The 57,671-nt window shown below is 42.0% G+C and carries 45 protein-coding genes and 1 tRNA gene (1 of these 46 running past the window's edge); 20 read left to right on the top strand and 26 right to left on the bottom strand.

Annotated features, from left to right (window positions below; translation table 11 throughout):
• Positions 1–1,551: the 3' portion of a multicopper oxidase domain-containing protein gene (locus IDJ75_RS04975; protein ID WP_224746479.1), read on the top strand. Its footprint begins 705 nt before the window's first position; 1,551 of the gene's 2,256 nt are visible here — the last part of the coding sequence; its start codon lies beyond the left edge, outside the window; the stop codon is at positions 1,549–1,551.
• Between the two features lie 11 nt (positions 1,552–1,562).
• Positions 1,563–3,590 carry a heavy metal translocating P-type ATPase gene (locus IDJ75_RS04970; RefSeq protein ID WP_191174486.1) on the top strand — a complete coding sequence of 676 codons (2,028 nt, stop codon included), beginning with the start codon at positions 1,563–1,565 and terminating at the stop codon, positions 3,588–3,590.
• Positions 3,591–3,807: 217 nt separating this feature from the next.
• Here the strand turns inward: IDJ75_RS04970 and IDJ75_RS04965 are convergent, their stop codons facing one another.
• The 7 genes from IDJ75_RS04965 to IDJ75_RS04935 all read right to left on the bottom strand — a co-directional run bounded on the left by IDJ75_RS04965 (position 3,808) and on the right by IDJ75_RS04935 (position 14,900).
• A complete protein-coding gene (locus IDJ75_RS04965) occupies positions 3,808–4,191 on the bottom strand; it encodes a prealbumin-like fold domain-containing protein (RefSeq protein WP_191174485.1) in 384 nt (127 codons plus the stop codon).
• A 22-nt stretch (positions 4,192–4,213) separates the two neighbouring features.
• Positions 4,214–5,347 (bottom strand): efflux RND transporter periplasmic adaptor subunit, encoded by a 1,134-nt coding sequence (locus IDJ75_RS04960; protein WP_191174484.1) that lies wholly within the window; start codon positions 5,345–5,347, stop codon positions 4,214–4,216.
• A 10-nt stretch (positions 5,348–5,357) separates the two neighbouring features.
• Positions 5,358–9,707, bottom strand: a complete 4,350-nt coding sequence (locus IDJ75_RS04955; RefSeq protein ID WP_191174483.1) for a CusA/CzcA family heavy metal efflux RND transporter — start codon at positions 9,705–9,707, stop codon at positions 5,358–5,360.
• A 94-nt stretch (positions 9,708–9,801) separates the two neighbouring features.
• Positions 9,802–10,188, bottom strand: coding sequence for a hypothetical protein (locus tag IDJ75_RS04950; RefSeq protein ID WP_191174482.1), 387 nt, complete (start codon positions 10,186–10,188; stop codon positions 9,802–9,804).
• Positions 10,189–10,413: 225 nt separating this feature from the next.
• A complete protein-coding gene (locus tag IDJ75_RS04945; protein ID WP_191174481.1) occupies positions 10,414–12,921 on the bottom strand; it encodes a cation-translocating P-type ATPase in 2,508 nt (835 codons plus the stop codon).
• Positions 12,911–13,234 carry a hypothetical protein gene (locus IDJ75_RS04940; protein WP_191174480.1) on the bottom strand — a complete coding sequence of 108 codons (324 nt, stop codon included), beginning with the start codon at positions 13,232–13,234 and terminating at the stop codon, positions 12,911–12,913. The genes IDJ75_RS04945 and IDJ75_RS04940 overlap by 11 nt, the downstream gene beginning before the upstream one ends.
• A 424-nt stretch (positions 13,235–13,658) precedes the next feature.
• A complete protein-coding gene (locus IDJ75_RS04935) occupies positions 13,659–14,900 on the bottom strand; it encodes a hypothetical protein (protein WP_191174479.1) in 1,242 nt (413 codons plus the stop codon).
• A gap of 111 nt (positions 14,901–15,011) precedes the next feature.
• Between IDJ75_RS04935 and IDJ75_RS04930 the strand changes: the two genes are divergently transcribed.
• From IDJ75_RS04930 to IDJ75_RS04920, 3 genes are read left to right on the top strand one after another with little or no spacing between them, the layout of a single operon-like run.
• Positions 15,012–16,013 (top strand): sensor histidine kinase, encoded by a 1,002-nt coding sequence (locus IDJ75_RS04930; RefSeq protein ID WP_191174478.1) that lies wholly within the window; start codon positions 15,012–15,014, stop codon positions 16,011–16,013.
• Positions 15,998–16,267, top strand: coding sequence for a LytR/AlgR family response regulator transcription factor (locus IDJ75_RS04925; RefSeq protein WP_191174477.1), 270 nt, complete (start codon positions 15,998–16,000; stop codon positions 16,265–16,267). Before IDJ75_RS04930 ends, IDJ75_RS04925 begins: the two co-directional genes overlap by 16 nt.
• Before the next feature lie 22 nt (positions 16,268–16,289).
• Positions 16,290–16,706, top strand: a complete 417-nt coding sequence (locus IDJ75_RS04920; protein ID WP_191174476.1) for a LytR/AlgR family response regulator transcription factor — start codon at positions 16,290–16,292, stop codon at positions 16,704–16,706.
• Positions 16,707–17,392: 686 nt separating this feature from the next.
• Here the strand turns inward: IDJ75_RS04920 and IDJ75_RS04915 are convergent.
• The 6 genes from IDJ75_RS04915 to IDJ75_RS04890 form a co-directional block, all read right to left on the bottom strand.
• Positions 17,393–18,439 (bottom strand): hypothetical protein, encoded by a 1,047-nt coding sequence (locus tag IDJ75_RS04915; protein ID WP_191174475.1) that lies wholly within the window; start codon positions 18,437–18,439, stop codon positions 17,393–17,395.
• A gap of 74 nt (positions 18,440–18,513) precedes the next feature.
• A complete protein-coding gene (locus IDJ75_RS04910; protein WP_191174474.1) occupies positions 18,514–19,548 on the bottom strand; it encodes a DUF2971 domain-containing protein in 1,035 nt (344 codons plus the stop codon).
• Positions 19,549–19,625: 77 nt separating this feature from the next.
• Positions 19,626–20,420, bottom strand: a complete 795-nt coding sequence (locus tag IDJ75_RS04905; protein ID WP_191174473.1) for a DUF2971 domain-containing protein — start codon at positions 20,418–20,420, stop codon at positions 19,626–19,628.
• Complete coding sequence (locus IDJ75_RS04900) at positions 20,420–21,352, bottom strand: SIR2 family protein (protein ID WP_191174472.1); 933 nt, start codon at positions 21,350–21,352, stop codon at positions 20,420–20,422. Before IDJ75_RS04900 ends, IDJ75_RS04905 begins: the two co-directional genes overlap by 1 nt.
• Positions 21,353–21,791: 439 nt before the next feature.
• Entirely contained in the window at positions 21,792–22,751 is a 960-nt protein-coding gene (locus IDJ75_RS04895; protein ID WP_191174471.1) for a hypothetical protein, read from the bottom strand.
• Between the two features lie 354 nt (positions 22,752–23,105).
• Positions 23,106–24,968: a hypothetical protein gene (locus tag IDJ75_RS04890; RefSeq protein ID WP_191174470.1), complete on the bottom strand. Its 1,863-nt coding sequence runs from the start codon at positions 24,966–24,968 to the stop codon at positions 23,106–23,108.
• Between the two features lie 762 nt (positions 24,969–25,730).
• Between IDJ75_RS04890 and IDJ75_RS04885 the strand changes: the two genes are divergently transcribed.
• The 3 genes from IDJ75_RS04885 (at position 25,731) to IDJ75_RS04875 (ending at position 27,666) form a co-directional block, all read left to right on the top strand.
• Entirely contained in the window at positions 25,731–26,021 is a 291-nt protein-coding gene (locus IDJ75_RS04885; protein ID WP_191174469.1) for a helix-turn-helix domain-containing protein, read from the top strand.
• A 104-nt stretch (positions 26,022–26,125) separates the two neighbouring features.
• Positions 26,126–26,461, top strand: a complete 336-nt coding sequence (locus tag IDJ75_RS04880) for a plasmid mobilization protein (protein ID WP_191174468.1) — start codon at positions 26,126–26,128, stop codon at positions 26,459–26,461.
• Positions 26,458–27,666 carry a relaxase/mobilization nuclease domain-containing protein gene (locus IDJ75_RS04875; protein ID WP_191174467.1) on the top strand — a complete coding sequence of 403 codons (1,209 nt, stop codon included), beginning with the start codon at positions 26,458–26,460 and terminating at the stop codon, positions 27,664–27,666. Before IDJ75_RS04880 ends, IDJ75_RS04875 begins: the two co-directional genes overlap by 4 nt.
• 13 nt (positions 27,667–27,679) lie before the next feature.
• On the opposite strand, the gene IDJ75_RS04870 is transcribed toward IDJ75_RS04875, so the two are convergent.
• A complete protein-coding gene (locus IDJ75_RS04870) occupies positions 27,680–28,045 on the bottom strand; it encodes an RNA recognition motif domain-containing protein (protein ID WP_191174466.1) in 366 nt (121 codons plus the stop codon).
• Positions 28,046–28,210: 165 nt separating this feature from the next.
• Complete coding sequence (locus IDJ75_RS04865) at positions 28,211–28,600, bottom strand: helix-turn-helix domain-containing protein (protein ID WP_191174465.1); 390 nt, start codon at positions 28,598–28,600, stop codon at positions 28,211–28,213.
• Between the two features lie 140 nt (positions 28,601–28,740).
• Between IDJ75_RS04865 and IDJ75_RS04860 the strand changes: the two genes are divergently transcribed.
• Complete coding sequence (locus IDJ75_RS04860; RefSeq protein ID WP_191174464.1) at positions 28,741–30,216, top strand: HEPN domain-containing protein; 1,476 nt, start codon at positions 28,741–28,743, stop codon at positions 30,214–30,216.
• 468 nt (positions 30,217–30,684) lie between these two features.
• Here IDJ75_RS04860 and IDJ75_RS04855 read toward each other — a convergent pair whose 3' ends face one another.
• From IDJ75_RS04855 to IDJ75_RS04825, 7 genes are all read right to left on the bottom strand, one after another.
• Positions 30,685–31,341 (bottom strand): M48 family metallopeptidase, encoded by a 657-nt coding sequence (locus IDJ75_RS04855; RefSeq protein ID WP_191174463.1) that lies wholly within the window; start codon positions 31,339–31,341, stop codon positions 30,685–30,687.
• Positions 31,341–34,403, bottom strand: coding sequence for a type I restriction endonuclease subunit R (locus tag IDJ75_RS04850; RefSeq protein WP_191174462.1), 3,063 nt, complete (start codon positions 34,401–34,403; stop codon positions 31,341–31,343). Before IDJ75_RS04850 ends, IDJ75_RS04855 begins: the two co-directional genes overlap by 1 nt.
• 1 nt (position 34,404) lies before the next feature.
• Positions 34,405–35,715 carry a 5-methylcytosine restriction system specificity protein McrC gene (locus IDJ75_RS04845; RefSeq protein WP_191174461.1) on the bottom strand — a complete coding sequence of 437 codons (1,311 nt, stop codon included), beginning with the start codon at positions 35,713–35,715 and terminating at the stop codon, positions 34,405–34,407.
• Complete coding sequence (locus IDJ75_RS04840) at positions 35,708–37,459, bottom strand: AAA family ATPase (RefSeq protein WP_191174460.1); 1,752 nt, start codon at positions 37,457–37,459, stop codon at positions 35,708–35,710. The genes IDJ75_RS04845 and IDJ75_RS04840 overlap by 8 nt, the downstream gene beginning before the upstream one ends.
• Before the next feature lie 179 nt (positions 37,460–37,638).
• Positions 37,639–38,835 carry a restriction endonuclease subunit S gene (locus IDJ75_RS04835; protein ID WP_191174459.1) on the bottom strand — a complete coding sequence of 399 codons (1,197 nt, stop codon included), beginning with the start codon at positions 38,833–38,835 and terminating at the stop codon, positions 37,639–37,641.
• Positions 38,822–40,894 carry a type I restriction-modification system subunit M gene (locus tag IDJ75_RS04830; RefSeq protein WP_191174458.1) on the bottom strand — a complete coding sequence of 691 codons (2,073 nt, stop codon included), beginning with the start codon at positions 40,892–40,894 and terminating at the stop codon, positions 38,822–38,824. Before IDJ75_RS04830 ends, IDJ75_RS04835 begins: the two co-directional genes overlap by 14 nt.
• Before the next feature lie 13 nt (positions 40,895–40,907).
• A complete protein-coding gene (locus IDJ75_RS04825) occupies positions 40,908–41,204 on the bottom strand; it encodes a helix-turn-helix domain-containing protein (RefSeq protein WP_191174457.1) in 297 nt (98 codons plus the stop codon).
• Between the two features lie 199 nt (positions 41,205–41,403).
• On the opposite strand from IDJ75_RS04825, the gene IDJ75_RS04820 reads away from it, so the two are divergent.
• Positions 41,404–42,948: a hypothetical protein gene (locus IDJ75_RS04820; protein ID WP_191174456.1), complete on the top strand. Its 1,545-nt coding sequence runs from the start codon at positions 41,404–41,406 to the stop codon at positions 42,946–42,948.
• Between the two features lie 345 nt (positions 42,949–43,293).
• On the opposite strand, the gene IDJ75_RS04815 is transcribed toward IDJ75_RS04820, so the two are convergent.
• The 4 genes from IDJ75_RS04815 to IDJ75_RS04800 form a co-directional block, all read right to left on the bottom strand.
• Entirely contained in the window at positions 43,294–43,830 is a 537-nt protein-coding gene (locus tag IDJ75_RS04815) for an ORF6N domain-containing protein (RefSeq protein ID WP_191174455.1), read from the bottom strand.
• Positions 43,831–43,848: 18 nt separating this feature from the next.
• Positions 43,849–45,114 (bottom strand): site-specific integrase, encoded by a 1,266-nt coding sequence (locus tag IDJ75_RS04810; RefSeq protein ID WP_191174454.1) that lies wholly within the window; start codon positions 45,112–45,114, stop codon positions 43,849–43,851.
• A gap of 194 nt (positions 45,115–45,308) precedes the next feature.
• Positions 45,309–45,395: transfer RNA gene (locus IDJ75_RS04805), tRNA-Ser, on the bottom strand.
• Between the two features lie 86 nt (positions 45,396–45,481).
• Positions 45,482–47,548 (bottom strand): HD family phosphohydrolase, encoded by a 2,067-nt coding sequence (locus IDJ75_RS04800; protein ID WP_191174453.1) that lies wholly within the window; start codon positions 47,546–47,548, stop codon positions 45,482–45,484.
• A 115-nt stretch (positions 47,549–47,663) separates the two neighbouring features.
• Between IDJ75_RS04800 and IDJ75_RS04795 the strand changes: the two genes are divergently transcribed.
• The 10 genes from IDJ75_RS04795 to IDJ75_RS04750 all read left to right on the top strand — a co-directional run bounded on the left by IDJ75_RS04795 (position 47,664) and on the right by IDJ75_RS04750 (position 57,411).
• On the top strand, positions 47,664–48,521 hold the full coding sequence (locus IDJ75_RS04795) for an SPFH domain-containing protein (protein ID WP_191174452.1): 858 nt from the start codon (positions 47,664–47,666) through the stop codon (positions 48,519–48,521).
• The gene (locus IDJ75_RS04790) at positions 48,521–49,054 is read left to right on the top strand and encodes a hypothetical protein (protein ID WP_191174451.1); all 534 of its coding nucleotides are present in this window, start codon (positions 48,521–48,523) and stop codon (positions 49,052–49,054) included. The genes IDJ75_RS04795 and IDJ75_RS04790 overlap by 1 nt, the downstream gene beginning before the upstream one ends.
• Before the next feature lie 4 nt (positions 49,055–49,058).
• Positions 49,059–49,229, top strand: a complete 171-nt coding sequence (locus tag IDJ75_RS04785) for an Arc family DNA binding domain-containing protein (protein ID WP_191174450.1) — start codon at positions 49,059–49,061, stop codon at positions 49,227–49,229.
• A 396-nt stretch (positions 49,230–49,625) separates the two neighbouring features.
• Positions 49,626–50,804, top strand: coding sequence for an acetyl-CoA C-acyltransferase (locus tag IDJ75_RS04780; protein ID WP_191174449.1), 1,179 nt, complete (start codon positions 49,626–49,628; stop codon positions 50,802–50,804).
• A 58-nt stretch (positions 50,805–50,862) separates the two neighbouring features.
• Positions 50,863–51,798 carry a hypothetical protein gene (locus tag IDJ75_RS04775; protein WP_191174448.1) on the top strand — a complete coding sequence of 312 codons (936 nt, stop codon included), beginning with the start codon at positions 50,863–50,865 and terminating at the stop codon, positions 51,796–51,798.
• 114 nt (positions 51,799–51,912) lie between these two features.
• Complete coding sequence (locus IDJ75_RS04770) at positions 51,913–53,406, top strand: POT-type proton-dependent oligopeptide transporter (RefSeq protein WP_191174447.1); 1,494 nt, start codon at positions 51,913–51,915, stop codon at positions 53,404–53,406.
• A 120-nt stretch (positions 53,407–53,526) separates the two neighbouring features.
• Positions 53,527–54,258 (top strand): polyprenol monophosphomannose synthase, encoded by a 732-nt coding sequence (locus IDJ75_RS04765; RefSeq protein WP_191174446.1) that lies wholly within the window; start codon positions 53,527–53,529, stop codon positions 54,256–54,258.
• A 95-nt stretch (positions 54,259–54,353) separates the two neighbouring features.
• Positions 54,354–55,376: a Holliday junction branch migration DNA helicase RuvB gene (ruvB, locus tag IDJ75_RS04760; protein ID WP_191174445.1), complete on the top strand. Its 1,023-nt coding sequence runs from the start codon at positions 54,354–54,356 to the stop codon at positions 55,374–55,376.
• Positions 55,377–55,527: 151 nt separating this feature from the next.
• A complete protein-coding gene (locus IDJ75_RS04755) occupies positions 55,528–56,127 on the top strand; it encodes an RNA polymerase sigma factor (RefSeq protein ID WP_191174444.1) in 600 nt (199 codons plus the stop codon).
• A 90-nt stretch (positions 56,128–56,217) separates the two neighbouring features.
• Entirely contained in the window at positions 56,218–57,411 is a 1,194-nt protein-coding gene (locus IDJ75_RS04750; RefSeq protein WP_191174443.1) for a FecR family protein, read from the top strand.
• Positions 57,412–57,671 lie beyond the last annotated feature (260 nt).

Here is a 57,671-nt window from a genome sequence, read left to right as displayed (position 1 = left end):
TTTTTTAGCAATGGGAAAGTTGAAGCGCAGGCTCCGCAATTTAAGGCAGGCGAAAAGGTGCGCTTACGCGTAGTCAACGGTAGTTCGTCTACCTATTTCTGGCTCAAATGGGCAGGGGGAAAAATACAGGTAGTGGCCAATGATGGCGAAGACGTGCAACCGGTAGACGTTGACCGGATGATCGTTGGTGTGGCGGAGACTTATGATGTGGTGGTGACCATCCCGGCAGATGGCAGCTATGAATTCCTGGCTACGCCCGAGGACAGGACAAAATACACTTCTCTTTGGTTAGGAAACGGGATGAAACATCCGGCTAAAAAGATGGGACGTCTGAAGTACTTTGAAGGCATGAACATGATGAACAACATGATGGATATGCAGGGAAATATGAAGGAAATGAATGGTATGGTGATGACTAACCAGGTCATGGACATGAATACTGTGATGTATCCTGAAATATCCGGCGAAGATGAAAGTATGGGAAAGGACACGTCAAAACCTATGCAGCCTATGGCGGGCATGGATATGGGCGCAGGCACTGGCAATATCATTACCTTAAATTACAATATGCTCAAGTCTACTCATGTGACCACTTTAACCAGTGGCCCTACTAAAACGCTTAACTTTGAGCTAACCGGCAACATGAACCGTTATGTATGGTCGATAAATAATAAAACCGTTTCTGAGTCTGATAAGATACTGATCAAACAGGGGCAAAACGTACGGATCATTTTGTATAACAATACCATGATGCGGCATCCAATGCACCTGCACGGCCATTACTTCCGCGTGTTGAACGGACAAGGAGATTATGCCCCGCTAAAAAATACGCTGGACATTATGCCCATGGAGCGCGACACCATCGAGTTCCGGGCGACGGAAAGCGGCGACTGGTTCTTTCACTGTCATATTTTATACCATATGATGAGCGGCATGGGCCGCATCTTCAGCTATGAGAATTCACCACCAAACCCGGAAGTACCTGATCCGGTAGCCGGTTTTAAAAAAGTGGCTGCTGATGACCGCAAATTTTACGCCTCCGCTAAATTGGGATTGGAGAGTAACGGCAGCGACGGTAACGCGGCATTGGCCAATACCCGCTGGAAATTTTCGACGATGTGGCACCTGGGCACTAATGACACCAAAGGCTATGAGAGCGAGACCATGTTTGGGCGATATTTCGGCCGTATGCAATGGCTCTATGCATATGCGGGCTTTGACTACCACTACAAACGGACAGATGAAGTGGAGAAAAATATGTTTGGCCAGGTTAGCAACAAGAATAACAGGCACACAGCTGTAGTAGGCTTAGCCTATACGCTGCCAATGTTATTTGTGGCTGATTTTCGTGTTGACGGTAACGGTAAGTTTAGATTTCAGCTTGGGCGGGAAGATATACCGTTAAGCAGCCGTTTACGCATGACATTGATGGCTAATACCGATAAAGAATATACAGGTGGATTACGTTATATCGTGAATAAAACCTTTTCCCTATCCAGTCATTACGACAGCGATATGGGATTGGGGGCCGGATTAACATTAACCTATTAAAAAGAAACGCGATGGAACATCAGACGCATCACCACATGACAGATCAAAATAATGGGAATCATGATAAAGACCATCAGCATATGGGGCATGGCGGACATAACCATAATGCGATGATCGCTGATTTCCGTAAGCGTTTTTACGTAGTATTGGTATTGACCTTGCCGATCCTGCTTTTATCGCACATGACCCAGCAGTGGCTGCATTTACAGATAGGCTTTTCCGGCAGTCAATATGTACTATTTTTACTTTCTACCACAGTATTCGTTTATGGAGGCTGGCCGTTTTTGACGGGATGGTTTTCTGAAATGAAAGCGAAGAATCCGGGGATGATGACCCTGATTGGGTTCGCGATAACCGTGGCCTATGGCTATAGCACCGCAACGGTGTTTGGGTTAAAAGGCATGGATTTCTTCTGGGAACTGGCCACGCTTATCCTCATTATGCTGCTTGGTCACTGGGTCGAAATGCGGTCGGTAGCCGGCGCTTCGCGTGAGTTGGAATTGCTTGTTCAGCTTATGCCGTCAACTGCTCACCTGATCCAAGAAAACGGTACAGCGGATGTAAAAACGGAAACATTGAAAGAAGGCGACCTTATCCTCGTTAAACCTGGTGAAAAAATCGCGGCAGATGGCCTGGTCGAAGAAGGGGAAAGCTACCTGAATGAATCGATGCTGACGGGCGAGTCTAAACCCGTTCTAAAAATCAAGGGACAAAAGGTGATCGCAGGTTCAGTAAACGGCAACGGATCTTTGAAAGTGCGGGTAACCCATAGCAGTAAGGACTCCTATCTCTTCAAGGTGGTTGACCTGGTGCGAAGCGCACAGGATGCTAAATCCAACACCCAGCTATTGGCGGATAAAGCAGCACGGTGGCTGACAATCATTGCCCTTTTGGCGGGTATTACTACGTTTGTTGTATGGATAAGCCTGGGCCGCGATATCGCCTTTGCCATGGAGCGAATGGTTACCGTCATCGTGATCTGCTGCCCCCATGCGCTTGGACTCGCTGTTCCGCTGGTAGTGGCCAGATCAACCGCCTTGTCAGCACAGCATGGGCTGCTCATCAAGAACCGTACAGCTTTTGAAAACTCCCGCAAGATAACAACCGTTGTTTTTGATAAAACCGGGACTTTGACTAAAGGAAAGTTTGAGGTATCACGCGTGTCAACCATAGGTGAACAGGCCTCAAATGAAAATGAATTGATCCGTTTAACGGGCGCATTGGAAGCCCACTCTGAGCACCCTATTGCAACCGGAATCATGACCGAAGTAAAGAAGCGGAATCTGACCCTGCCGCAGGTTTCAGATTTCAGAGCGATCACCGGTAAAGGTGTAGCGGGTGTTGCAGGAGGGAGAAAGGTCAAGATCGTTAGTCCCGGCTATCTTAAAGAAAATAATTTGCAGCTGCCTCCGGATTACCACACGGTTGGTAATGAGACGGTGGTGTTTGTATTGATCAATGATCAACTAGCCGGTTTTGTGGCCCTGGCTGACGTAGTCAGGCCGGAATCTGCCGACGCGATAGCCACTTTGCATGATAACGATATTCAGTCAATCCTGCTCACCGGTGACAATAAGCAGGTAGCTGAAAGCGTCAGCAAACAACTGAAAATGGATGGTTTTTTTGCGGAAGTGTTGCCCCACGAGAAGCTGGAAAAGATCAAAAAACTACAAAAAAAAGGCGAATTCGTGGCCATGACCGGTGACGGGGTAAATGATGCCCCTGCGCTTGCGCAGGCCGATATTGGTATCGCCGTAGGATCAGGCAGCGATATCGCCGCTGAAACTGCCGGGATCGTTTTGGTTAACAGCAATCCTCAGGACATTGTCAACCTGATCCTGTTTGGTAAAGCTACTTACCGGAAAATGATCCAGAACCTGGCATGGGCAACCGGCTATAACGTGGTGACGATACCGCTTGCCGCAGGCGTATTGTATAACCAGTGCATTTTGGTAAGTCCGGCAATTGGGGCTGTGTTGATGACCGTGAGCACCGTTATTGTTGCTATTAATGCGGGTTTATTAACCATTAAAAATTAGTACAACTGCATGGGTTTACAGCAAAAGTATATTTAACAACAAGTAATGAATGATAAACAAAGAGCAGATTGTTATGGTGTGCCGATAGGCCAATGTAGCCGAAACCCTAAATGCGGTTAAGACTGAGCAATTATAAAAAGGTTTTCTCTGGCAACAGTAAAACAATACGGATAACGGTCTAACACCAGTTATCCGTATTGGATAGCAATAGATGATTTTAATTTAAGGTAAGATCAAACCGATAATTACTTTCATCCCGATAGCGTGCGCGAATAACTAAATTCGTGTCCCGGCTGACGACCCTACCTGCTTCCGGCAGATAGCCGAATGTATAAAAAGTGTAGCTGCCGGGAGTTAACTGATAAAAGGTCACGGTTCCTGCTTCATTGGTAGTCTGCATACCGTCACTCAATAAAGTTTCTTTATTGTCCTTCTCCGGCACGCCTTTTTTGTAATAGACCTTAAATCCCTTCTGCGGATTTTTCTTATACAGAATGGCGATATAAACATTTCCATTATAGAGAGTTGCTTTATCGCAGGCAGCCAGTGCAGCCAATAAAATTACAGCCACCGAAAAGCTGAACGCAGCATATTTTCTCATGATTGTTCTGATTTAAATTGTATTATTCTGCTTTATTTTTCATCATCATTAATAACGAATACGCGCCTTTGGTCACAAAAACGGCGTTCGGGGTCATGTCTTTTGCCGGCGAAAGAATTTCTGTAAACCCATTTTCACTTTCGCCCGTATTGACCTGAGTCATCTCAAACTGACGGTTGCCAATAACTTTATAGATATACTGTTTACCCTCAAACTGCACAATGGCTTCGTTGCTTATGACATAAGCCCGGGTATTTTTCACTTGTATATCGGCATTCATGTAAGTACCGGGTACCAGGGTTTTATCATAGTTTTCAAAATGGCAGTGTACATCCGCATTCCTGTCGGCAGAAAGGTCTCGGCCGATCAGTAATATCTCGGCTTCGTGCTTTTTTTCCGGCTGATTGTTGGTGTAGGCCACCAGCTTTTGACCGATGTATAATTTATCCAGGTCTTTCTCGTACACTTTCAGCGCCAGGTGAATATCTGTAGGGTTAACCAGTTCAAAGAGCACCTCAGTCGGGGATACGTATTTGCCTATGTTAACATTTACTTTGGATATAAAGCCGCTTATGGGGGAATAAATATTCACGCTCCGCGATATTTTGGCTGCGCTGATGTTTCGTGCGTTGATTCCGATAAGCTGCAGTTTCTCCGCTAAAGAAGCGATCAGCACCTGCTGGCTCCTGTATTCGGCCTCGGCCTGTTGAAAAACTTTGTCGCTGCTGGCTTTACTCTGGTTAAGGTCTTTTTGACGGTTATATTCATTTTCAAGGTAGGCTATCCTCGCTTTCGCTGTCAGGTAATCCTGTTGTAACTGGATGTATTGCTGGTCTTCGATAACGGCGATTGCTTCGCCCTTATTCACGTGCATACCTGGTAACAATTTGGTGGATTTTAGATACCCGCCTAAAGGCACGCTGATGGAAACCATGTTTTGCGGCGGAACATCAATTTTGCCGTTGAGTTTTAATATGGACGATATTTCCTTTTGCTCAATCTTACCGGTGGTTATTGCCGCATTTTCCAGCTGTGCGGCTGTAAGTGTTACAATATTAGGGTTGACTGCACTGTCTGTTGTTTCTGCCGCCGGTTTTTTACCGCCGCAGGCGGATAAGGTTAACACGAGTGCCGATAAATATATGATGGATTTCATGATCTGAATTTTAGTTGTTAGAAAAATAGTTAAGTTGTATCACCGCTTCGTTGAGGTTGCGTACAGCCTCCAGGTAATCATTTTTTATCGCGGTAGCCTGGTTAACCAGTTGTGCCCACTCCAGGTAGTTGATATTACCGGCCGCCATTTGCTGGTTGGCCGTATTGACGATTAATTCAGCATTTTTTAAGGGTTTGCCTTCAAAATACGATACTGCCCGAAGATATTTTTGATATTGGAGATCTGCCGCCCGGTAAGCCGATGTTATGTTTTGCACCGTTAACGCGAGATTACTTTCCGCCAGCTGTTTGTTCACCCTGGCACTGTTGATCCGGGCTTTTTGGGCGCCGGCGAAAATGGGGATACCAATTCCCACCTGCACCGAATTAAACCGGTTCGAGCCATTATACAGCTTATTATCGGCCCCGACACCCTTGATACTGGTGTTGTTATAGCCGATGGTCAGATCAGGTAAAAGCCTGCTTTTTTCCACGCGTGTTGCGGCATCCGCAATTTGCTGTTGTTGCGCTATTAATTTTACTGCCGGGTGTTCTTTTAAGTTGAGGCTGTCACCAACAGCAAGGTTTAATTTATGGCTGGCGCCGGTTGTTGTGAACACCTTTGTAGAATTCAATAACAGCTGGAACTGCAATTGCAATAGAGCCTCATCTTCTTTCAACAGGTTCAATTGCATTTGTACTTGTCCCAGTAAGGTTTCGGCGCTGGTTTTCTCCAATATATTGGTTTCGCCCTTAGCCAGCCTCAACTCCGCTTTTTTATAAAATTCCAGGTACAGGCTATCTGTGTGCTGTAACAACCACTTTTTCTGTTCCATATAAACCAGGGCATAGTACACCTGGCTCACTTGTTTTTTTAAAAGCACCTCATTGACAGCTATGCTCAATACACTGTTTTTCCAATCAGCTTTTAAAAGCTCCTTTTGCCTGCCGTAGACAGTGGGAAGGTTAAAAGACTGTGATATACCAAACTTGGTATCAGTATAATTGCTGTTGATCTGACCCGTTTCGCCGAACAACGTGGCCTGCGAAATGCTGGCCGATGTGCCAATCAGCATTTGCTGATATTTTGCCTTTAACTGCTCATGTTTTACCTGCAAATTGTTTTTTACAGCAGTATCAATAGCTGCTTTAAGCGTAATTGGTGTTTGCGCTTTGGATACCTGGCTTATCACAGACAGCAGAAAAATGGATAGCACCGTGGTGTTTTTTTTGCTGAGTACGGTCTTAAATCCTTTTTCAAACATGATGTACAAAACGGGTAATACAAACAAAGTCAGAAAAGTTGCGATCAGCAGGCCGCCTATCACTACGGTGGCCAAAGGCCTTTGCACTTCGGCACCCGCACCGTTACTGATAGCCATGGGGAAAAATCCCAGCGAGGCAACAAAAGCGGTCATGAGTACCGGCCTTAGCCTTACTTTGGTACCCATTAACACGATACGTTTTAAATCGGTCATACCTTCTTTTTTTAACTGGTTAAACTCGGAGATCAATACAATGCCGTTGAGCACAGCAACACCAAACAAAGCAATAAAGCCTACACCTGCACTAATACTGAATGGCATGCCCCGCAGGGCCAGGAATAGTATCCCCCCGATAGCTGATAAAGGAATTGCGGAGTATATCAGTAACCCCTGCTTGATAGAGTTAAAAGCGAAATAGAGCAGTAAAAAAATAAGTAGCAGCGAAACCGGCACCGCAATCATCAGGCGCTGTTTGGCAGCATTCAGGTTTTCAAAGGCGCCACCATAGGTTACATAATATCCGGCCGGGAACTTGAGTTGCTTATCCACCTTGGCCTGCAAGTCGTTTACAATGGTTTGTACATCCCTGCCGCGAACGTTAAACCCTACAACAATACGGCGTTTGGCATCCTCCCGCTGTATCTGGTTGGGCCCATCCTTGATCTGTACATCGGCCAATTGAGACAAAGGAACCTGCGCGCCTCCCGGTGTCGGAATCAGCAAATTTTGGATATCCTTCAGATCTTTTTTCTGTTCACCGCTTATCCTGACCACTACCTCAAAGCGCTTTTCACCTTCAAACAGGGTTCCGGTGCTTTGCCCGGCCAGCGCCGTGTTAACCACCTTGTTAATATCGGCTATGTTGAGGTTGTATTGCGCTATAATGCTGCGGTTATAGTTAATGATGATCTGCGGCATGCCGGCAACTGCCTCTACGTACAGGTTTTTAGCACCGTCAACAGTATTGATGATTTTACCCAGTTTATTGGCATAAGCTGCAAGGGTATCCAGGTCTTCGCCAAATATCTTGCAAACTACATCCTGGCGTGCGCCTGTCATCAGTTCGTTAAAGCGCATCTGCACCGGGAACTGAAAACCCGCAGTAACACCCGGAACAGCCTGCAAGGCCTTGCCCATTTTTTCGGAAAGTTCATTAAAGGTTTTTGCTGATGTCCATTCGTCCTTGGGTTTCAGGATCACCATCATATCGCTGGCTTCCATCGGCATCGGGTCGGTCGGCACCTCGCCGCTGCCAATCTTGGTAACCACTTTTTCCACTTCAGGGAACTGTGTTTTTAAGATATGGGCTGCTTTTTGGGTGTTAGCGATAGTTGTATGCAGGTTGCTTCCCGTTAGTACGCGGGTATCAACGGCAAAATCACCTTCTTCCAGTGCTGGAATAAATTCACCGCCCAGTGTAGTTAAAATATAAGCTGAAAATATAAATAAGCCCGCAACGGTTAACACAACCATTTTCGGAAAAGCAATGATCCGGTTAAGGGCTGACTGGTACGCTATTTCTACTTTAGTCATCAGCCGGTCTGAAATGTTCGGTTTCTGCTTGATTTTCTTGCTCAGAAAGGCGGCGCTCATCATAGGGATATAAGTAAGTGATAAAATAAAAGCGCCCAGTAAAGCAAATGCTACCGTTTGTGCCATGGGCTTAAACATTTTACCTTCAATGCCCTGCAATGTGAAGATAGGCAGATACACCACCAGGATAATGATCTGGCCAAAAACAGCGCTGTTCATCATCTTGCTGGCAGCACTGTTTACCTCCTTGTCCATGTCATCCTGGCCCATGGCGCCCATGCTTTTAAATTGTTTACTACTGCTAAGTGTATGCATAACCGCTTCCACAATAATGACGGCTCCGTCTACAATCAAGCCAAAATCCAGCGCCCCCAGGCTCATCAGGTTTCCGCTTACGCCAAACAGGTTCATCATGATAATGGCAAACAGCATGGCCAATGGAATTACGGAAGCAACCAGCAGCCCGGCCCTGAAGTTCCCCAGGAACAATACAAGCACAAATACCACAATCAGCGCGCCTTCCAGCAGGTTGCGCTCTACCGTACCAATGGCATTGTTAACCATTTTGGTGCGGTCCAGAAATGGCTCGATCACCACGCCTTCGGGCATGGTTTTCTGGATCTGTACGATGCGCGCCTTGACATTTTTGATCACCTCGCTGCTGTTAGCCCCTTTCAACATCATCACCACCGCGCCTGCAACTTCCCCCTCATCATTATAACACAGCGCACCAAACCGGGTGGCGTAGCCAATTTTAACATCGGCTACGTCTCTGATAAAAATGGGCGATCCGCCAATAGTGGTTTTAATCACCGTATTATTGATGTCGTCTATGTTGCCAATCAGTCCCTGGCTGCGGATGTAAAGCACAGTGGGCCCTTTTTCAATATAAGCTCCACCAGTATTCTGGTTGTTATTTTCAAGTGCTTTGAATACGTCGGTAATCGTCATATTATGCGAAAACAATTTATTAGGATCAACCTCGATCGAATATTGCTTTAGCTTACCGCCAAAGCTGCTCACCTCGGCAACACCTTTAACACCCAGAAGTTGGCGGCGGACTATCCAGTCCTGGATAGTCCGCAGGTCGGTTTCATTGTATTTCGCAGCATAGCCCTTTTTAGGGCGCAATACATATTGATATATCTCGCCCAAACCGGTGCTTACAGGGCCAAGTTCAGGTGTCCCGATACCGGAAGGTATCTGGCTTAGCACTTTTTGTAAACGCTCGGCCACCTGCTGTCGCGCCCAGTAAATATCTGTGGCATCGTCAAATACGATCGTGACCAGTGAAAGGCCGAACCTGGAAAAGCTGCGGATTTCCTTGAGACCGGAAATGTTGCTGTTGGCCTGTTCTATCGGGTAGGTAACTAAACGTTCGATATCAGTAGCCCCGAATGACGGAGCTACGGTAATAACCTGTACCTGGTTGTTGGTAATATCAGGTACGGCATCAATGGGCAGCCTGGTAAACTGGTAGCTGCCATAGCCAATCAGGGCAATGATAAAAAGCCCAATGATCAGCTTATTCCTTACGGAAAAAGCGATAATATGATTTAACATAAAATAAAATCTTGAAAAATTAGTAATTCAGAAAGTACCGGGTAGCATGAATTGCTATGCAGAGCACTATAAATAATCTTGGAAGAAAGACTAATTAACAAGCCTTTGGCGGCTGCCAGATACTGGATAAATATGCGGAATGATTAAACCCGGGATAGAAGGCTTGTAATTTCGTTTCTGCCGAAAATGTCACGGGAATTGTGAGCGCCGGTAATACTTGAGGAACCAGCACAGGTGATATCATTGCCGTGCAGTTATCTGCCGTTTTGAAGGGCAGTTTCATGTCTTCGCTGTAGTCTTTATCCCTTGGGCTGCCATGCATGTAGTGCATGTCCAGGAATTGCAGGAATGAAATGCTTTTGTTTTCCTTCAGGTGTTCGTCAAAATGCTCAAAAATCACAGGTATCTTCAGCAACTGGTGCAATTCAGTTGTCGAGAACAGGTAAGCTGTTAAAAGCAATATGGCCGTGAACTTTTTCAAACTTAACAAAAGTAACAATTAAAAAGCAATCATTTGTGATGCAGATCAAACGATTGTACACTCTTCAATCATTTGGCGATGTGTAAAAACGTAGTGTTACCACACTGCTAACCCTAAAATAATACTACCGCCATCTGAGGAGATCATCAGCACAAAGCGGCCTCTTACCCACTAAGGCACGGAACGCTAAAAGTGCCAGCAGTATATTTCGACAGGTCTGATTTTTCATGATCCTATATTTATACGTGCCCGCCATTTATACAACTCAAACCATGTAACGGAGATAAAACCAATTATTAAGCTTATTGCCATTTGGTTTATATTCAACTGTTTAAAACCAAAAAACTGTGCTAACGGTTCAAGGTAGATCAGCGAAGCTGATATAAGCAGGGTAACCCCAATAATAATTAACACCAAATTATTTTTATACCGGATAGTAGTAGCCAATGAATAATAAAAGGAACGGTTTACCAGGGTCAGCAGAATATTAGCTGTGATTAGGCAAACAAATACCATCGTACGCGTCAGTGGCTCGTCAGCACCCTGGCTTACTGCATATTGGTAAGTGGCCAGGGTACCCCCGGTAATCACCAGTCCTTGTATCACGCTCATCGTTAATTCTTTCCAATGAAAAAAGGTGGTACTGAAGGGGCGCGGCTTTTGTAGCATCGTGTTTTTTTCCATTGGCTCGTTCTCGTAAATAATCGAGCAGGTAGGCCCCATGATTAGTTCCAGGAAAATAATATGCACCGGCGAAAAAATATTTGGATAAGCCCATCCCAGGGCCAACGGCATAAACACTGTCAGAATGATCGGAATATGGATGGAAATAATGTATTGAATAGCTTTTTTCAAATTAGCATAAATTCGACGCCCCATAGCAATAGCAGCTACCATTTTTGAAAGATCATCTTCCAGCAAGATCAGAGATGCTGCCTGTTTAGCTATCTCCGTACCTTTTTTACCCATGGCAATACCAATGTGGGCAGCCTTCAGCGCGGGGCCATCATTAACGCCGTCGCCGGTCATAGCCACCACTTCATTTTTAGCTTTTAATGCGTTAATAATCTTTAGTTTGGCATCCGGGAACATACGGGTAAAAATATTCGCTGCTTCAACCGTTTCGCTAAGCGCTTTGCCGGAAAGCTCCATTAGTGCGTCGCCGCTAATGCATTGATCAGCGCCCTGAAAACCAATCTGACGGGCAATAGCCCCGGTGGTTTCTGCATTATCGCCGGTAATTATTTTAACCGCGATACCGGCACGGTAAAATTCCTGTAATACAGCGCTGATGTTCTTTTTAGGAGGGTCATAAAAGGCCACCAATCCTTTAAATGCAAAAGTAAATTCCTGCTGCCTGGCGGGGAAATCATCGCCGGTAAAACTACCCTCCCCTACGGCCAATATCCGGTACCCTTCCGCGGCCATTACTTCAATGGCACTTGCGATCCGTCTCTTCTCGTCGCTGTTTAAATGACTGATGCTGATCAACGCTTCCGGTGCCCCTTTAGCAGCAATTATCCGGTGTCCTTTTTCATTCTCAAACAGATGGGTCATCATGGGTGGTTTGCCACCCAGCGGATATTCGTGGATCATCCGGTAATCATGCCGCTCATCTTTAAGTCCTGAGCCGGCATAAGCTGCGTGCAAAGCCACCTCCATCGGATCGAAGGGTATCGGTTCACTGGCCCACATGGCCAGGCTAATCAGCTGCAGTTCATGCTCACTAAGGTGTTTTGCCTTAGCATCAGCGATTCGGTCCTCCTGCAGGGTATATACTTTGGCCAGGCTCATTTTATTCTCAGTTAGGGTACCGGTCTTATCCGTACAGATTACCGATGCGCTGCCCAGGGTCTCCACCGTTTTCATTTGTTTAACCACGATGCCCATTTTCATCATCCGCCAGGCGCCAAGTGCCATAAACGTAGTGAACGCAACAGGGATCTCCTCCGGCAGGATGCTCATGGCCAGCGTGAGCGCTTTGATCAGGCTATCCAAAATATTTGCTGTATGCAAATAGTTAATCGCCCATACGGCCAAAAATACGACCAGCCCTGCGATCACCATTTTTTTTACAAAATTGTTGATCTGCCGTTCCAGTGGCGTTTTTTCCTCTTCAATCTGCTCCAGGCTTTTGCCGATCTGGCCCAAACGGGTTTGGTTGCCAATGGCCGTGATCGTGGCGATGGCCAGGCCGCTGGCCACGGTCGTCCCGTGAAAAATGAAAGGATCGGCTGAAGAACTGTCTTTATAAACGGCTAAAGATTCGCCGGTAAGGATACTTTCATTAACCGAAAAATCATTGGAATGTACGATCCGGCCATCTGCCATAACCGACATGCCTTCTTCGACCATCAGGGCGTCGCCAACTACCAGCGATGCACTGTCGATCTCCATAATCTCACCGTTCCGGATCACTTTGCATTTGGGTTGCGAAAAATCTTTCAGCTTTTCGAGCGCGTTCCGGCTACGGGAGTCCTGGTATAAAGATATTGCAGCCACCAGTACAATGGCCGCAGCCAGGAAAAAGCCGTCACCCGGCTTCCCGCTGATAAAATAAATACCCGAGGTAACCAACAAAAGCAGGACCATGGGTTCTTTAGCCAGTGCGGTCAGCGCCTTTATAAATCCGTTCTCTCTTTTAAACGAAAGGCTGTTTTGGCCATATTTTAACCTGGCAGCGATAACTTCGCTGTCATTCAGCCCCTTTGTATTAAACTGATCAGCGCGCATAGGTTTGTTCTGAGGGGATAATCATTAGCGGAAGGTGCTGATTATCCAGCGCGGCGGCAGTTGTCGAACGGTCGAACAGCCCTGAAAAAAAATCATCACGGTGATGGCTGAGTTTCGCGGTGCTTTCCTCCTTCCGAAAGGCGAACTCTTCGACCACCAAGGGGCCGCCGGCATAGGTCGGGAGTATAGGGTGATCGTAATAGGTATGGTAAAGTAAAATATCCGTATTCAATTGAGGCGCAACTTTTGCAACAGTTTGTGCGGCATGATCTGCATTTTCAGAAAACCCGGTGAGCATCAGTATCTTTTTCATAACGGTATTTTAGATGGTAAAAATGGCTATTTACCGGCTAAAAAACAAGTAACGAGTATCACTAATACACTTGACTACAATCACTTAAATAATACAGTCAAATATTGTTCTTCGGTAAAAAACAATATTATTAACCAGACCACATTCATCTGCTGATCACCCACCTGCCAATTGTCGGTACTGTGCTGGGAGCCTTCAGCGCTGTATGTACAAGTAAATTATAATTGCAAGGACTGTTTTTTCATGAAAGTTTAAATAAACTTTTTTATGCGTGCAAAAAATGTTGCTGAATTCATCATGGTTACAACAAACTGCAGATACTATATACTAACAATCTACTGATATTATACCAGGTTCTTTATACCGTAAAAATAATCAAATCGCGCAGCTGAATACTATTTTTTCCAACTGTTTGCTGCTTTTATTAGTTTAGGTGCAGCGTATAGTTTAAGTCGTCAATTTTGACGAGACGCCAGCCTTCTGCCAGATCCAGCGTCCAGCCATCGGCCTCTAAGTGCCGGGCGGCTATATCCAATTTTCCCGTTACTGGTACGCTCACAATATGCCAATCTTTGAGCAACATTCCGCCTTTGTTTACCTTTAGGTGACCCCAATTATCTTTTATCTCACCTGTTGGGTAGATTGTGCCGTAAGTACCCAAGTCGAAAAGCGTGTTGGGATTAAAGATCACGCTCATTTTGATCAGCATAATGCGCAACACCGTTTTTTTTGTAAAAGTTTCGGTATAATCGGCCACAGTTTGAAGGCGAATGGTTTCTTTTTGCCGTTCGGATGACCTTATGACAAAGCCATTATAGATCGATTCGTCCGGCGCCCTATTGGCTTTGACCTGGTAATAGCGACTGATCAGGTTCGGGAAATTAGTATTGGAGTCGATCTGCTGCGTCCAGTGCTTCTTTTTTTCTTGTAGGAACAGTCCGTAGATCGGTCCGGTTAAATAGGCGAAGGAACGGATCAGTGATTTTCGGTTACCGGCCGTATCAATCTGGGCATATAGGTGTCGGCGCAGATCGCTGCGGCCAAGCGATACGCCCGTATATTCAGCCAAACCTTCATTCATTTCCAGAATACGTTCATTGGTAAACGTACTGGGAAACAATCGTTCTCGTTTTTGACGGAAAGCTAAAGCATTAGCCAGGTCTGTTTGCCTGCGATTAATCGGTTTTTGCAGCGCAGCTTTAAGTGCTTGCAGCTCCAAAAAGAAAAATATGCGACCCTCCATGGTACTCAAATGATCGGCGGTCGGGCTTTTAGCGGGGAAGCCGATCTGTTCCTGGATGCGATGAAAGGATTCATGTAACAGCAAGTTAAGCCGTTCATTGCGGTCTTCAGGCAAAGGCCATAACAGCACTGACCAGGTACGGCCGCCCCAGTGAATGGCCGTATTGGCAACCATCACATCTTTAGGCAGCGAGCCCGTATATATCCCGCCTTCGGGTTTCAGTATTCCCGCACTGTCGGTCATGTTGGCATAGGTGTGCCGGCTTTGCTGATCGACGAAGAGCATCGGACCGTAGAGCGATGTTTTCCATAGCTGTTGCTTTTGAGCGGCGGCCTCTGCTTCTTTTAAATAGGATGCAGCCAAGGGCACCTGTGCGCCAGCGGCACCGGCAAAAAACAGTAAGCAGATCAATAGCTTTTTCATGGCACCAAAATAATGGCTTAACCATGAGCGGGTGCCAGGCTATTATACGAACGGTTCTAAATTTTATACGAGTGGTAAGACGCATTTGACTGATGATGCGTACTTTAGATTATGCGTAAATTTGGGGTGCATTTGGGCTTCTGGTTGGTGTTCTTTTTGATGTGGAACCGGCTGTTGTACTTTTATGTCAATAACGAATGGAACCGACTGTATTTTTCGGCTTTGGATACAGGGCTTATCCTGCTGACCTTTTATGCGCTGTATGCTTATCTGATGCCCGATTATTTCCGGCGGAGGAACTTGGGCAGGCTCATCATACTATCGGGTTTGGTGGGATTATTATTGGCAGGCCTGGCTGCATGGATCATGGGTTTGCTGTTGCAAAACATGATCGTGCCCATCCATTTTGATTTTAGCTGGACGTATAAAGATATGCAGTACAACCGGCTATTCATGACGCTGCTGGGTATTTTGGCTGGCATATTTGTTAGGCTGGCGCTGGATCGTTTTGAGTTGCGCCGCAGTTTAGTGGCAATGGAAAAAGAACGCAGTGCAGCGGAACTGACCTATTTAAAAGCCCAGTTAAATCCGCATTTCCTGTTCAATTCACTCAATAGTTTATACAGCCAATTGGAATTAGGAACGGGTGATCCGAAGCAGACTTTGTCGGCACTGGCCGATATGTTGCGATACCAGTTGTATGATTCGGGGCAGGACTTGGCATCTTTAAATAAAGAGCTGGCTTATTTAGCCGACTATATCGCTTTGCAAAAGTTGCGCATGGACAATTGCGAGGTCAATTATAAGGTAGCTGGTAACATAGAAAACCTGGAAATCGCGCCACTGCTGTTGATCTCCTTTGTAGAAAATGCATTCAAGCACGTTTCCGACAATTTGATTGAAAACTTTATTGATATCCATGTTCTGATTAATGAGAGTCAACTCGATTTCACTTGCCGCAACAGCTATGAAACTAGTACTACAGGCAAGGGCATTGGCTTGTACAATGTACGTAAACGCTTATCGCTAATCTATGGTGAGCGCCAGCAACTGATGATCAAGGAAGATAATAATATTTACGAAGTAAGTTTATCGATATGCTTAAAGTCCTAATTGTTGATGATGAACCGCTGGCGCGACAGCAACTCGAAGCCTATGTCAGCCGCCTGCCCTTCCTGCAATTGGCAGGGGTGGCACGTAACACGGTAGCAGCGAATGGCATTTTGCGTAGCAAGCCGGTCGACCTGGTCTTTTTGGATATCCAGATGCCGCAAGTGAGCGGAATTGAGTTCCTAAAAAGTCAGGAGATCATACAGCAGGTTATTCTGGTCACTGCTTTTTCCGGAATACGCGATCGAGGGGTTTGAGCTGGCAGTTACCGATTATTTATTGAAGCCGGTAACTTTCGAGCGTTTCACCAAGGCCTGTGAACGGGCTTTGGCCAATGTAAGCGGCCAGGCTGGGGTGAGATCATTAAAGCAGCAGCCGGGCTATTTATATGTTAAATGTGACCAGCGCCTGCAAAAAATCCCCATCGCCAATATCTTGTTTATAGAAGCGATGGCCAACTACGTACATGTCGTCTTACCGGAACAAAAGTTCACGGTCTACTCCAGTTTAAAGGGTTTGGAAACGCAACTACCGGCGGACGCTTTTGTCCTAACCCACCGGTCATACTTTGTGTCGGTCAGTCATATTGATAGTATCGGGCAGGCAGAAGTCTTAGTTGGCAAATATCGACTGCCACTTAGCCGTTCGCAGCGAAAACTTGTGCAATCGCTTATTCTTAAACCGTTATCAGGTTAAACCTAAGTTAGTGACTCGGGCAGCCCAGTTATTGATACTCATACTTCATCTTCATACTATCTCGACAACTCATTATAAAGATGATAGGCGTTACTTCCTTTTCCTGATCATTACCAAAAAAGGTAAATCTAAAGACCTGTTCGTGAGGTTTTTTTTTCGAAAAAGGTCTCAATGAATGTTTCAATAGAATTATGCGTATTCACACATGTTTTGAGTATTCTTTTAAAAAGAAAGCCCTGTAAAATATTCATTTACAGGGCTTTTAAGCATTTGGACACTCAATCCAGCGGTGAGGGAGGGAAATGTAACTTGACTATTTTCAGCCCCTATCGCAGTAATATGTGTGTTTTTAAAAAAGAGGTCTCTCTAAAGACCCGCTCAAATCAAAGTGATTCATATCAATCGTGATGGTACAAAAATACTAAAAATTTAAAAACTCCAAATTGATTGTATTGAATAAACCCACCGTTTAGAGAAAATAGATTAATAACACTAAACTTATCCTATCATAGTTGGCTTTCCGTTGATGCACCTGCTGGTAATTTATAACCATTTACACTCGTGAATATTCCACATTCTGTACATGATGAACTCGTCCGAAAATGCGTTACGGGTAGGAGCGGCATCCCGCGCAGCGGATATAGCGGATAGCCGGACCCGGAGGGAACCGGGGAACGCCCTAAATATCAATCCTCATTTTCTCCCTCACGACGTTCCGCATCAAGTAATGGTTGGTGCCACGCCCAAAGCTCACCAAGAGAGGTAAAGTTTTGTGGAATCGGGTTATTACGGCGAAACGCTTCATCTGGCGTAAATGCCCGATAATGGCTAAAATAACTTTCACAGGTGCGGCGCGGATTTAAAGCTAAAGACGACCCGAAATAAGAATCTGTTATATCGTAGTGATGGGTATGGATAAAACGATCCCAGCGTTCCCGCAATTCATCCTCGGCGACAATATCAATCACTTCAAATTGCTCCATCGCTCTTTCATCTGCTGTACCCCATGCTTCACTTAAAAGATCAACCGCTTCCACATCCGATACCGGCGCCCCATAGCCAAATATAGTGGCGCGAACGGATCCGCTATCTTTATGCAACATTGCCTTTAATGAATCCCAGGCTTCAATAATAAATTCTCCATCATTATAATTTTTTTGCTGGATAGGATACAACAATGGAACCGGCTCAAACACACCGCCATCTCGCCGAGCCTGATAACCAACTGGCCCGGAGCGTTTATCTTCCTTGCTATAACCTAAAGCCACAGTGCCATGCAAAAATGACATATAAGGAAGATTTTTGGTAAACTCACGGTTTCGACACCACGCCTGATACAAAAAAGGATCCCAATTAAATGTAGCGATATGGTCTTTAGCACGTAACGATAAAATCAGGTAATCATAGATGGTAGGCGTATTTGGCAATCGCATACTCCCGAAATAGTTCTGGATACGCTCCTGGATTCGTCCTAATAACGCAGATTCGGGGTCATGCGCGTAAATGTTGCCATAAAGTGTTTCAAAATTCTGATGGCGAAGTTCAGGCGGCGTATCTGCAACAATATCTTGCAGCCCGAGAACATCGATAAAATTCAACATTGATGGCAGAACTTTGCCGTTCAATTCGGCATTTCTTCGGGTTGCGGCTATACTGGCACCTGCACCTAATATAACAATGTGGCGACCACCCATTACTTGATTTATTCCTTGTTCAATTGTAAGTCCCGGCATTATGAAAGCTTTTATCTAAGTTAATAAATGCTGTGAAAAATTTGTTAAGCCGAAAAACTGAAGTGACTAACAATCTACTTTAACCTCAATTGATTAGGAAGCAGGCGTATGGAGTGACTATGAAGATCAATGTTACTTTCGATAAAGGATATGTGATATTTAGCCAACTGGCCGACAAGGCTTTTTATGGTCTTTTTGTCTTTGTTACTGGTTTTAGGCCCAAATATGATTCCTTTCAAACTCTTGGGATCAAAAGCAACGGTTCGTTCATTGGTGCCACTCTCAAAAGTCATGAGTTCACGAATTTCATGCTCATATTTCCAGTTCTTATATTTTGAATAAATGATTTCTGTTGTATCCATATAACGCGAACCGTCGTAGAACTTTTTAATAATGGAATTTCGATATTTCACTTTGGAGCCGGAAAATACATAGTAATCATTTTCAGGAACAACGTTTAAGTCAAAAACGAGGCAAATACCTTTTGTATTGTCGGCATAATGGCTCCACATCAAATGGTCTGCATGCTTCTCTGAAAAACAACAAATGCCATATTGGTCAGCTATAGTATTTACGTAATGATGTTTCTCTAAGTCATTAAGAAAAACCTGACGGTCGGGTATTTTGAAAGTTTTGATAAAATCGGTTAATAATAATGCCTCACTACCTACCAGTTTTTTCGCTTCCTTATAGTAAAAATCAATAATTTCTTCCTTTTTCGGGTCGGCATCTATTGAGTAGCGGGTATCAAAGGGATCATTAAAAGTCCTCGGATCGCTGAACCAAAGTTCGTTGTTGACGAGTAGTTTGATCGAGTTCAGGCTTACCGGCATATACTTAAATATGTACCTGCGTTTGGTTTTTTCAGGTATGAAATAGTAGAAGGATAGTGTAGCGATGTATTTAGCTGTAAATTTCACCTGGGTATTGCTTGTATTGAAACGATAACCATAGGTTTCCAACTCCGCTTTTGTTTCAGCAAATTTATTTAAGATCGCATCTAAGCCCAGCTTCGCGTCGTCAAATTTTAACTTATCCGATCTCAGTTGAATGTTTACCTCTTTGTCGTGAATTACAATTCCTATCTCGTAGATGAAACGATGGTGCATGCTCAGATTCAAAATGAGGTAATTACAAAGCCTTTTTAACTTGAAATTTACAGTCTGCATCTGTACTATTTGCTATCTTATTGTTTTAAGGATTTAAAATCTAATAGGAAACTATTAGTTAACATACACGCCTGAGTATATTTCATCCGGGGATAACCGGCGCTCTCGATCGTATTCATTACCGCCTCGATATCTTCCTGCTTAGTTTTACATCCGAAAATAATCTCGGTCAACGCCTGCCGCTGAAAAGGAACAGCTCCCGGATTCATGCTCATACCCCTATATTCACATTCGTAGGCCCAATCTGACGATTTGGTTGCTATCAAAAACATCAAACCGATCCTGTTTCTATCATAATAGTTCCAGGGTGTAAATTCACTGGTATAATGCACTTTGCTAATAAAGAAAGATGTAATATCATTTTTAGGTTCAAAGACCATACATATACCAGAATGATTTTTTGCATAGTGTGACCACATCAAGGTATTCCGATAATTCGTTGTAAAGCAGCATATCCCCTGAGCGTCAAGCGTATCCTCTATGGTCGCCATTTGAGCCTGTGGAATCAATTCCCGATGTTGTAAAAAGTAATTGATTTCCGCCTGTAAAGCCGCTCCGGTCAACCAAATATTTTTTGTAACGAAATCAATAATATCCTGTTCAGTAGGATCGAAAGTCAACAAATGTTTATAGCAATCATACGGATCATTGAAAGATGATGGGCGGGAATACCATAAATAGGCATCCTTTAACGACTTCAGCGTATTGTCATTGATTGTAGTAAACTTATATACTTTTTCGGGCAGGCCATCCGGTAAAAACGTAGCCGCATAATTTGAAATATCCAGGTCTTTATCTTCGTTCTGTATCATCAATCATTCAATAAGTTAAAGCGGAATCGAAAAGAAATATCGGTTTGCATCTTCAAAAAATCCTGAAATGTTACGTTATAAACCATCAAAGCACCCTCTAAATAGCTATAGATTCTATTGCCGTCAATATTGGTCGGTGAAAAATTAGTCGTTTGTTTAAATGGGTAATATTTAATTGCGATATCAAAGTCTTTCTTGTTTTTGATGAAAAAAGGATCGACAATAGTAATCTTGATCGCGGAGTTATGTCGTAGGGCGGTTTTTATGGATTCATTGATGTGTTCGTCGCCCAGGGAATAACCGATGATATAAATATTGTCGGCAAAGCAACAATCTTTGTCAAAAGCCGCTTGCATTTGTTTAAACGGCGTTATCATTGCTTTCTGGGCTTTCTGATAACCTGTAATAAGATTAGTGACCATAATGGTTTTTCCTTTCTCTACCTGAAAAGATGCAGGGCTGTTGTTAATCGGTAAATGAGGAAAAGCGGTCAGTACAATTTCAGGATTAGGCAGCTGTGCATGATCCAGGTCAAGCACTTCCCAAAAAGCAGAGCCATGTAAATTATAATGCACATCACTTATATCATCCGCCAGGATCTTAGGTACATTTGCCCTTAACCGATCTGTATAAGCGATATACTCTCCACAATCGAAACCCTCAAAAACGGGTGTCCCGGTGCGCTCTAACAATACTTTAAAAATCCGCTCATAATTAAGTGTATAAAGCCGAAGATTGCCTCTTTCTTTTTTTTGCTTCATCCATTTGACAAATAGCATACCCATTTCGCTATTTTCGTCAATATCGGAGTGTCCTTCAGCATGGTAGGCGTACTGTGTTATCCTTTGGCTGATCGTCGTCAATAGCACGTTCAACAAATGCTGAAAGAAAAACTGCACAGGTGGTTCATCCTGATAGGCGTTATTTGCCATATCGTAATTAACCCCAATAGGTATCTGTAATTGATAACCGTACTTAATTTCGCCGCCTCTAATCGAAAAGTTTTGAAGTTCTGCGGCATATCGGTCTGTAAAAAAACAACTGATCAATGAGGGCAGTTTATTTTTCTCAAAGTGTTCGCCATAGTTGAACTTGCCATAAAAGACAATGATTTCTTCAACAACATTGATGATAGTTTCAAAATTAACGTCCCAGGAACGATAACCATTTTCAATAAGTGTATCATAAATAAATTGGGTAATGGTTATACGCCATCTTTAATCTTAAACCCGGACGCTAATATTAATTCCGTCAACTCAGAGGTTAACGGTGAGCCCCAGTCCAGGGTCGCACCTGCACCAAATAAAAAAACATTCCGTTTACGTCTTTTCGATTCCATTCCTATAAAATTAGGGAGAAAGCAGCATTTTATTAATGGCCTTTGGCCGGTGTAAGGAATTTTTTGGGTACCCAGCCTGTTTGAGAAACGTTATCAGTCGGATCAATGTAGCTGATATAAGCCCACTTGTGATTAATCTGCAATACGATCACATCAAATTTGACAGGTAAGGTTGTTAACTTCAAACTTTTAAACTTAGGCTTAAGATAAACTTTGCATGCCCTGTTTGTTAACCGATATTCCTGTTCCTCTTTTAGTTTCTCCCGTATAGACTGCAATAGCTTCTTTTCAAATTTTCCGAAATCCTCTTTCGTCGCTAATTCTGGCTTTGATTTCAAAAAGTCAAAATATTGATGAAAAGAGGCGACCCTTAACACCATGTCAATAAAAAGCAGTGAGTAGATGCCGAACTTTCGATGTTTTTTTATAATGGAAACTACGTACTGAATAAGTGATTGAAATGCTACGTTTTCTTCCTCGGTTAAAGCAACATCAACCGACAGATGATCGGTTAATTCAATGGCCTGGCTGCTAATTTCTTCAAAATCATCTACTAATGACCAGTCTCGATTCGTGGCAGCTATTGCGGCGATATTTTTAGTAATACCAGACAGCGCATATTGCAGACTGTTGACCTGACTGAAAGCAGCTTGCGCGGGCAAGGCATCTAATATGCTACGGGTTGTACTAAACAGGTGTTGATTCTGCCTTTGAATAGCCATGATTGCGGTCATTGCCCCCGACGGCATCATATCACTGGCACTTCTGATATTTTTAATCATCGTCATGATGCCACTTTCTTCGTAGCGCGGCATCATTTTTTGAATACGGGCTACTGTATTAAAAATTTCATGATTCCTAAATGGCATTAATTTATCCTGTAGTTCCCGCTGTGCCGTAATCATTTTCATCATGGGCGAATCCAGTCCCCAATTTTTATTAATGTTTCGGGTAGCATTAACAGCTGCTGTAATACTTTCCAATTCTTTCATTGAACCAATCTATCTATGCAAAATACGATACAATTATTTCCTGTTGCAAAATTGAATTTGCAATTAAAAGCGATACTGTAACCTGCCACTATATTGTTAAATGTTCATTCGTGATAACAGCAAATAAGCTTTAATTTTGCAGGACTATGGTAAGTAGTTTTTTAATAGGGATAGCGGCTAATGTCGTGACCTCCCTGGCCAAAGCATTGTTTTGGCCACCTCGGAAAAAATAAGCAGTTAAATGCTTAGCAACGAGATAAACTTAAAAAACGAGATCGTAGGCTGGCCTTTCCGTAAAGCTTTCCGGGCGGCCAGTTCCTTTTGGGGGCGGTGATCTACGGATCACCGCCTTTCTTATTTGCTGAATTTCCGAAAAGCGCTCACCATTTGAAAAATGAAGTACGCCACTACAATCCTGCTGATAAAATCCCAGAAATACACCCAGGATGAAAATTTGTCGATACTTTCTGTAATATCTTTCACCCGGTGTGTAGGATTGAACAGCGTGAGCCAAGTCTTGATATTATCCAGGAATATCACCCTTGCGTTGACAATGAGATCGTCTAAAGAAACAGCAGCTTTGGTATAGTCTAGGTGTTCCGAGGTCAAAAAACCGACAGGGATGTAGCAAATAAATGAAAAGACAATTAATCCCCATAACGCTCGTACCCAACTTTGTCCGAAATTATTGCTTTGACTACTGTATAAAATCAAAAACTCACTCCATCGGCGCGGCCTTTCTACTTGCGTAATCTCTTTATAATAGCCCATTTCGATACGCTGAAACTCATGAGATAATGGAATATCCCCCTGTTTTTGAGCCGCAAATTTTAGTTGCCGATAAATCTCTTTAATAGTATTTAATTCCCTGATCAACGCGTTTCTGTCCTGTTCAATCTTTAACTTGTCCTTTGTCTTTATGGTTGCTTTCAACTTTGTTTTCAATGATACAATTATTCCATCCTCTAATTTCTTAGCAGTAAACCAGGTCACATTTGAAGTAGCGATTTCCGTTAAAATGATGTTCGTGAAAACGACCTTTTCAAACGATTTAAAATTGGTTTGAAAAAACTGCGCTTTGCCGAAATTGGTATTATCCATGTATAAGGCGCTGCCCAAAAATCCGTTATTTCCGTCAGGCCAATCGCTGCCGGATGCAATAACATCGGAAAAAATCAGGCCGCTCTCATTGATAAACTCTTTGGCCCTGATCTGCCGGATTGCGGTATGCTTAAAAGTCACCTTCGCCAAAGTATTATATCCCGAAAGATTCAGTATACCAATATCCAGCGAATCAAAAACGATGCTGCCAATCAGCAGGGAAGAAATGTCCAAGGTTATTTCCTTCACTTTAGGAAATGGTGATGCAAGGTTGCTTATGCCCTTGATTGATAGCCCATTTGAAAACTTGGCGCTGCTGATGTAATACTGAGAGATACCATTTTCAAGCACCTTGTCTTTGCTTTGGTGATTAATGGTAATTGATTTTTCAAAAGAAGAACCGATCATGGTCAAACCTGAACGGTCAGTTTTATTCAAGGTAAAGTAAACATCATCTTTAAAATTGCCATCATTAAAAACAATGCCGTTCGGAAACGTTGAAGAATCAAGGTGGAGATTGCCATCTATGTTTAATTTAGAAAATACCAGCATACCCGATTTGACGGCGAATAAGCGCAGATAAGCATGGATATGTGTTTCGCGGAAAGTTATATCAGAATTAAATACCGAATTAAAAATATCAAGCTTTTGGTGTATCTCGCAATTTTTAAAACTAAGGCCTTCCTTTACTACAGTAATTCTTTCAATTGACAAGCCTTCATAAAAAATACAATTATCAAAGCAAATACTGCGGTCTATATGAGTATGCTGGCCAATGATTTGAACGGGCTGTTTAAAGGTACAGTTTTTAAAAACGATGCTTACGGAATCTGGGCTGATCAGTTGATCATATTGATCAACAATAACATTTTTAAATACAACGGCCTCGGGAAACTCAATGTCTTCAAACAGCAGACCATGTGATAGCTTAGTTCCGTCAAAAAGAACTAGGCTTTTAAAAGCAACATTTCTGAATGTCGTGTGCTTCGCTTTGTAATCGGCCTCCTTTAGTTCAAGATAGTCTATATTAATGCCTTCAATTGTTTGTATGGCATCTTTGGGAAACGTGGGTGGCGGTGTAGGCTGAGATTTAGGTGGTCTTCTTATTGCAATCATAATAGGCTAAAATCAAATATCAGAAAATAAATTGAGATCGGTTTTCGACAAAAAAAACAGAGCCAGGGCTATAGCCTAGCTCTATACCGTTATTCACTTTCCTTGATCGGGAATTTGTTCAGCGCTTAGTCGAGGTCGTAGTTATAGTTTTGTTGAAACTGCTGTACTTCGTAATTTCCGTTTTTATCCTTTGGGAAAAGTCCAGTTTCAGCTAGGTTTTGTAGCGGTCGCCGCTGACGTTGAAAAGTTCTACGTTTACGTCCATCCTCAAATTGGACTCGAATCAAAGCATTATTGGCCACTTAATTGAAGCATTAGGAAATGATTCAATACCCTCAAACAGTTCAGCTACACATCGTCTGCTTCAACAAAGGATAACTGAACATTACCATTACTGTTGGAGATAAAAACTAGCCAATCTTTTAATATGACCTACGACTTCATGATATCAATTTTAAATCTTTAACAAATCAACTCCGACTCGGATAAACTCGGAGTAAATTTCAATTCACTTAACTCATTTTTGTATAAAACATCCTACTTCGTAAATGAGGTTTGATATTTATTTATATCAGGTCAGCACCTTTGTACTTAAACAAACGCAGAGCGAAAAAGCACTCAAGGTGAGTGCAGGCTGTCAGATATTCTTAAAACAAGGGTCCAACTTTGTTGCAGGGGTACAAATTGGGTACAACAAAAGTTGTACTTGTTGGGAATGTGACAGGAATTTAGGTTTGAGATTTAATCAGTAACAGAATAATTATGGCAGCAGAAATCATCACGAAGGAAGACTTGCAGGAGTTTGGAGAACGACTGCTTAGTCAAATGAAAGCACTAATTAGCGGCGGTTCAAGCGAAGAGCCCAAGAAATTTTTGAAGAGTTACCAGGTCAAGAACCTGCTCAAAATCTCCGCTAATACTCTACAAACATTGCGGGATAACGGTACCATTCCCTTTACTAAAATCGGTGGCATCCTGTATTACAATTACGAGGATATCATGAAGGTTTTAAAAGGAGAAGTTAAGAGCAAGCGGATCAATTTCAGTAAATAGATATGTATTGAGCGTTTAGGAGCAAGCCATGTTTTCGCTACGCTTAAACGGCTTGCTCCTTCGGAGGTAAGCAAGATTTTGCACTTCGTTTAAAATCAAAGATCATGGGAAGACCGGCTTTACAGGAAGAGGATAAAAGGATCATACAGGTCAATATCCGGCTGACAAAAGAAGAGAACCATATGGTTTGCAATTATGCCCAGGCATCGGCAATGACACCGGCTAACTGGATCAGGCAGAAAGCATTTACTGGCAGGTTCCCTGCCATCAAGCTTTCGCCTGTTAATGCCGAATTGTACCGCGAGTTGCACAAGATCGGCGTTAACCTGAACCAGGCGGTTAAGCAACTCAACGCAGGTAAACTGTCGCCAGCTTTCTTGACCATATTGACCGCTTTGATAAAGACCCAGAAGGACATACTCAATTGCTTAATGAAATGACAGCGGATCAGGTAAAAGGAAAAGGATTCAGGGGCGCATTGCGGTACAACCTGCAAAAGGTCGATCAAGGCGTTGCTAAAATCCTCAATATGACTTTTACATCGGGCAAAGAGGGTTCTATCATGCGTGAGGTGGCTTTGGTCAGAATGCTGAGACCAAATCTCCAGAAGTACTTCTACCATACATCCCTGAACTTCCCGCCAAACGAGAATTTGGGGGATGAACAAATGAACATGATTGCAAATGAATATTTGAACAACATGGGATTTGACCAGCACCAGTATGCCATCTTCCGGCATTACGATGCCGATCATCCGCACTTGCATATCCTGGTCAACCGCATCGGCTACGACGGGACAGTGGTATCCGACAGTAAAGACTACCAGAGAAGCGAGCAGGTGCTCAGAAAGCTGGAAAAGCAGCATGGCTTGACACAGGTCATCTCCAGCAGGCAAGCGCAGGAACGGGCTATGACCAAGAATGAACTGGAAATGATGAAGCGAACAAATGTGCCGTCCTCCAAAATGCAGTTACAGGAGATCATTAAAGATGTGCTCAGCAGGAAGCTGGATGCCACACAATTCATTCAGTCGTTGGAATCTAAGGGAATCAATGTATTATTTAATCAGGCCAGTACCGGTTTTGTAAGCGGCATATCCTACGGATATGAAGGCATGCAGTTCAAAGGGGTTCACTTAGGCAATGCTTATAAATGGCAGGCTATTAAAAATGCTATCAGTTATGAACAAGAAAGAGATCGCACAACAATTCACCAGGCAAATGTTAGGACAAGAGAATGGCAACGATCAACAAGAGCAGTTGAATCTACCGCAAGAGGAACAGCAACAGGAATTGACGCAGATACAGAAGTTGCTGCCGGAAATAGAAAAGATATACAGCAGGGCACTGGAAAACTACAGGATCAGATCAGAGCAAAAGATAGCAGATACCAGCAGGCGGCTAGAGCTGATGGACAGCCAGGCAACCAATCTGGCGTTCCAGATCAAAAGTATCTCATACAGCGCGGAGCAGATATCCAAAGCCAACAACAAGGTCGGCAGCAGGTGGGTCATCAGGCTTTACCTGGTAGCGATTTTATCGGGAGTTTGCTCGGCACTGATCACCTTGCTGGTGATATGGATCAAAGTGCATTGAATGAATTCAAACGCAAGCGTAAGAAAAGAAAAGGGCAAAGATTGGGTTAGTAATAGCTTATGATCACAAAGTCTTTCTCGGCCTTTTCTTACGTTCCTCGGTCCCTGGTTTAAATACCTTTTGATAAACCAGCTGTCTTTGCGAAGTAGAAGCTTTAGGCGCATGGCTGGGATTTGGAGCGGGTTCCTCATTGATCTTTACGGTGAGTTGTTTCCCGTGCATATCAGCGCCATCCAATGCTTCAGCAGCCGCTTCAGCTCCTTTACGGTCATTCATTTCGATAAAGGCATAACCTTTACAGATCCGTGTTTTCTTATCACGAACGATCTTGATGGTGGTGATGTCACCATAAGGGCCGAACAATTTTGCAAGCTCCAGTTCGTCGATCTCCAGCGGAAAGCCCCCGACAAATAATTTAACTAATTCCATAAGTAGGCTGCAAATGTAGAGATATAGAAAACTAGATTTCTGCATTTGTAGAAATGAACATTTCTGTAAATGCAGAAAGTTAGAAATGCATAATTCTGCATTTCTAATAAACGAACCATGTAGGTCACGATATCAAAAAAAAAAGCCCCCTTGCGGAGCTTGATATTATTTTGAATTCTTTAGAAGTTCGATCTTCTCTCGCTCACTTTGAAGCAGCCTTTCATAAAGATCAACGATTTTTTCAATAGTATTAAAAGTAGGCTGGTAATTCATTGAACTTGCGATCAAGGTTGAGCTATCACTACTGGTATTGTGAAATGTATTTGAGATAATATTAAATACAGCTTCTTCTGTAAAGGCTTTAATTGCTTCAGGCGTAATGCCTAAGACATGAGCGATCTTTGCTAAAGCATCTTCTTCCACTTCAGCGCTTTGCTCAATCTTGGAAATGGCTTGCTGACTGATACCTAACTCTGTTGCCAGCGTTTCCTGCTTCATTCCTCGCAACTCACGAAGTTTACTGATCTTTCTTCCAATGTGTAAAGTCTCTGCCATGGCGTAAATGTATCAATTATTGTAAATGTACGAAACAACCACATAATTGTAAAATACAACTCGCGGTGGTTCGGCACGTGCGTATACTGCTATTCTTTTGTGTTGCCGGTCAATGCAGGCCGGTTACAATAGCATCAGTCATGGATTTAAAGCAATATGATGTACAGAACTTTTATCCCAGGTATCTTGACCAGGATGAGGTGAACGACCCTTTGAAGGTAATCAGTGATTTCTTTTCCGCCGACTGGCTACCTGGACATTTAGAAAGCTTACTGGAATGGCGAAAGTATGTGATCGAAGAAATTTATTACACGGATGAACATAAGAAAAGTCCAGCCGGGTTGCTCTTTACGCACCAATTAAATGCCCGGCTTGTTGAAGCCGTTTACTTAATCAGTCGTACTAGAAGAGCATTAAAACTCGCTGATGCCATTCATATCAATTTTGACGTACAGTTAAAGCAGGAAGAGCAGGAATGGTTGCATTATCCTATATACCTGTCCTCTGTCGAGCGTATCAATCCCTATTTGGCTATCAGCAACTTCTTTAAGGTCTATACTGTTGCTCAGTACCTTGATCTTCTTTACGAGTGGCTGGAAACAGGCCTGTCCAATTATTCGGCAAATGAGTTCTTAGATACCAGTGATGTGATTTATTTCTACGAGAACATGCAAAAGCTATATGAGGCGGCATGGATTATCAGGCAGCGAGAGACTGAACCAACATTAAAAAAGAGCAAAAATGAGCACGATGAGACGGTAACAGCTCAAGTGAAACGTTATCCGGTAAGATTGCCATTATTCAATTTCAATTGTAGGTTTAATGAAGCTATTATACCCGCTGAACAACTTGGCTTAAATCAATTGGTAGAGATCATACTCAGGGAGATCGAGTCTGTATTAATGATCATTCACCTTGGGACACATCCTGATCCGAACACGTTTTATCTATTAATTATTACTGAGGAGAAAAACAAAATGCCTGAGCATCAAATCTTAGATAAGATAGAGAAGATATGCAGTTCGCTGATCAACGTTTGCGCGATTGTTCACAAGTCGGATGCTTTTCTTAGAGCACTCGAAGATGGAAGCCGCTTCTTTATCAATGCTTTACGAAAAAATAAGATTGCTTACCGTTCATCTAAACTGGAGCTACCTGAACTACGGAATCCTGATGAAAAGTCGATTAAGAGTCAGTTAGAAGCTATATGGAACCGTTGGGGCAAGCAAGGAAAGGACTTTCTCGATACTTCTTTAACTTGCTTTGATGATGGTAACGATAATTTAGCTGTGTTCCTGATGCATCAGGCGGTAGAAAGCACGCTAAGCGCCATTATACGGGTTAATTTGGGATACCGGCTTTCCATTCATAATCTGGCCAGGCAGTTAAGAATAACTTTGATCTTTACAGATGATCTGAAGAATGTGTTTGACTTTAATTTAACTGAAGATGTACAGCTTTTCGAACTATTACAAACATCTTATTCAGCAGCAAGGTATAAAGATGACTTTAAGGTTGATAAGGAGACGGTAAAGGCGTTATCAGATAAAGTATGCAAGCTGTTCATAACTGCTGAAGGAATATATCAACAGGTAGTAAAGCAATTGAAAGATTAGCCCTTGCAGGAAGGCAGACGGTTTCATTTCACCACACGCTATCGCTCCGGGTTACATTACACCGACAGCCTTTCTGCCGCACATGCAATACTATGGCTCGCTATCTCTTACCACAGAATTGCCTATCCCTCTGCATTGCAATTAACCACTGCACCGCACTCACAAAATTAGCATCACAGGAAAACTGTCAAGGGTATATAAACGCTGCATTGAATTCGTTTTTAAAAGGCAGCAGTGCCCTTGACAGTTTTCCTGCTTGCTGCTGCCGGTTGTTTAAGCGATACAATGGGTTGGGGTGGTTATTTTGTCGAATGCATTTGGATAAATTTAATATTAATTAGTAGCTAATTTAGTTGATATCAGAAACTTACCTACTTTTCAAAATACTAAATCATTACAAATCGATCTTTAATGAAACATGCTCCTTAGTTTGAATACTAAGAAATGCAGTTTTCGTAACTTATTAACCTACAAACTGTTACCAAATTTATCCAACCAACTAATGGCATCTTTATAATCTGGATAGTATGACTTGAGCATCGTCCAGAACTTCTGACTATGGTTCATAACAACAGTATGAAGCAATTCGTGAATTATCAGATAGTCGATTACAAAAAGGGGCGCTTTAATCAACCTCCAGTTTAAGGATATATTCTTTTCCTTTGAGCAATTTCCCCATTTAGTTCTCTGGTTCCGTATATATAGTTTATTGTATTCAAAATGTAGATTTCCTGCGAGTTCACTGGTTCTTTTGGTTAGGTATTTTCTGGCCAGATTGGTGTACCAAGCCTGTTGCGTTTTTGCTTCTAACAAATTTCTTCTCGAGTTAATAGTTTTATGTTCATGATCAACTAAAACTTTATGTTCGTAGGTTGAGTCATAAAAATAACTGTACCTGTTGCCAAAAAGTAAAAGCTCGTTGCGCTGAAGAATTATTTTAGACATGCCATTGAAAAATCTTAAATGCTTTTCAATCCATGACTTTTTCTTCTTCAATAATGCTGTTATATCATCCTCTGAAAAAGTTTCAGGAATGATCGCGCGGATTTTTCCATCCTCGCTCACCCTTATCCGGGCATGTTTAACGTCTTTTTGTACTAATATGAGATTATCAGGCAGTACCATTAATCAAGGCTGTAATTTTTTGAAATAGCTTTCATAATTCCCTCCATAAGCTCATCCTGCTCATCAATACCCAACTGCTCAAACTTAGGGTTTACAGATAATAGTTCTATGTCCGCCTGAAGCCGCTCATATTCCCTGGGAACATCCTGCCAACCTATGTAAATCTTTTTCTTGATCACATTTTCCAAAGCTGTTATCGAAAACTCTCTCGCCAGTTCTGCGTTAAAGCCATCTTTCGAGAAGCTCTTTATTAAGGTAAATATTTCAAACGATCCTTTATCAGGAAATCCCATACGCTGGGGTAAAGAGGCCACTTCATCTAATTCATTATATAGCGAGCCCAGCTTATTCAATATTTCTTCGATAGCCAGACTTTGCTCCTGTTTCTGTTTAATCAGATCGTCAAGGCGATTTTGGAACTCAACATAAATCGCGCTGTTTACTTCGTTTTGCCTGATCACCGTTTCAATATCGCGGATAATTTTTTCCGCTTTATCCGATGGGTTAAGTTTTGTTTCCTTTAACTTGCTCAGATAGTCAGAATCAATTTTTATTTCAGGCAGGTGACCTTTGAAGCTAATTAATTTAGCTGTTTCCTCTATTAATTTCCTGGTTTTAGCTGCATAGATCTCCGTATCAAAATCAATTCTCTTAAATTCTTCCAGGTAGATTTCATAGATCTCATTCAGCCAAAGGTATTTTTCCCGTTGCTCCCGGAGCTTAGGATGGGGAGAGATGGATTCCCATAGTTGTACCACTTCGCGGAATGTGCCCTCGAATTTTCCATGGTCAATTTCAGTAAGCTTACGGACAATATTCATGGCACATTCATAAGAATCCTCCATAACTATGCCTTCAAAAGGTTTGAAAGCATCTTCTAATACCTTGGGAAATGTTGCAACCAAACTTTCTACATCTTCAAATTCACCGATATCATCTGGGTCATAGTTTAATGCCTCTCTGTAATCCTGGAATACGCCGATATAATCTACTATCCGCCCAAATTCCTTTGAAAGTCTAGAGATCTTATCGTCGTATGGCCGGTTGGTTCTTGCAACTGCCTGTAAGAGGTTGTGGTCACGAATCGGGCTATCAAGATACATTGTCTGCTCAATAGGGGCATCGAAACCCGTCAACAGCATATTGCATACAATAAATACTTTCAGGTTATTCCCTAATTTTTGCTCCTCCGAAGTGATGCGGCGTTTGAATTGCCTGATCAGCTTTTTTCTTTCTACGTCATCTTTATAATGATCTTTGTACAGTTCATACTTATCCCCTTTATCATAAGCGCCTGTTGAAAATATGATTGATATTTCTGACCGGTCGAAATATTTCAGTAATTCATTGTAGTATCGTACGCATGCTTCCTTATCACAGGCAACAACCTGAGCTTTATAACCCTGTGGCTCGACTACGGCACGGTAGTCATCAGCAATATCTTTAGCAAGGGTTTGAATCCTATCAGGATGCTTCAAGAAGACCTTCCAAGGCTGCACGCGCTTTTCAACTAATCTTTTTTCGTCCTCATTGAGATCAGCTGTGATTTCTTCATATCCTTTTTTTAGCTTTTCTTTATCCAGGAACCACTCCATAGGGCCGAAAGTATATCTTATTGGCTTTGTAGCACCATCATCAATAGCATCCTGAATGCTATATCTGTCGAGGTAATATTCATGTCCTCCACTTTCACGAACTACTCCAAACTCCTGATGTGTTTTGGGAATAGGCGTTCCTGTAAACGCAAATCGCCTGGCATTTGGCAGAACGTTTTGTAGCTCTATCTGAAAGTCACCGTATTGGGAACGGTGAGCTTCATCAATAAGTAGAATTATATTGTCTCTTTCATCCTGCCTGTTTCCTAATTCCCGAAATTTCTGGATGGTTGTTATAAATACTCCTGCAGGCGCTTTATCAATGATATACTTCAGGTCTCCGATATTATTAACAGATCTGGCATTAGGGAATTCACAGTCATCAAATGTTCCGCCAATTTGTTCCCTAAGGTCTTTCCTGTCAACAATAATGTAAATGGTAGGATCTTTTAAAGCCTTGGTTTGCCTTAATTTAAAAGCAGTATAAAGCATTGTCAGGCTTTTGCCGGAGCCCTGTGTATGCCAGATAACACCTTGTTTTAAATCCGAATTAATTACCCTATCAGCTATTTTATTTGCCGCCCGTAATTGCTGGTATCTTGCCACTTTCTTTATGATCTTACCTTCGGTTCTTTCAAAGACCATAAAGTGCTTAAGAATGTCCAGCACTCTTGCAGGTTGAAGAAGGCCAATGATACCTAATTTCATTCGTTCCAAAACTTCACCATTTGGTAATCGTTCAACGTCGAAATTCCAAAGGCCGTCTTTATCATCCTTGTAAGTCCTGCATAAATCATTGGCAGGCTCCAGGATAGGGTTTGGATGACTTACATCAAGAATGGTGCTTTTCCATTCATTAAAATACGAAGAGGATGCGCCCGGTATACCATATTTTGCGATGCGTCCATTACAGGCTACACCGAAAGAGTGGCACATATATAGTTTGTCTGCCCTTTGGTCATAGGTAGAGAACTGAACTACTCCTTCAACCCAATTAGTGCCTTTCCTGGCCCTTTGTTTTGCTTCTATCGGAACCAGGGGAATGCCATTTACAAGCAAAACAATATCAGTTTTCACCATTTTGTAGCCTTGTACCCAGTATTGATTGGTTACTATAAAGTCGTTGTTCCAGATATCTTCGTAGTCAATAAAATGCACATCTATATCATCACCGTCAATTGTGATGGTCACGTGGGAAGCAAGCTTCTCTAAAAACAACTCGTTGCCTAGTATGGGTATCGGATTATTAAGGCTTTGAAGTAATTGTTCAACGGCAACTTTTGCAACTTCGACTGAAATATCATTTATATAGGCAGTTCTTTCAATTAGAATGCTTTCTAATACGGGGTTTGAAAACGGGCGATTATAGATCTTGAGGTCATCATTACTTTTGAAAACCCAGCCCATTTTACTTAGCCATTCTGTTACGGGTCTTTCAACCCCCTTTAGTTCTGATAGTCTGCCCATTTTATGAAATACTGTTAATGATTCGGTTTATAAATGCTGTTTCGGATATTTTCTGATTATCATTCTCATCCTGTTCATGTAGCACAACTCCGTCAATGGAAAAGCGCATTTTTATCCCGTCCTGATTAATCAGGTAGGGGCTGCAGAATTGGTCAAAGTCCGGTGAAGTGGATATGGGATAAAGCAACCCACCAGCTTTGACCCATTTATGATTTAGCTGATATTGTATATAGGTATGTATCTGGAAGAAGTCAGAACGGTCCACATCAAAATGCCTTCCCATCATCCGTTTGTATTTAGCATCCCAAACCGCTATCTCATTACCTTTTTGAAAAACAAGGTCTGGTATCAGTTGCCTTTCCCAGAAATAACCTCTGTAGGCAATCTGTACTTCGTTTTTGTAACGCCAACCATGAGGCAACAGGTGCTTTTTTAAGAGGGACCTGAGGTATTGCTCCCAAACCTCTGCCATGTCAATAAAGAAACCGAACCCTTTATTGCCTTTGTTCTGTTTTAGGCTCAGTTGTTTTCGTTTTATAATGTCCCAGGACAGGTCAACCAATGGTTTCCAGCTAAGATAGATATCCTTGTAACGGATGTTTTTATATTCATTTTGGCTAATGAGCCGTTTAGTCTTTACTGCCGTGTGAATTTGATTGATTGCCTCCCTTGCCGTCTCAGGAATGTTTATCCTGCCGATTTCAAAGTCTGCTTTCAGTATGTAATAGGCCTGAAAAACAATTTGTGCGATTGATTGATCAATTTGTTTCTCTCTGTAAGTTGAAATTACCGTGTTGTTACGATGTAATGGCTTTATCGATTTTCTAACATCTAACTTTCCCCTGATTGTTTCGCCGGTATGTTCTTTTCTTATTTGTGTTTTAGGTAGCCCATGTAAGTTTGCATTCGCCAGTTTCTGCAGCCAGATAAAAGCAATAATTCTTTTAATGTAATGTTGCCAATCCCCTGATTTACTTGTTTCACTTGCGGAAGCTGTTATTCTGATATTGAATATTTCTTCCAGCATTCTGAATAGCATCTGTTCACCAAACCGCGGCTTAATTGAAATTTTATAGTCCGTGTTATTATGGTTAAATATTGCTTCACCGACAAAGCGGCCGGCCCTCCAGGAATTATTGCGATAATCATACTCGGCTAATTTGGAATCGTCATCAGCATTGTAATCCGCAGAAAACCAAAAAACACTATTGCTTTGGGATCTCATGAATTCCTGCAACACGTCTCCTGTTGCTGCTGAATTATCGAATGGCAGACAATCAAATGCTTCTATATGAGTAAGCATATCAGCCATTCTGAAAAACCTTCCGTAATTCGCTTATTCTGTCATTTTTAGAATCTGCATCCATGTTTCCCAGAAACGCCTGTAAAACCGGCTTTATACTAATTTCCCATAGTATGTTTACGGGTTGAGTCAGGAAGTATAAACGGCCAGAATGGACGCCCTTCAGTGATTTAAAGATGTCAACAATTTCCGCGAAGAAGGTATGGCCAACCTGATAGCTTTCTCCTAATTCAGGCATAGCAGATACCTCTTTATTTAACCGTTCGCAACGATTGACAAAGGTTTCTATGTCGGCATCATTGATATTCATTTGGAGCTCCCCATTCTTATACCTGATCATATTTAACAGTATCCCTCTGTCGAAGCCTTTGAATTGCCACAAAAACCGTCTGCGCAGTGCGAAATCAATGCGTTCAAGTGAAAAGTCTATTTCATTCATTGTGCCAATGAAATAGAGGTTAGGAGGCAGGGTAATTTCAAGATCCCCTACAGAAAGCTTAATCTTCTTAGAGCGGTATTCCAATGCGGAGAAGAGCTCTCCAAATAGTCTTGATATGTCGGTTCGGTTTATTTCATCCAGAATTAGTACATGGGGCAGTTTGTCGACTTTTACTTTGTCAATTAGCTTCAATAAATAGCCTGGTTTAACGATGCTGCTCTTGTCTTCAATGTGCGTACCAGCTATGAAATCTTCATAGTTGTAGTTACTGTGCAATTGCAAATGATGAACATGACCTTCGAAGATTTTATCCGAATTTTCGAAGTATTCTTTAATGTTTTGCTTGTTCCGGAAATATTGCTTTGTTATAAGCAATTCTGCCAGGCGATTTGCTGAATAGGTTTTTGATGTACCCGGAGGACCGTAAAAGATCATTGCTTTCTTGTACTCAAATAAAGTAACCTCTGAAATATCATCCTTGCTTTCGCCGAAATTCCAGGCAGCCTGAATCTCTTCATCATAAAAGCTGACTTCATAGCCAAAGACTTCATCGAGCTTTTTGCGTATCGCCAGGATATTCCCATCAATGTCGTCCCACAAATCGTCTGTATTCTCTTTGTCCAGAAGGCTGAAAAAGGTATTTATGATAGCATCTTTATGTTTTTGCGCTGCAATAGCCTCGTATCTATCCGGAGCACACAAATGAAGTAATATGTGATGGAGTGCGAGAAATTCCTTTCCGGCTCTTCTTAGCTTCTCATCATTTGTAGCGGTAGTTGTTTCGTTATCATAGTAAAGGCCTTTACATAACTCTTCTATGAAAACTTTGATCGACGAAATATCATTAAGTTGTTTTAATTGAAGATTAGCTTTTACATCTCTGAACAATAAAAGCAGATAGGATATTTCAAAGGGTTTATTCAGTTTGTGGCGTTGACCGGCTGACCCTATTCCACCATCTACAAAAACCTCATTTAATTTATCATTGTAATCATCCCCTAGGAACCGGGTGACTGCTTTTTTCTTTCCCCAACTTCTCATATCTGAAGTTGAAAGAGCCCAAAGCCAAATAAAGTGTGCAAAAACCTCTTGTACTGCTTTAGTAGTATTTGAGAACTGATCCCTGGATTTAGCATCAAAATCCCTGTCCCCGGTATCGGGATTATCTACAAACGCCGTGACACAAGCATCCAGGTTTGCAATAGTAAATATTCCCGGATTATCTGTTATATAGCTATCATCATTTAATATGCTTTGTTGAAGAAAAGCATCAAAGTAATTATACACTTCGTGTTTTGCCCAGCTAGGTTTCATTTCAATATATTAAGGTTTTCGGCTTCTTTTCAGTTTTGGGTACAGTTATCCTGATCTTTCCTGACAGAAGATTTTGCATTAGTGATTTTTTAAGTGCCTCCAGTCTGTCAAGTTTGATAAATTTTTCTGCTATTTGTTTATCAAAAGATTCAAGGATACCGGAAATCGCCTCTTGCTCCTTAGTATTTTGGGGATAGATTATTCTTACCTTTTTTTATGTGTGTTAGATAGATAGCCTGCTGTGCTGTTGTTCCCGAAAGTCTTTGAAGTCCAATCCATGCCTGGTATGATTTAAAGTATTGAGCCAAAAATCCACCATGAAGCTTTTCGTTATCGGGTTTGATAAGGATTACACTTCCCATTAAACAAAACTCTACTGTCGTATTAACCTTACAGGTTCTTCCAATACTTGCTCCTCTACTAACAATCAAAACGTCGCCAAATTCAGGATTACACCGGTTCCTGAATTTTTTACAATCCTGAGGTCTTACAAATGTTGCTTTTTCGAAGGATACACCATCATCTTTTATGTCTTCTGCTGATAAGATATATGCTCCGGTTTCCTGAAATTCAGGAGACAAATGTTCACCATCCGTAACCCTATTAGTTACATTTTTTATTCTATCACTAATCCACCCTATAGGTACCAGTCCCAATTTTTCATCGTTATAGAATTCGTCATTATTTCTCCAACTACCATCTGGCTTTAGTTTGCCTGAAAGTAAGTTTTGCGTAAGACCAAGTTTCAATTTCTCCAAAGCCTTTAAAGAACTTTGGGTAGCCTTGATTGCTTTATCAACCTTGGAAAGAATTGAGCTTATGGCTTCCTGTTCCGGCTTTGGCGGTTTGGGAAGTAGGATTTTCTTTAGCCCTCCTTTTGAAATGCTATAAACTTTTATACCAGTTGCGGAACGTAGTATATCAAGCCTGACTTTTTCATTATTTAAAACATATCCCTTAAACCCATTAACAAAACAGTGATCCTTTGCTCTCAAATGAAGCGTGTGAAGGCCTGCAATAGCTTCCTGGTTACCTAAGTTGACAACCTCAATTGCTTTTCCAACTCCGTCGTAATCTTCTGAGGCGTCTGCAATAATTAAATCACCATCTTTAAGTTTTGTAAACCGAGTCGCCATTTCTTTTGTAACAAAAGGTAATTGCTCGTTTTCAAAGTCTATAAATTCCTGAAACCTTAAGTGGATGTCTCCATAATGGACATACAAACATTCCCCTGTATCAGTCAATTTTTCCCTTGAATAAGATGAGGTAGGAAAAAAGTCAAAGCATTCCCCTAATTTTTTTACTTCCCAACCATTTGGCACCATACCAAACCGTTCATGAAAATAATAATCCTCTTCTTTTTTATTTCTGATCATATTGAGATATCGCATCTAAAAGTTCAACTATCGAATTATCCAAAGCAGATTCTGCTTTCATGGTTGCTTTGAACTCACTTAATGCTTTTTTTAAGTCAATTTGCTCCTCCGGTTCAAAAGTGTCCACATATCTTGGAATATAGAGGTTAAACTCGTTCTCTTCCAGTTCTTGCATATCCACAATTGAAAAATACCGTTTCCATAATTCAGGGTCTTGTAAAACAGTGATCAATTCGCGCTCAACGTCATCAATTGCTTTTCTTTCTTTGGCAGCGAGATCGTGAGTGTCCATTATTTTATCTGCTTTTTGATTAAGCAGTTTTTCCAGGGCTGCATTGAGCGTACCAAGAGTATTTAATTCGGATTTTGTTGGCTTTTTTCCCTCTGCTTCTTTACTAGCCAAAGATTTTCTCAATTTATCGATCCGTTCACTATAGGAATTGATGTCTTCATGATAGTCCTCTTCAATTTCAGAAAGCTTGTATCCGAGATCCTCCTGTATCAATGCCCATAACCGGACCTTCTGTGTGGCAATCCATTCTTTGGCTATCTCCAGGTCACCCCAGCTTTCCAAAATCGTTGAGATCCGGAGCATATCGTGCGGCTGCAATTCATTCATGTTTGGTTTTTCCTTGAACCAGCCTTCTTTTGCAGCATACACCATCAGTACCTTATCCTTACGGTGTTTAGGCTTATTTTTATCAATGAAAAGGATAGAACCCGGAATTGTCGTGCCATAAAACAGGTTGCCAGGTAATACTACAATAGCATCGATAATATTATGCAACTCTTTAGACTCACCATCACTGTCTATTGGTCCCTGCAAAAATCCCCTGCGTATTAAGTATTCATCATCCGCCTTTCGGTTTTGCCCGTCTTCCTCTTCTGTTTTTGCAGGTTGGCCTCTGAACAAAACACCCTGCGGACAGACTACCCCGGCTTTTCCTCCTTCTTTTAAAGAGGAAACTATGTGTTGCAGAAATGCAAAATCCCCGTTTGAAAAAGGAGGAATACCATAGATAAACCGTTCAAAAGGGTCTTTGAAATCTTCTTTACCAGGGTACTCTAATTGCGGGGACCCATCTTTTTTGTTGATAGTTTTACCCTTCGCATCTTTTTTAGGCTCTCCGTTTTTCCACCAGTTTTCCTGAGAGAACGGAAAATTCGCCATCACCAGGTCAAACTTTTTTATTGCCAGCTCATTGTCTTCATCCCTGAATTTAGGTTGAAGCAATGTATCGCCTTTTTCAATTTTTGCATCAAGTCCATGCAATATCATATTGATATTGGCAATAGCCCAGGTATTCCAAACATCTTCCTGACCATTTAACCGAATCGCTTTTGGATTGCCATAATTAGCATGACAGTATTTGGCAGCACTAATCAGGAAACCGCCGGAACCACAGGTTGGATCATATACCACATTGCCCTTTTGGGGCTTGAGATATCTAACGATAATATCCACTACCTCCTGAGGGGTATAAAACTGGCCGGCGGTAGTACCGCCTTTGTTTTCATCAGCAAACCGTTTTATCAGGTATTCGTAAGCATCACCCAAAATATCTACCGTTGCATTCTTATTACTCAGGTCAACAGCATCAAGGTAACTCACCAGCAACGATATTACTTCCGGGCTTAACTTTTTTCCGCCTGAACCGTCTGGTGCCGGTTCGTTCCACCGGACCGTATTAATAACACCTTTTAAAAAGAACCTGCCGTCCTTATCAACATTTGCTTCTGCGATACCGGTTACAGCTTTGTGCAATGCCTCGTTTTTTTTGTCAATGGTGGCTTCCCTTACATCTCTCCAGAAGCAACCTTCAGGAATTTTAAAGTCATGTTTCTTATTAATGATTATGGATTTTTCTTTTGCTGTGGGCTCCCGATGGTGCTCTGCGAAGAATTCTTTGATACCATTTTCATTTTCCCATTCATAATTATCTGAAAGTCTTTTGAAGAACAACAAGGAAAGAATGTAGGCTTTATAATCCTCGACCTTATCGCGCAAGATATCCGCCATTCCAAAAAGTGTGCTTCCAAGAGCTTGTTTTGTTATCATCAACTATTGTTTTTCAGTGTTTTCTTTTCTTAATTTTTTCTTCTATAACTTGTATAGCCTTTGATCCTAACTTTTCATCCTTTACTATCTCATAAAGCTGATCGGCCAGCCAAAGTGTTAATAGGTCGTTTTGATCTGCCTTTAGAATACTTGCTAAAAGGGGAATTTGCTCTCTTTTGAGTTGCCTTTGTCCTTTCTCAATCTTGCTCAATTGAGCAGTATCCATTTGAAGCAAAGGCGCAACTTGCCGTAAGTACAGATTTAATCCCACCCTGAGGGTTCTGATCATAATCCCAAATTGAGTATCCATTAGTTTTTAATTGACTTGTCGAAGTTTGGCAAATATATGTAAAGGGACAAGCCTTTCATTAGATTAATTTTCTGAATCTTGTATAGGGATCCCGTTATTTATAAACGTTATTTGGAATAACTAAACCTGCATGGTGACCTAACAGGTCTTTGGGTTTAATCTTTCCATTTACGTTAGCTATTTATTAATTTAGAACACCATGCCGGACATCACAAAACGTTACAGACAAGCCAAGGAACTTGCCAATACTTTATTCGACGATATCGAACCTGACAAATACAATTTCAAGCGCCTTTTCGAGCAACTAGAGTTTGACGAAGAGATTATATTCAACGATCTGATTTCTCTAAAATCTACACGCACTAAAGTAAAGAAGCACCTGATTTATCTTTGCGAGAGACTTGATAATGAGTATGTGATCCCGGGCCTGATCGAGTATATGTCGCGCTTTTATATGGATCGTCCGCAAAATAAAAGTACGATGGCCGGCCTTGCCGCCAAATTGCTGATTAGTTTTACTTGGACAAATCAATACAACGGCCACCTTGGCACCGGCCGTTCGATCAACGCAATTCTAACAGCACATGAGTGCTGCACCCTATTTGCCTTGTTAGAACAAGTAATCCTTATATGGGAGTTTGAGGACTTAGGAACCGTGACATTTACAAGTAAAGGACGGATCGAGAATGCCCGTTTTCAATATTTACAGTTATCCTTTAACAAACAGGGTCCACACGAATACAAAGTCTTGGATGACGCGATGCAGTATGTCTGGCAGGACGAAAATATTTGGGTTCACTTACATGCGATCATATCAGGCTTCGCTCCAAAAGACGGAAAAGTTTTTGGTGATAGCTTTTTGTCTGAAATTCCAGCAAGCCAAACTCGTTTTTGGAACAGGTTCTGGTCGCTTATGCAACTTTATTTTCTCGCGTTGAGAGGTTTAAACGGCAGGACAGAAGAGTTTTTTTCACTATGCATTATACCGCAGGGAATAATATTATCTCCTACAAATCCTGGCGGGACAATGCAGCAAGATATTTTTGATAGCTTCTGGCAACCGGACTGGCATAAGGAGAAATTAACCAAAGAATATGTGATCTTACAAAACATGATTATTGATAGGCCAATGGTCAGGATAACGATGACAGAAAACCTGTTTGGCACATCAATCGTTCTTTTGCAGGACTCCGTAAACTTCTTGCTGGAAAAATTTCTTCACTCGGGGGCTGGTGACCGTCTTTACGAAAAATATTTTTCAGGGCCGTTTGAGACACGCGTTTTGGAAATGTTGCGACAATATGGCTATATCTGCGGAGAAGTGACGATGCAAGGACAATGGAGAAAAAAAGATCAGCCAGAACATCTACGCTCCACTAAAAAGATGCCGGGACAGATCGATGTACTGGCCATTTCAAAGGAAAAACACATATGCCTTCTGGCTGATTGTAAAATGCTTTATTTCCCTAATAACACTAGTGCAAGAAAAAATTTACGCTCAAAATTTAGTGACGATGATAGTGAAGGATTTTATAGCAAGCTTCGAAAAAAACAAAATTGGTTAGATAACTGCGCACCGAATCCAGCGAACGGTTTAGAGATCATCCCCCTATTGATTACCCACCGGCATATCCCCTTACCGATAACTAACAGGGGACTTGTACTGTCAATCGAGGAGTTGGAACATTATTTAAAAGTTGGCATTCATCCGAAAGATTGGATTTGTGGCGGCTGGAATGCATAAACACGACACTATTTCTAACAGCCTATTCATCCAAATAAAGTTATAATTTAAAACATTGACAGCATCACAAAAACAATAGATTACCCTATTGGGATAAAAAATCAGTGTCGCAGGACAACTGTTATGGTGTTTAAACGCTGCTGTAGGTACTATCGATGGCAGTAGTATCATTAAAAAGTTACCTGCTTGCTACTTCAGATGCTTAGGCATAGTAAAGGCTAAGTTGATAATATACCCCTAAATCACATTGTCGCTCTTGTTTGAGAGAAACGTAGGAACTGCTTTTAACGCGTTACTTTTAAATCATTGTGATTACAATTATATGTATCTTGTTTATTCCCAGAATTATTCATCCGGTTTGAATCCGATTCTTTTTCTATAATTGACAACGGATTGTTGTGATTCTATTTTATTTGACAACTCGTCCAGATAAGCAAAAACAATCTCCATATTTTTGCCATGATTAAAAAGTTCATTTCTGATTTTTTGGATTTCCAGTCTTATCTCTGTTGTATCAGTTAAAATTTGTCTCACATGCACAAAAATTCGCATGTTTACCTGTATCGCGGCAGGGCTATTTAACACACTTGAAAGCATACTAATACCCAGCTCAGTAAAAGCCATAGGGGCATACTTGAAATTCTGGCCTTGTTTCAAGGTGCCAATTTGGCTCCTTGAAATCTGAAACTCTTCCGGAGATAATTCGAACATGAAATCCTCGCCTGGGAATCGCTCAATATTCCTTCTTACTTGGCGCTTAAGGTGCTTGGTCTCCACTTGGTACAGTTCTGCGAGATCCTGATCTAACATAACTTTTTGACCTCTGACAATATAGATCTTACTTGAAATGATCTCATCTGTTATAATTGTTTCCTTTTGCATGATGTACAATTAAGGTTATCACAAAACGTGATAACCATTTTCGATTTTTGATAACTTATTTTCTGTGACTGTCAGCTTCTCTTTCAGAACAGCCATATCCTCGCTCACCTTCGCATCCAAAATTTTAGCGTAATGCTGTGTAGTGCGAATATTACGGTGACCAAGCATTTTGGAAACACTTTCTATAGATACGCCGTTTGAAAGCGTAACTACTGTAGCGAAAGTGTGCCTAGCAATATGAAAAGTTAATTCCTTGTTGATACCGACCGCGTCGGCGATCTCCTTCAAATAGCTGTTCATTTTTTGATTTGATAGGACAGGCAAAGCTTTATCGTGATGTAAACATTCCGGATTATCCGCATATTTTTCCAATATTTTCAATGCGGTAGGTAATAATGGAATGCGTGATGTGGTCTCAGTTTTTTGGCGTGATGTAAAGATCCATTGCTGCCCATCAATACCTTTGATAATCTCAGACCTTTTAAGTTTCTTTACATCGGCGTAAGCTAATCCGGTAAAACAACTGAATAGGAATATGTCCCTCACTTGTCTAACCCGATTCGTAACCAGCTTAGCATCTGCCATAGCTTGTATTTCATCTTTGGTCAAAAAATCTCTAACTACCTCTTTTACTTTCGACTTGTAGTTAACAAACGGATCTTTGTCCAGCCAGCCATTCGCTATACACAGCCTGATGATCTTCTTGAAATTCTTGACATATTTGACCGTAGTGTTATTCGCACAATTGCATTCTGACCGTAGATAGAAATCAAAGGATGTGATAAACTCGTGATCAACTGCTTTGATGTCTATATCCGCTTTCCGGTATTGCCACTGAATAAATTCAGTCACATGCCTAAAAGTAGTTTCAAAGATGGTCAACGTTCCCTGGGAATATTCTTTTCCAATGAGTAGTTGCAGGCGCTTATTGTGTTCCTTGAAGATAGGAATCAGCATCTTTTGCCTTTCCTTTTGCTCTTTGCCAAGTAATCGGTTTTTGAGATCTTCCACACAGATGTTGGCATTTGCATTCATCATTTTTCTGTGCTCGTCATAAACCTGCTGTTCAAGGGTTTTGAGGTAATGGTTAAAGACCCGGGCTTCTTCATTTGTGCCGGTCATCTTTTGCTGGTCGGCATTCCAGCGTCCCGGCCTGATGTACCGCCGGGTGGTAAATTCAACACGTTCTCCTGCCACCGTCAATCTCAAATAAACTGGGGCTGTACCGTCTTTAAGTGTTTTGCTCTTTTTCAACGCGAAGTTGATACAAACTGTTCTGATCATCGCCTCAACGATTAAGGGTTAATAATTAAACTTTTAGCGGTTCAGCGAGACCTAATTTACGAAGGGCCGAATAGGTCTCGCAAGAGGTCTCGCTTCGATTGATATGAATTGCGTTGAAATGAGATGGCTATAAAGCAAAAACGCCCCAGATCGTATGATCTGAGGCGTTTTTCAAAACTTTGACATGTTATTTGCGGTGAGGGAGGGATTCGAACCCTCGGTACAGTTTCCCGTACGTCAGTTTAGCAAACTGATCCTTTCGGCCTCTCAGGCACCTCACCGGTTGTTTTTCAGAAATGTGTTCCCTTTTTTCAGGGATTGCAAATATAGTAATTCGGCGAAGCTGTCAAAAAAATAAATCAGATTTTTAATAATCTATTCTTACGTGGTAAATACTCATCAGCATTCGTTTAAAAATCTGCTTGATAGTTTCCAGATCTTTCAGCGTTATGTTGCTGTCACTCAATTGGTTTTGATCAAGCTTATATTTCACTATGCGGTCTACCAGTATACCGATAGATTCTTCATCCGGCTCTTTTAATGAGCGCGAAGCAGCCTCAACAGAGTCGGCAAGCATCAAAACACCGGCCTCTTTTGAGAAAGGAATGGGCCCGGGATAGCGAAAAATGTTCTCGTTGATGAATTTTTCAGGAAAATTTTTCAAAAACGACTGGTAAAAATAATCTACCCTGGTGTTGCCATGATGGGTGCGGATGAAATCAATAACTATCTCGGGCAAGTTTGCCTTACGGGCCATTTCAATACCCTTACTCACGTGGCGGATGATTATCTGCGCGCTTTCTTCATAAGGCAGTTTATCATGTGGGTTAAAGCCCGAACTTTGGTTCTCTATAAAGAATAAAGGATTCTCCATTTTGCCAATATCGTGGTACAAAGCCCCAGCCCTAACCAGTAAGGCATTTCCACCTATAGCATATATAGCATTTTCGGCCAGGTTTGCCACCTGCAAAGAGTGCTGGAAAGTTCCCGGTGCACTGAAAGCCATTTCGCGCAATAGGGGCGCGTTGGTATTGGTTAATTCTATAAGGGTAATATCTGAGGTAATAGCAAATACTTTTTCGAACAGGTAAATAAGCGGGTATGCAAGCAATGTAAGCAGCACACTTACCGCAAAAGGTATAAAATCCACCCAATCTATAGTTGTAAATGTACCTTCTCTAACTAATGAGATACCCAGGAAAGCCACAAAATAAGTAAAAGTAATAATAAGGGCAGATATCAGGAATTGCTCGCGACGGATAAGGTTTTTGATACTGTAGATAGATACCATACCGGCGGTTATCTCAAAATAAGCAAATTCAAAGCTATTGGGTACAAAAAAACCGGCTATAAGCACCACCAGCAAATGGATATTGAGTGCCAAACGGGTATCAAATAATATGCGTATGATAATGGGTACTATACAATATGGTATATAGTAAAAGTTGGGCAGTTGTAATTTTATAGCCAATGATAAAGTTGCCAGCATAGCCGTAATTACCAATAGTATCAGGCTTACCAAACGGTTATCATCGTATATATCCCGCCTAAAAAGGTATAGGAACACCATTAATAAAGTGATGGTAATACCCACAAGTAAAAACTGCCCCAATAACACCAGGGTATGGTTACCATTGGTACGCGCATTATCTTCAAAAGCTTTTTTATACGATGCCAGCTTCTGGTAGGCCTCATCATTAATTACAGAACCTTTACCAATAATTATCTCCCCTTTTTGCACCATTCCACGGGTTATGGATAGGTTCTCGGTGACTTCCTTTTCAAGCCGGGCGGTTAGTTTAGCATCATAGGTTAGGTTAGTTAGCAACCTATCCTGCAATAAATTCAGTAAAAAAGGTTTATCAAGCCCGGGCATTTTACCAATTTCAAAATCGCAATACGCAATTGCACGCTCACGGGTAAAAAGGTCGGCGGTGTTTTTATCGGTAGCAACATTATCATTTAAAACTGTAATTGCATAATTTTTCCCCGTTTGTTGATATTTGGGATTTAATTTAAGCAGCCCCTTATCGTAAACCGCTTTTAAAATAGTGCTGCCAGCTTGCAGATAAGTGTTTTTTTGTTTCTCATTTAACCCCGCAGAATGCCACCTAATCTCAAAATCATTTTTAAAGCCTTCCAGTTGTTGTGCGGCTATATCATTATTAAGTTGGTAAATAGGTGTTACCGCACTTAGCGCCGCTTTTTGATCAGCTTCTATTTCGGCGTTGGTTTTTAATATGGCAAAGTTATAGGGCGATACCAGGTCTTTTTGATTCCATATCCTGCCTTTTTCATACTCATAACCAAATTTTGCCTGTTTGGGTAAAGCATAAACAATTACGGCTACGCTTACCAGCATCATAAAAAATTTAACATTTAAGGCGTACTTACGCAGTAATGCTTTTTGCCGGGACGATGAAAGTTTTGCCATTAGACGTGTTTATCCAATCAAAAATAATATAAGTTTCGGTTATCTGTATTTTTTCTTGTTTATCTCAAAATAAAGTTGATATCTTTATGATATCATTTTAAATCAAAACTTAATCATGAATAACGAAAAAATCACCACAGCACCATCGGGCTATTTAGCCTTTGTTTTAGTACTTGTGCTTATTGCCGGCGCAGCGTTTGCTTTCTACCTGGAACAGCCTGCAATTGGCGCAGTAATATGCGTTATAAATTTTATATTTATTTTACCGGGCCTAACCATTGTAAACCCCAACGAATCTAAGGTGCTTACCTTATTTGGTAAATACCAGGGCACCGTAAAGCAGGATGGCTTTTTTTGGGTTAATCCTTTTACTGTAAAAAAGAAGGTATCATTAAAAGCATTTAACCTTAACGGCCAGCAGTTAAAAGTAAATGATAGTGTAGGTAACCCAATAGAGATTGCCGCCGTTATTGTATGGCAGATAAAAGATACCGCAAAAGCAATTTTCGCGGTAGAAAATTACCTGCAATATGTAAACATACAAAGCGAAGCTGCCGTACGCCATTTGGCTAACTCGTTCCCATACGATCATATTGAGGACGAAAACGCCAGCATCACCCTGCGCGGTGGCTCAGAACAGGTTGGGATACTTTTGGTACAGGAACTAAACGAACGCCTTGAACGTGCCGGTATCGAAGTTTTAGAAGCACGCATCTCGCACCTCGCTTACGCGCCTGAAATTGCCCACGCCATGTTACAGCGTCAGCAGGCATCGGCCATTATATCGGCGCGCAGGCTTATTGTTGAAGGTGCCGTTGGCATGGTTGAAATGGCCCTACAAAAAATGGAAGAGAAAAACATTATTGAACTTGACGAAGAACGCAAAGCAGCTATGGTAAGCAACCTGCTTGTTGTATTGTGCGGCGATAAAAGCGTATCGCCTATAGTAAACACAGGCACTTTATACCATTAATGATGAGTACCGATCAACGCGATTTTGCACAGGTTAAAACCACCGAGCTGTTTATTACCAGGCAGGGCTGGTTTAAGCGGGAGTACGAACTTACCGACGGCCAATTTGTATATGCCAAACTACGCTACCGCTCCAACTTTAAGCGTGACGCTATTATTGAACTGCCACAAAACAGCTGGACAATTAAGCGAAAGGGTTGGTTTAACCGTACCCTTTTGCTTAACCTTGGCGAAGATGATACCATAGGCAACATCATCCCCGAAACTTGGAAAAGAGATTTTAACCTGAAACTCGACGATGGTTTTGAAGCTACTTACCTGTATAAAAAGCTGTTCTCAAAATCGCTTGTGCTTACCAACGGGCAATTAGGCGATATTTTCCAGATCACCCAAAAAGCATTTAGTATTAAACAGCCATTTACAGTAACTATTGATTTGATTACAAAGCCGGACAACATGCCGCCCCTGCCATTATTGATCATGATAGGGCTGCATGTAATATTGTTACGCCAGCAACAGGCTGCATCACAGTAATATTATGGCAGAGAAAAAAGCATTTGTATTAAGGGTAAACCCCGATGTGCTCAAAGAGATTGAGACCTGGGGTGCTGATGAATTTCGCAGCACCAACGGGCAAATTGAATTTTTGCTGCAGGAGGCGTTAAAAGCCCGGAAAAAAACATCACGCAAAAAAAAAGATACTGAATAATTGGTTAATGATTTGTTTCGTTTGTTCCCTACTACCTTGTTCCATTCCATAAAAATGAACAAGCAAGATTCAGTGGGAAAAAAGGCGAAAAAAGAGCTTTTTTTCGCCTTTTTTCGGCCTCAGTACGGCCTTTTGAGGATATTATAAGGCACTTGTGGGCATTTAGTTACTTTTAATTAATATTTGATTTATAAAGTGTGCATTTAAGAAATGGTTCATTTTTTCGCGAATGGAAAGAAAATGGAACCCGCATTTTTCGCAAAAAAAAACACGCTTTAATTTAATGAAGCTGGGCACTTAAATGCTATGCATGCATAATATTTTTCATTTCTGTCGTTACTATTCAAAGTAAAAACTAAATTTGCCCAACCATTATAATAAAGAACATTTTAGCTCATGAAAGAAGTATATATCGTATCGGCAACCCGCACACCTATCGGCAGTTTTGGCGGCAGTTTAGCATCTTTATCGGCAACACAATTAGGTGCGGTAGTTATTAAATCGGCTATTGAAAAAGCCGGTTTGCAACCATCAGATGTACAGGAAGTTTATATGGGCAACGTGCTATCGGCTAATTTAGGCCAGGCACCTGCTACACAAGCGGCTATTTTTGCCGGCTTGCCATACCTGCCTGCAACTACGGTTAATAAAGTATGCGCATCGGGTATGAAAGCCATTATGCTGGCAGCCCAAAGCATCGCCAATGGCGATAACGATATTGTTTTAGCCGGTGGTATGGAAAGCATGAGCAACGTGCCTTATTATCTTGATAAAGCCCGTAACGGCTATCGCCTGGGTAACGGGCAGATCATTGATGGCCTTGTAAAAGATGGCCTTTGGGACGTATATAATGATTACCACATGGGTTCGGCAGCCGAGCTTTGTGCTGTTGACTGTAACGTTACCCGCGAAGAGCAGGATGCTTTTGCTATAGAATCATATAACCGTGCGCAGGCATCACAAGCTGCGGGGAAATTTAAAACCGAAATTACCCCGGTTGAATTGAAAGATAAAAAAGGCGACGTAACTTTATTTGCTGATGACGAAGAGCCAAAAGCAGTAAAGTTTGATAAGATCCCTACCCTAAAACCTGTATTTAAAAAAGATGGTACCGTTACAGCGGCCAATGCATCAACCTTAAATGATGGCGCTGCTGCTTTGGTGTTAATGAGCAAAGAAAAAGCCGAGGCCATGGGCATAAAACCACTGGCCAAAATAGTATCATTTGCCGATGCACAACAAGCGCCCGAATATTTTACTACGGCCCCCGCAAAAGCTATCCCGTTGGCATTGCACAAAGCTGGCATATCTGCAGAACAGGTAGACTTTTTTGAGATAAATGAAGCCTTCTCGGTAGTAGCTGTAGCCAATAACAAACTATTAAAGCTTGATGCCGCTAAGGTAAACGTTAACGGCGGTGCCGTTGCTATTGGCCACCCGCTGGGCACTTCGGGCGCACGTATTATTGTTACGCTGATACATGTATTGCAGCAAAATGGCGGTAAACTTGGCGCGGCAGGTATTTGTAACGGTGGCGGTGGCGCAAGTGCTATGGTTATTCAAAACTTGTTGTAACCTATCTTTTTAATAATTTAGCGGCCTGTTTAACGTTTCAGTTATCATAAAATATTTGATGAGAGGTTCCATTTTAGCTATATGCCTGTTATTTTGTTTAAGCAGTTCTTTTGCTCAACACTCTGACGAGAGCAAAAACCTAAAACAGCTAAGCATATACCAGGATAGTTTAAAATCTCTTGGTAAAAAGTTTGTGAACAACCCGGATGATATGGAGCGTAAGGCTGCCAATTATACCTTCATCCGTACGCTGGTTAGCGCGTTAAAAGTACCCCACTCGTTCAACTTTCCGTTCGATTCTGTTAAGAGCATCAGTACCCTTAACTCGCCGGATAATCGTTTCAGGATACTAAGCTGGCATGTAATGAACCAGGATGGCAGTTATCGTTTTTACGGCACCGTGCAAATGAATACCGGCAATAACCTGCTGATGTACCCGCTTGAGGATTATTCGCCCATGCTTAAGAACCCCGAAGATTCTGTAACCGATAACCGTAAATGGTTTGGTGCTCAGTATTACAAAATAATACGTGTGGCAGCTGCAACCCCCTATTATGTTTTATTAGGCTGGAAGGGTAACAATGTAAAATCAACAAAAAAGGTTATTGAGGTGCTTTCTTTTGATAAGGAGGATAAGCCAAATTTGGGTATGCCTGTGTTTAACGGAAGCCGCAAACGTGTAGTATTTGAGTACACGCGGCAGGCATCGATGTTATTGCGTTATGTGCCCGAGCAAAATCTGATCGTGTTTGACCACCTTGCCCCGCCTGATGATAAAATGAAAGACCACCCCGAAACCTTTGGGCCAGACCTTAGCTATGATGGTTATAAACTTAAAAACGGCAGATGGGAATTTGTAGAAAACCTTGATATGCGCAACATCCCCGAAACCAGGGATGCCGAATATATTGACCCTAAAGCACAGGCAATTATAGACAGGAACGGCGCCCCCGCACCTGTAAAGAAACCTGCAGGCACAAAAAGAAAAAATTAAACCATTACTATCTTTCAGCAATCAAAACATTACAAGTGCCTCTGTAATAATTTCGGTATAAAATTTCGGATCAATTTAATTATAGTACTTTAGTCAAAAAATAGTTTAAAACGTATGGCAGAAAACCTACAAACAACCGCTCCGGCAAAACCAAAATCAAGATTCCCCAAGAGTGTCCCATTTATTATCGGGAACGAAGCCGCAGAGCGCTTTAGTTTTTATGGAATGCGTTCTGTACTCACGCTGTTTTTAGTGAACCAATTTTTTAATCCTACTGACAACCCGGCGTTAACCGACCAGGCTAATGCGCATGCTAATAAGCTGCACCACCTGTTTGTGATGGTGGCCTATGCTTTGCCATTTGTAGGCGGCATGATAGCCGACTGGTTTACCGGCAAATACAAGCTTATTTTATATGTATCTATAATTTACTGCATTGGGCATTTAATGCTGGCAACGTTTGATGGTGGCCTAACTGGTTTTGAATTAGGTTTGCTTGTGGTTGCAATTGGCGCCGGCGGTATCAAATCATGTGTATCTGCTAACGTTGGCGATCAGTTTGATGCTACCAATCAGGACCTGCTTTCAAAAGTTTACGGCTGGTTCTATTTCAGTATCAATGCCGGTTCTATGATTTCAACCGTAGCTATTCCATGGACTTACGAACACTTTGGGCCTAAATGGGCCTTCGGTATCCCCGGGCTACTGATGGCGCTTGCTACCATCATATTTTTCTCGGGCCGTAAAAAATATGTAAAGGTCCCTCCACAGGGCGTTAACCGTAACAACCTGGTGTTTATAACATGGTATGCCCTAACCCATTTAAGCAAAAGGCAACCGGGCCAATCATTACTTGATATTGCTAAAGAAAACTATGACCCCGAGCGCGTTGAAGGTGTGAAAGCGGTGTACCGGGTTATGTCGGTATTTTTTTTCGCGCTGGCATTTTGGGCTGTTTGGGATCAATGTTTATCTGAATGGACGTTATATGCCCAAAAAATGGATCGTGTTATTAACCTTGGTTTTACCACATTCACCATATATCCGGGTCAGTTGTCAACCTTTAACACCGTATTCCTGCTCCTGTTTATCCCGCTGTTTAACTATGTAATATACCCGTGGCTCGATAAACGGGGACTAAAAACAACACCATTGCGCAGGCTTGGTACGGGCCTGGTGTTAACCGCTTTATCATTTGTGGTAATTGGCGTTATACACACCAGCCTTGATCATGGCGGTTCGCCATCCATTTGGTGGCAGGTACTGGCGTTTATGATATTATCAGCAGCCGAAGTACTGGTATCTATTACCGGTTTAGAGTACGCTTATACCCATTCGCCAAAATCAATGAAGAGTACCATGACGGGGATCTGGTTCCTGGTGGTATCGTTCGGTAACCTGATAACAGCCTCTGTTAACGGGCTTATTGAAGGTGGCGGCTGGTGGGCCACAAACTTAAAAGGTGCCAATTACGAATGGTTCTTTGTAGCATTTATAGGTGTGTTTATCATTGCGTTCCTGATTATTTCTCCGCGATTAAAAGAGAGGAATTACATTACCGACCCATACCTTGATAATAAAGTTGTTGCAGAAGCAAACAATCAATAATAATCATCATATTACTATTGAATTACAGGAAAGCTTACACTTTCCTGTTTTTTATTTTAAAGCGGTATAAAATTAAATTATTTTAGCGGCGTTCATTACAAAAACAAATTCTGCAGTTACGTGCCCGATAGTATAGTCATCATTCCTACTTATAACGAGAAAGAGAACATCGAACGGATGATCCGTAAGGTGTTTACGCTTCCGCATGATTTCCACGTCTTGATAATTGATGATGGGTCGCCCGATGGTACAGCCACTATTGTAAAACAATTACAGCATGAATTTGACGGAAAACTTTTTATTGAAGAACGATCGGGCAAGCAGGGATTGGGTACAGCGTACATTCATGGGTTTAAATGGGCGGTTGCGCACCATTACGATTTTATTTTTGAGATGGATGCCGATTTCTCCCACAACCCCGATGACCTGCTTCGTTTGCGCCAGGCCTGTATAGATGGCGCTGATGCAGCTATCGGCTCGCGGTATATAAAAGGTGTTAACGTGGTTAACTGGCCCATGAGCCGGGTGCTGATGAGCTTTTTTGCATCAGTTTATGTACGTTTTATTACGGGTATAGATGTACAGGATGCCACCGCCGGCTTTATGTGCTACAAGCGCAAAGTATTGGAAACGCTAAACCTGGATAAGATAAAATTTGTGGGGTATGCCTTCCAGATAGAGATGAAATATACCTCTATAAAACATGGTTTTAAAGTAACCGAAGTACCCATTATATTTACCGATCGCACTGCCGGCACCTCCAAAATGTCATCAGGTATCTTCAAGGAAGCCTTTTTTGGCGTTATACAGATGAAGATAAACAGCATTTTCAGAAAATATCCGGAGGGGTGAGCGAAAAGCTTACAGTCTAAAGCTATAACATCCGGCCCTAAAGCTTTTTGCTTTCTGCTTTTACCTTTCATCTAAAAATACTAATTTCGTTGGCAATGAATGAAAATCTTGATCCGGATAGCGAACGCCTCTCTCCTGCCGAACGTGATATAGAAAAAGTTTTACGCCCGCAGGCATTTGAAGATTTTACCGGTCAGTACAAAATACTGGCAAACCTGCGCATATTTGTACAGGCTGCCCGCCAGCGCGGCGAAGCGCTGGATCATGTGCTGTTGCATGGCCCTCCCGGGTTAGGTAAAACCACCCTGTCGCATATCATCGCCAACGAGATGGGTGCAGGCATAAAAATAACATCGGGCCCGGTATTGGATAAACCCGGCGATCTTGCAGGCCTGCTCACCGGCCTCGAAACCGGCGACATCCTTTTTATTGACGAGATTCACCGTTTAAGCCCGCTTGTGGAAGAATACCTGTATTCGGCCATGGAAGATTTTAAGATTGATATTATGCTGGAGAGCGGGCCAAACGCGCGCTCGGTACAAATTTCGCTTAATCCATTTACACTGGTAGGTGCTACAACGCGTTCGGGTTTACTAACCGCCCCACTGCGTGCAAGGTTTGGTATAAACAGCCGGCTTGAGTATTATGATGCCAAGCTGCTTACCACTATTGTATTGCGTTCGGCAACCATACTCCGCACCCCCATCAGCGATGAGGGCGCTTACGAAATTGCCCGCCGTAGCCGCGGCACCCCGCGTATAGCCAACGCCCTGTTACGCCGCACCCGCGATTTTGCCCAGATAAAAGGCGACGGTAATATTGATACCAGCATTGCTAAGTATGCACTTAACGCCCTTAATGTTGATGAGCATGGCCTGGATGAAATGGATAACAAGATCCTTTCTACCATTATAGATAAATTTAAAGGCGGCCCGGTAGGTTTAAAAACCATTGCCACCGCTGTTGGCGAAGAAGAAGGAACCATAGAAGAGGTTTATGAGCCGTTTCTGATACAGGAAGGCTTTTTAATGCGTACTGCACGGGGCCGCGAAGCTACCGAAAGCGCTTATAAACACCTTGGGAAGATCAAAACAGGCCAAAACCCCTCTTTATTCTAAAAGCATATCTTTTTACCTGTAGTTAATACATTAACAAACAAGCAATTATTAATGTATGCATTTACGCAGAATGATACATTTTTAACATTAAGCCATAATTAGTTGCAGTTGTAGTATATTTTGCATTACTTGCCTATACCAACTATCGCCTATGTCTGACTTAATTTTACCTTGTGAAAAAGAGTTGCTATTGAAGGTGGCCAATGGGGATGAACATGCTTTTAGCGAATTGTTTAACACCCATCACCAGCTTTTGGGTACGCATATTTACCGCATAACAGATTCAGTTGAACTTGCCGAAGAAGTGGTGCAGGATGTGTTTTTAAAGATCTGGATGAGCCGCGAAACACTAACAAATGTCCAAAATTTCAGGGCGTATTTGTTTGTGATCTCAAAAAACCACGCATTAAATTGCCTGCGTAAGGTGGCTAAAGAACGTATCCATCAAAAAACACTCGAAAAAAACGCCTTGTCTATCACCCCTGATGACAGCCCCGGCTTAGCGGGTTATTATAGCTTATTAGATGAGGCTATAGATCATTTACCACCACAACAGCAAAAGGTTTATTTATTAAGCCGCCATAACCGTTTAAAGTACGATGAGATAGCCCGCCAGATGGGCCTCTCGCGCGAAACAGTAAAAAAGTACCTGCAGGGTGCTACCCACTCTATCACCAGCTTTGTACAATCGAATATCGATATTTCGGCAATGATCATACTGGTTTCCGCATTTTTTTCAAAAAAAATTTAAAAGCCATACCCCCTTTTTTGTTGCTTTTGGTGTCATGTAATAAAAAGCCCCCCGGCTTTTGTACAACTACCAATTATTGAACAACATTTAATGAATACATCCAGGCTAAGGTTAAGATACCTTTTTGATCGCTATTATAGTAAAACGGCCACTGCGCAGGAGCGCGACGAGCTGCTTACTATTATAAACGATGGTGCGGCCGATGAAGAACTTTCTTTATTGATACGCCAGGCCTGGGAGGATATTAAGCCCAACGCCACACTGTTCAACGCTGATCAAACAAACGCAATGCTCAGCAAAATTTTAGGTGCTGACGCATCCGGCAATAATGCAAAACCTCGTAATAATATATTTTTATGGGCAAAAATATCTACCGCTGCCATGATACTTTTGTTTGTAGGTTTTGGTATTTACATCAAACATCACCCGCGCAAACAACAACAAACAACGCTTGTAAAAGTAAAGCGCCCCTTACATGATGCCCTGCCGGGCGGCAATAAAGCCATACTTACCCTGGCCAATGGCAAAACTATAATTCTTGATAATGCACAAAACGGCATGCTGGCGCAACAGGGCTCAACCCTTATTAAAAAAACAGCCGACGGGCAGTTACTTTACAACGCAGCCGGTACAGCAAATACAAAAGCAGCTCCCGAAATAAATGTTATAAGCACCCCGCGTGGTGGGCAATACCAGGTTATTCTGCCCGATGGCACAAACGTTTGGCTTAACTCTGCATCATCATTACGCTTCCCAACATATTTTACAGGTACAACAAGGCAGGTAGAAATTACCGGCGAGGCTTATTTTGAAGTCGCCAAGAATAAGGCTATGCCTTTCAGGGTAAAAACCAACCATGCGGATATCGAAGTTTTAGGCACACACTTTAACGTAATGGCTTATGATGATGAAGCTGTTATGAAAACCACCCTGCTTGAGGGTTCCGTTAATATAACCAGCGGGGGCTTCAGCGCAAGGTTGAAACCGGGCCAGCAGGCACAAATAAACAAAACAGGCCAAAACAAAGTGATAAACGACGTGGATGTGGATGACGAAACCGCCTGGAAAAATGGAATATTTCAGTTTAAAGATGCGGGTATAGATGTGATACTACGCCAGGCAGCACGCTGGTATGATGTTGACATCACCTACAAAAAAGGTGTACCGGCAAGGGAGTTTAACGGCCACATATCGCGCAATGTAAAAGCATCAGAATTACTGAACATGTTAAAGTATGCAGGTGTCGACCTTAAAATTGAAGGAAAGGACATCATTGTATATTAAATACAATATAAAAACGCAAAAAAACAACACTCAAATACATCAATTATTCACCTCACAAAAAACCACTTATGATGAAAGAAATACACCCCTCAAGTTAATCTCAGCCGGTGGCCAGCTTATACCTTTTGCTTTGCATCATGGTATAAAAAGCATATAAAAAAAACCGGGAAGTGTTTCGACCCACTTTCCCGGCTAAATGCCTGGGCCCCATAATCATTGCAATTGACGAATTGAAACTTAATGTTTAACCCAAACACAAC

Origin of the sequence: Mucilaginibacter rigui (assembly GCF_014773275.1) — a bacterium.
GTDB lineage: Bacteria > Bacteroidota > Bacteroidia > Sphingobacteriales > Sphingobacteriaceae > Mucilaginibacter > Mucilaginibacter rigui_A.
This window is presented reverse-complemented; position numbering and strand designations above follow the sequence as displayed.

Bases quoted from the DNA above. Each gene is read 5' to 3' on its own strand.
- IDJ75_RS04970 (WP_191174486.1), top strand. From the start codon at position 1,563: ATGGAACATCAGACGCATCACCACATGACAGATCAAAATAATGGGAAT.
- IDJ75_RS04965 (WP_191174485.1), bottom strand. From the start codon at position 4,191: ATGAGAAAATATGCTGCGTTCAGCTTTTCGGTGGCTGTAATTTTATTG.
- IDJ75_RS04960 (WP_191174484.1), bottom strand. From the start codon at position 5,347: ATGAAATCCATCATATATTTATCGGCACTCGTGTTAACCTTATCCGCC.
- IDJ75_RS04955 (WP_191174483.1), bottom strand. From the start codon at position 9,707: ATGTTAAATCATATTATCGCTTTTTCCGTAAGGAATAAGCTGATCATT.
- IDJ75_RS04945 (WP_191174481.1), bottom strand. From the start codon at position 12,921: ATGCGCGCTGATCAGTTTAATACAAAGGGGCTGAATGACAGCGAAGTT.
- IDJ75_RS04940 (WP_191174480.1), bottom strand. From the start codon at position 13,234: ATGAAAAAGATACTGATGCTCACCGGGTTTTCTGAAAATGCAGATCAT.
- IDJ75_RS04935 (WP_191174479.1), bottom strand. From the start codon at position 14,900: ATGAAAAAGCTATTGATCTGCTTACTGTTTTTTGCCGGTGCCGCTGGC.
- IDJ75_RS04930 (WP_191174478.1), top strand. From the start codon at position 15,012: ATGCGTAAATTTGGGGTGCATTTGGGCTTCTGGTTGGTGTTCTTTTTG.
- IDJ75_RS04925 (WP_191174477.1), top strand. From the start codon at position 15,998: ATGCTTAAAGTCCTAATTGTTGATGATGAACCGCTGGCGCGACAGCAA.
- IDJ75_RS04915 (WP_191174475.1), bottom strand. From the start codon at position 18,439: ATGCCGGGACTTACAATTGAACAAGGAATAAATCAAGTAATGGGTGGT.
- IDJ75_RS04910 (WP_191174474.1), bottom strand. From the start codon at position 19,548: ATGCACCATCGTTTCATCTACGAGATAGGAATTGTAATTCACGACAAA.
- IDJ75_RS04905 (WP_191174473.1), bottom strand. From the start codon at position 20,420: ATGATACAGAACGAAGATAAAGACCTGGATATTTCAAATTATGCGGCT.
- IDJ75_RS04900 (WP_191174472.1), bottom strand. From the start codon at position 21,352: ATGGCAAATAACGCCTATCAGGATGAACCACCTGTGCAGTTTTTCTTT.
- IDJ75_RS04895 (WP_191174471.1), bottom strand. From the start codon at position 22,751: ATGAAAGAATTGGAAAGTATTACAGCAGCTGTTAATGCTACCCGAAAC.
- IDJ75_RS04890 (WP_191174470.1), bottom strand. From the start codon at position 24,968: ATGATTGCAATAAGAAGACCACCTAAATCTCAGCCTACACCGCCACCC.
- IDJ75_RS04885 (WP_191174469.1), top strand. From the start codon at position 25,731: ATGGCAGCAGAAATCATCACGAAGGAAGACTTGCAGGAGTTTGGAGAA.
- IDJ75_RS04880 (WP_191174468.1), top strand. From the start codon at position 26,126: ATGGGAAGACCGGCTTTACAGGAAGAGGATAAAAGGATCATACAGGTC.
- IDJ75_RS04875 (WP_191174467.1), top strand. From the start codon at position 26,458: ATGACAGCGGATCAGGTAAAAGGAAAAGGATTCAGGGGCGCATTGCGG.
- IDJ75_RS04870 (WP_191174466.1), bottom strand. From the start codon at position 28,045: ATGGAATTAGTTAAATTATTTGTCGGGGGCTTTCCGCTGGAGATCGAC.
- IDJ75_RS04865 (WP_191174465.1), bottom strand. From the start codon at position 28,600: ATGGCAGAGACTTTACACATTGGAAGAAAGATCAGTAAACTTCGTGAG.
- IDJ75_RS04860 (WP_191174464.1), top strand. From the start codon at position 28,741: ATGGATTTAAAGCAATATGATGTACAGAACTTTTATCCCAGGTATCTT.
- IDJ75_RS04855 (WP_191174463.1), bottom strand. From the start codon at position 31,341: ATGGTACTGCCTGATAATCTCATATTAGTACAAAAAGACGTTAAACAT.
- IDJ75_RS04850 (WP_191174462.1), bottom strand. From the start codon at position 34,403: ATGGGCAGACTATCAGAACTAAAGGGGGTTGAAAGACCCGTAACAGAA.
- IDJ75_RS04845 (WP_191174461.1), bottom strand. From the start codon at position 35,715: ATGGCTGATATGCTTACTCATATAGAAGCATTTGATTGTCTGCCATTC.
- IDJ75_RS04840 (WP_191174460.1), bottom strand. From the start codon at position 37,459: ATGAAACCTAGCTGGGCAAAACACGAAGTGTATAATTACTTTGATGCT.
- IDJ75_RS04835 (WP_191174459.1), bottom strand. From the start codon at position 38,835: ATGATCAGAAATAAAAAAGAAGAGGATTATTATTTTCATGAACGGTTT.
- IDJ75_RS04830 (WP_191174458.1), bottom strand. From the start codon at position 40,894: ATGATAACAAAACAAGCTCTTGGAAGCACACTTTTTGGAATGGCGGAT.
- IDJ75_RS04825 (WP_191174457.1), bottom strand. From the start codon at position 41,204: ATGGATACTCAATTTGGGATTATGATCAGAACCCTCAGGGTGGGATTA.
- IDJ75_RS04820 (WP_191174456.1), top strand. From the start codon at position 41,404: ATGCCGGACATCACAAAACGTTACAGACAAGCCAAGGAACTTGCCAAT.
- IDJ75_RS04815 (WP_191174455.1), bottom strand. From the start codon at position 43,830: ATGCAAAAGGAAACAATTATAACAGATGAGATCATTTCAAGTAAGATC.
- IDJ75_RS04810 (WP_191174454.1), bottom strand. From the start codon at position 45,114: ATGATCAGAACAGTTTGTATCAACTTCGCGTTGAAAAAGAGCAAAACA.
- IDJ75_RS04800 (WP_191174453.1), bottom strand. From the start codon at position 47,548: ATGGCAAAACTTTCATCGTCCCGGCAAAAAGCATTACTGCGTAAGTAC.
- IDJ75_RS04795 (WP_191174452.1), top strand. From the start codon at position 47,664: ATGAATAACGAAAAAATCACCACAGCACCATCGGGCTATTTAGCCTTT.
- IDJ75_RS04790 (WP_191174451.1), top strand. From the start codon at position 48,521: ATGATGAGTACCGATCAACGCGATTTTGCACAGGTTAAAACCACCGAG.
- IDJ75_RS04785 (WP_191174450.1), top strand. From the start codon at position 49,059: ATGGCAGAGAAAAAAGCATTTGTATTAAGGGTAAACCCCGATGTGCTC.
- IDJ75_RS04780 (WP_191174449.1), top strand. From the start codon at position 49,626: ATGAAAGAAGTATATATCGTATCGGCAACCCGCACACCTATCGGCAGT.
- IDJ75_RS04775 (WP_191174448.1), top strand. From the start codon at position 50,863: ATGAGAGGTTCCATTTTAGCTATATGCCTGTTATTTTGTTTAAGCAGT.
- IDJ75_RS04770 (WP_191174447.1), top strand. From the start codon at position 51,913: ATGGCAGAAAACCTACAAACAACCGCTCCGGCAAAACCAAAATCAAGA.
- ruvB (WP_191174445.1), top strand. From the start codon at position 54,354: ATGAATGAAAATCTTGATCCGGATAGCGAACGCCTCTCTCCTGCCGAA.
- IDJ75_RS04755 (WP_191174444.1), top strand. From the start codon at position 55,528: ATGTCTGACTTAATTTTACCTTGTGAAAAAGAGTTGCTATTGAAGGTG.
- IDJ75_RS04750 (WP_191174443.1), top strand. From the start codon at position 56,218: ATGAATACATCCAGGCTAAGGTTAAGATACCTTTTTGATCGCTATTAT.